The sequence below is a fragment of the Escherichia sp. MOD1-EC7011 genome, assembly GCF_002965005.1.
Classification (GTDB): Bacteria; Pseudomonadota; Gammaproteobacteria; order Enterobacterales; family Enterobacteriaceae; genus Escherichia; species Escherichia ruysiae.
Genome location: NZ_PTRD01000002.1, coordinates 1 through 57,671, shown reverse-complemented (window position 1 = coordinate 57,671; position 57,671 = coordinate 1). Strand labels below are relative to the sequence as shown.

The 57,671-nt window shown below is 51.4% G+C and carries 49 protein-coding genes and 3 pseudogenes (1 of these 52 running past the window's edge); 24 read left to right on the top strand and 28 right to left on the bottom strand.

Going from position 1 to position 57,671, the window contains the following annotated elements; all coding sequences use genetic code 11:
- Nucleotides 1-1,431, bottom strand: the 5' portion of a protein-coding gene (gene asnB / locus A7098_RS01350) for an asparagine synthase B (protein WP_000337055.1). It extends 234 nt beyond the left edge of the window; the window shows 1,431 of its 1,665 coding nt (coding positions 1-1,431); the start codon lies at nt 1,429-1,431; its stop codon lies off the left edge, out of view.
- A 247-nt stretch (nt 1,432-1,678) separates the two neighbouring features.
- Here asnB and A7098_RS24085 point away from each other — a divergent pair.
- Nucleotides 1,679-1,777, top strand: a pseudogene (locus A7098_RS24085) (hypothetical protein); the annotation flags it as partial.
- A 50-nt stretch (nt 1,778-1,827) separates the two neighbouring features.
- On the opposite strand, the gene nagD reads toward A7098_RS24085, so the two are convergent.
- From nagD to nagB, 4 genes are all read right to left on the bottom strand, one after another.
- On the bottom strand, nt 1,828-2,580 hold the full coding sequence (gene nagD, locus A7098_RS01340) for a ribonucleotide monophosphatase NagD (protein WP_000153129.1): 753 nt from the start codon (nt 2,578-2,580) through the stop codon (nt 1,828-1,830).
- Between the two features lie 47 nt (nt 2,581-2,627).
- Nucleotides 2,628-3,848, bottom strand: a complete 1,221-nt coding sequence (nagC, locus tag A7098_RS01335; RefSeq protein ID WP_000187570.1) for a DNA-binding transcriptional regulator NagC — start codon at nt 3,846-3,848, stop codon at nt 2,628-2,630.
- A gap of 8 nt (nt 3,849-3,856) precedes the next feature.
- On the bottom strand, nt 3,857-5,005 hold the full coding sequence (nagA, locus tag A7098_RS01330) for an N-acetylglucosamine-6-phosphate deacetylase (protein ID WP_000271146.1): 1,149 nt from the start codon (nt 5,003-5,005) through the stop codon (nt 3,857-3,859).
- Nucleotides 5,006-5,066: 61 nt separating this feature from the next.
- Nucleotides 5,067-5,867: a glucosamine-6-phosphate deaminase gene (gene nagB, locus A7098_RS01325; RefSeq protein WP_001237072.1), complete on the bottom strand. Its 801-nt coding sequence runs from the start codon at nt 5,865-5,867 to the stop codon at nt 5,067-5,069.
- Nucleotides 5,868-6,198: 331 nt separating this feature from the next.
- On the opposite strand from nagB, the gene nagE reads away from it, so the two are divergent.
- From nagE to chiQ, 4 genes are all read left to right on the top strand, one after another.
- Nucleotides 6,199-8,145, top strand: a complete 1,947-nt coding sequence (nagE, locus tag A7098_RS01320; protein WP_105280212.1) for a PTS N-acetyl glucosamine transporter subunit IIABC — start codon at nt 6,199-6,201, stop codon at nt 8,143-8,145.
- Nucleotides 8,146-8,412: 267 nt separating this feature from the next.
- Complete coding sequence (gene glnS / locus A7098_RS01315) at nt 8,413-10,077, top strand: glutamine--tRNA ligase (protein ID WP_001287167.1); 1,665 nt, start codon at nt 8,413-8,415, stop codon at nt 10,075-10,077.
- A gap of 577 nt (nt 10,078-10,654) precedes the next feature.
- A complete protein-coding gene (gene chiP, locus A7098_RS01310) occupies nt 10,655-12,061 on the top strand; it encodes a chitoporin (RefSeq protein ID WP_001201191.1) in 1,407 nt (468 codons plus the stop codon).
- Nucleotides 12,062-12,110: 49 nt separating this feature from the next.
- Nucleotides 12,111-12,443: a ChiQ/YbfN family lipoprotein gene (gene chiQ, locus A7098_RS01305; RefSeq protein ID WP_105280211.1), complete on the top strand. Its 333-nt coding sequence runs from the start codon at nt 12,111-12,113 to the stop codon at nt 12,441-12,443.
- 268 nt (nt 12,444-12,711) lie between these two features.
- Here the strand turns inward: chiQ and fur are convergent, their stop codons facing one another.
- The 5 genes from fur to ybfF all read right to left on the bottom strand — a co-directional run bounded on the left by fur (nt 12,712) and on the right by ybfF (nt 15,314).
- Complete coding sequence (gene fur / locus A7098_RS01300) at nt 12,712-13,158, bottom strand: ferric iron uptake transcriptional regulator (RefSeq protein ID WP_000131706.1); 447 nt, start codon at nt 13,156-13,158, stop codon at nt 12,712-12,714.
- A complete protein-coding gene (gene uof / locus A7098_RS01295) occupies nt 13,151-13,237 on the bottom strand; it encodes a fur leader peptide (protein WP_001695552.1) in 87 nt (28 codons plus the stop codon). Before uof ends, fur begins: the two co-directional genes overlap by 8 nt.
- Before the next feature lie 209 nt (nt 13,238-13,446).
- Nucleotides 13,447-13,977 carry a flavodoxin FldA gene (fldA, locus tag A7098_RS01290; RefSeq protein ID WP_010346538.1) on the bottom strand — a complete coding sequence of 177 codons (531 nt, stop codon included), beginning with the start codon at nt 13,975-13,977 and terminating at the stop codon, nt 13,447-13,449.
- A gap of 139 nt (nt 13,978-14,116) precedes the next feature.
- Complete coding sequence (gene ybfE, locus A7098_RS01285) at nt 14,117-14,410, bottom strand: LexA regulated protein (protein ID WP_024165168.1); 294 nt, start codon at nt 14,408-14,410, stop codon at nt 14,117-14,119.
- Nucleotides 14,411-14,549: 139 nt separating this feature from the next.
- A complete protein-coding gene (gene ybfF / locus A7098_RS01280; RefSeq protein WP_000773260.1) occupies nt 14,550-15,314 on the bottom strand; it encodes an esterase in 765 nt (254 codons plus the stop codon).
- Nucleotides 15,315-15,498: 184 nt separating this feature from the next.
- Here ybfF and seqA point away from each other — a divergent pair, with 184 nt between their 5' ends.
- Both seqA and pgm read left to right on the top strand, forming a co-directional pair.
- Nucleotides 15,499-16,044, top strand: a complete 546-nt coding sequence (gene seqA / locus A7098_RS01275) for a replication initiation negative regulator SeqA (RefSeq protein WP_001515978.1) — start codon at nt 15,499-15,501, stop codon at nt 16,042-16,044.
- A gap of 25 nt (nt 16,045-16,069) precedes the next feature.
- Complete coding sequence (pgm, locus tag A7098_RS01270; RefSeq protein WP_001297249.1) at nt 16,070-17,710, top strand: phosphoglucomutase (alpha-D-glucose-1,6-bisphosphate-dependent); 1,641 nt, start codon at nt 16,070-16,072, stop codon at nt 17,708-17,710.
- A 53-nt stretch (nt 17,711-17,763) separates the two neighbouring features.
- Here pgm and A7098_RS24080 read toward each other — a convergent pair.
- From A7098_RS24080 to kdpF, 10 genes and pseudogenes are all read right to left on the bottom strand, one after another.
- Nucleotides 17,764-17,862 (bottom strand): annotated as a pseudogene (locus A7098_RS24080) (hypothetical protein); the annotation flags it as partial.
- A 70-nt stretch (nt 17,863-17,932) separates the two neighbouring features.
- Nucleotides 17,933-19,252, bottom strand: a complete 1,320-nt coding sequence (gene potE, locus A7098_RS01265; protein WP_105280210.1) for a putrescine-ornithine antiporter — start codon at nt 19,250-19,252, stop codon at nt 17,933-17,935.
- Nucleotides 19,249-21,447 carry an ornithine decarboxylase SpeF gene (gene speF, locus A7098_RS01260; protein ID WP_105280209.1) on the bottom strand — a complete coding sequence of 733 codons (2,199 nt, stop codon included), beginning with the start codon at nt 21,445-21,447 and terminating at the stop codon, nt 19,249-19,251. Before speF ends, potE begins: the two co-directional genes overlap by 4 nt.
- Before the next feature lie 258 nt (nt 21,448-21,705).
- Nucleotides 21,706-21,810 carry a leader peptide SpeFL gene (locus A7098_RS24075; protein ID WP_211180488.1) on the bottom strand — a complete coding sequence of 35 codons (105 nt, stop codon included), beginning with the start codon at nt 21,808-21,810 and terminating at the stop codon, nt 21,706-21,708.
- A 233-nt stretch (nt 21,811-22,043) separates the two neighbouring features.
- Entirely contained in the window at nt 22,044-22,721 is a 678-nt protein-coding gene (gene kdpE / locus A7098_RS01250) for a two-component system response regulator KdpE (protein ID WP_000186069.1), read from the bottom strand.
- Entirely contained in the window at nt 22,718-25,402 is a 2,685-nt protein-coding gene (gene kdpD / locus A7098_RS01245; RefSeq protein ID WP_105280207.1) for a two-component system sensor histidine kinase KdpD, read from the bottom strand. Before kdpD ends, kdpE begins: the two co-directional genes overlap by 4 nt.
- Complete coding sequence (gene kdpC / locus A7098_RS01240; RefSeq protein ID WP_105280206.1) at nt 25,395-25,967, bottom strand: K(+)-transporting ATPase subunit C; 573 nt, start codon at nt 25,965-25,967, stop codon at nt 25,395-25,397. Before kdpC ends, kdpD begins: the two co-directional genes overlap by 8 nt.
- Before the next feature lie 8 nt (nt 25,968-25,975).
- Entirely contained in the window at nt 25,976-28,024 is a 2,049-nt protein-coding gene (kdpB, locus tag A7098_RS01235; RefSeq protein ID WP_105280205.1) for a potassium-transporting ATPase subunit KdpB, read from the bottom strand.
- 22 nt (nt 28,025-28,046) lie between these two features.
- Nucleotides 28,047-29,720 (bottom strand): potassium-transporting ATPase subunit KdpA, encoded by a 1,674-nt coding sequence (kdpA, locus tag A7098_RS01230; RefSeq protein ID WP_032224954.1) that lies wholly within the window; start codon nt 29,718-29,720, stop codon nt 28,047-28,049.
- On the bottom strand, nt 29,720-29,809 hold the full coding sequence (kdpF, locus tag A7098_RS01225; protein WP_001365534.1) for a K(+)-transporting ATPase subunit F: 90 nt from the start codon (nt 29,807-29,809) through the stop codon (nt 29,720-29,722). Before kdpF ends, kdpA begins: the two co-directional genes overlap by 1 nt.
- A gap of 313 nt (nt 29,810-30,122) precedes the next feature.
- Between kdpF and A7098_RS01220 the strand changes: the two genes are divergently transcribed.
- The 3 genes from A7098_RS01220 to phrB all read left to right on the top strand — a co-directional run bounded on the left by A7098_RS01220 (nt 30,123) and on the right by phrB (nt 32,355).
- Nucleotides 30,123-30,329, top strand: a complete 207-nt coding sequence (locus tag A7098_RS01220) for a YbfA family protein (RefSeq protein ID WP_000424926.1) — start codon at nt 30,123-30,125, stop codon at nt 30,327-30,329.
- Between the two features lie 101 nt (nt 30,330-30,430).
- On the top strand, nt 30,431-30,940 hold the full coding sequence (locus tag A7098_RS01215; RefSeq protein ID WP_105280204.1) for a YbgA family protein: 510 nt from the start codon (nt 30,431-30,433) through the stop codon (nt 30,938-30,940).
- On the top strand, nt 30,937-32,355 hold the full coding sequence (gene phrB / locus A7098_RS01210; protein WP_105280203.1) for a deoxyribodipyrimidine photo-lyase: 1,419 nt from the start codon (nt 30,937-30,939) through the stop codon (nt 32,353-32,355). The genes A7098_RS01215 and phrB overlap by 4 nt, the downstream gene beginning before the upstream one ends.
- Nucleotides 32,356-32,480: 125 nt before the next feature.
- Here phrB and dtpD read toward each other — a convergent pair whose 3' ends face one another.
- Nucleotides 32,481-33,962, bottom strand: a complete 1,482-nt coding sequence (dtpD, locus tag A7098_RS01205) for a dipeptide permease DtpD (RefSeq protein WP_105280202.1) — start codon at nt 33,960-33,962, stop codon at nt 32,481-32,483.
- A 270-nt stretch (nt 33,963-34,232) separates the two neighbouring features.
- Here dtpD and ybgI point away from each other — a divergent pair, with 270 nt between their 5' ends.
- From ybgI to nei, 5 genes are read left to right on the top strand one after another with little or no spacing between them, the layout of a single operon-like run.
- Complete coding sequence (ybgI, locus tag A7098_RS01200) at nt 34,233-34,976, top strand: radiation resistance protein YbgI (RefSeq protein WP_105280201.1); 744 nt, start codon at nt 34,233-34,235, stop codon at nt 34,974-34,976.
- Between the two features lie 22 nt (nt 34,977-34,998).
- Nucleotides 34,999-35,655 (top strand): 5-oxoprolinase subunit PxpB, encoded by a 657-nt coding sequence (gene pxpB / locus A7098_RS01195; RefSeq protein ID WP_001188352.1) that lies wholly within the window; start codon nt 34,999-35,001, stop codon nt 35,653-35,655.
- Complete coding sequence (gene pxpC, locus A7098_RS01190) at nt 35,649-36,581, top strand: 5-oxoprolinase subunit PxpC (RefSeq protein ID WP_000912703.1); 933 nt, start codon at nt 35,649-35,651, stop codon at nt 36,579-36,581. Before pxpB ends, pxpC begins: the two co-directional genes overlap by 7 nt.
- Entirely contained in the window at nt 36,571-37,305 is a 735-nt protein-coding gene (gene pxpA, locus A7098_RS01185; protein ID WP_000687119.1) for a 5-oxoprolinase subunit PxpA, read from the top strand. The genes pxpC and pxpA overlap by 11 nt, the downstream gene beginning before the upstream one ends.
- A gap of 35 nt (nt 37,306-37,340) precedes the next feature.
- Nucleotides 37,341-38,132: an endonuclease VIII gene (nei, locus tag A7098_RS01180; RefSeq protein ID WP_032224959.1), complete on the top strand. Its 792-nt coding sequence runs from the start codon at nt 37,341-37,343 to the stop codon at nt 38,130-38,132.
- Here the strand turns inward: nei and A7098_RS01175 are convergent.
- From A7098_RS01175 to A7098_RS23615, 7 genes are all read right to left on the bottom strand, one after another.
- The gene (locus A7098_RS01175) at nt 38,129-39,175 is read right to left on the bottom strand and encodes an AbrB family transcriptional regulator (protein WP_105280200.1); all 1,047 of its coding nucleotides are present in this window, start codon (nt 39,173-39,175) and stop codon (nt 38,129-38,131) included. The two genes, nei and A7098_RS01175, sit on opposite strands and share 4 nt — an antisense overlap.
- A 151-nt stretch (nt 39,176-39,326) precedes the next feature.
- The gene (locus tag A7098_RS01170) at nt 39,327-40,388 is read right to left on the bottom strand and encodes a fimbrial protein (RefSeq protein ID WP_085460528.1); all 1,062 of its coding nucleotides are present in this window, start codon (nt 40,386-40,388) and stop codon (nt 39,327-39,329) included.
- Complete coding sequence (locus A7098_RS01165; RefSeq protein WP_032224961.1) at nt 40,385-41,116, bottom strand: molecular chaperone; 732 nt, start codon at nt 41,114-41,116, stop codon at nt 40,385-40,387. Before A7098_RS01165 ends, A7098_RS01170 begins: the two co-directional genes overlap by 4 nt.
- A 14-nt stretch (nt 41,117-41,130) precedes the next feature.
- Complete coding sequence (locus A7098_RS01160; RefSeq protein ID WP_176251477.1) at nt 41,131-43,590, bottom strand: fimbria/pilus outer membrane usher protein; 2,460 nt, start codon at nt 43,588-43,590, stop codon at nt 41,131-41,133.
- A 50-nt stretch (nt 43,591-43,640) separates the two neighbouring features.
- On the bottom strand, nt 43,641-44,207 hold the full coding sequence (locus A7098_RS01155) for a fimbrial protein (protein WP_000472409.1): 567 nt from the start codon (nt 44,205-44,207) through the stop codon (nt 43,641-43,643).
- A 381-nt stretch (nt 44,208-44,588) separates the two neighbouring features.
- Nucleotides 44,589-45,872: a citrate synthase gene (gene gltA / locus A7098_RS01150; protein WP_105280199.1), complete on the bottom strand. Its 1,284-nt coding sequence runs from the start codon at nt 45,870-45,872 to the stop codon at nt 44,589-44,591.
- A 205-nt stretch (nt 45,873-46,077) separates the two neighbouring features.
- The gene (locus tag A7098_RS23615; RefSeq protein WP_122983127.1) at nt 46,078-46,185 is read right to left on the bottom strand and encodes a hypothetical protein; all 108 of its coding nucleotides are present in this window, start codon (nt 46,183-46,185) and stop codon (nt 46,078-46,080) included.
- 380 nt (nt 46,186-46,565) lie between these two features.
- Between A7098_RS23615 and sdhC the strand changes: the two genes are divergently transcribed.
- From sdhC to A7098_RS01095, 9 genes and pseudogenes are all read left to right on the top strand, one after another.
- A complete protein-coding gene (gene sdhC / locus A7098_RS01135) occupies nt 46,566-46,970 on the top strand; it encodes a succinate dehydrogenase cytochrome b556 subunit (RefSeq protein WP_000263354.1) in 405 nt (134 codons plus the stop codon).
- Nucleotides 46,964-47,311: a succinate dehydrogenase membrane anchor subunit gene (gene sdhD, locus A7098_RS01130; RefSeq protein WP_000254365.1), complete on the top strand. Its 348-nt coding sequence runs from the start codon at nt 46,964-46,966 to the stop codon at nt 47,309-47,311. The genes sdhC and sdhD overlap by 7 nt, the downstream gene beginning before the upstream one ends.
- Complete coding sequence (gene sdhA / locus A7098_RS01125; RefSeq protein ID WP_105280197.1) at nt 47,311-49,077, top strand: succinate dehydrogenase flavoprotein subunit; 1,767 nt, start codon at nt 47,311-47,313, stop codon at nt 49,075-49,077. The genes sdhD and sdhA overlap by 1 nt, the downstream gene beginning before the upstream one ends.
- Nucleotides 49,078-49,092: 15 nt before the next feature.
- Nucleotides 49,093-49,809, top strand: coding sequence for a succinate dehydrogenase iron-sulfur subunit SdhB (gene sdhB / locus A7098_RS01120; RefSeq protein WP_001235258.1), 717 nt, complete (start codon nt 49,093-49,095; stop codon nt 49,807-49,809).
- Between the two features lie 443 nt (nt 49,810-50,252).
- Nucleotides 50,253-53,054, top strand: coding sequence for a 2-oxoglutarate dehydrogenase E1 component (sucA, locus tag A7098_RS01115; RefSeq protein WP_001181468.1), 2,802 nt, complete (start codon nt 50,253-50,255; stop codon nt 53,052-53,054).
- Nucleotides 53,055-53,068: 14 nt separating this feature from the next.
- Nucleotides 53,069-54,286: a 2-oxoglutarate dehydrogenase complex dihydrolipoyllysine-residue succinyltransferase gene (gene odhB, locus A7098_RS01110; RefSeq protein WP_032224967.1), complete on the top strand. Its 1,218-nt coding sequence runs from the start codon at nt 53,069-53,071 to the stop codon at nt 54,284-54,286.
- Nucleotides 54,287-54,467: 181 nt separating this feature from the next.
- A complete protein-coding gene (gene sucC / locus A7098_RS01105) occupies nt 54,468-55,634 on the top strand; it encodes an ADP-forming succinate--CoA ligase subunit beta (protein ID WP_001048608.1) in 1,167 nt (388 codons plus the stop codon).
- The gene (gene sucD, locus A7098_RS01100) at nt 55,634-56,503 is read left to right on the top strand and encodes a succinate--CoA ligase subunit alpha (RefSeq protein WP_000025458.1); all 870 of its coding nucleotides are present in this window, start codon (nt 55,634-55,636) and stop codon (nt 56,501-56,503) included. The genes sucC and sucD overlap by 1 nt, the downstream gene beginning before the upstream one ends.
- Before the next feature lie 247 nt (nt 56,504-56,750).
- A pseudogene (locus A7098_RS01095) lies at nt 56,751-57,451 on the top strand (tetratricopeptide repeat protein).
- Nucleotides 57,452-57,671: the final 220 nt, after the last annotated feature.

Genomic DNA, 57,671 nt, shown 5'->3' with positions numbered 1-57,671 from the left:
TTGCTGATCAGAAACCTGCTGCGCCGCCACTTCTTTCAGGGTGTCGATCCAACTGTAACCGACGCCATCCGAGAACTGCTCTTTCTGCCGCCAGGCCACGCTTGCGGGCAAATACGATTCAAAACATTCACGCAGGATGTGTTTTTCCATTTTGCCGTTGCCGCACATTTTATCCTGTGGGTTAATGCGCATTGCCACATCGAGGAATTTCTTGTCGAGGAACGGAACGCGTGCTTCCACGCCCCAGGCTGACATCGCTTTGTTGGCGCGCGCGCAGTCATACATATGTAGAGCCAGCAGTTTACGCACCGTCTCTTCATGCAGTTCTTTAGCGTTCGGCGCTTTGTGGAAGTATAGATAACCGCCAAACACTTCGTCAGAACCTTCGCCGGACAGCACCATTTTAATGCCCATCGCCTTGATCTTACGCGACATTAAATACATCGGTGTTGAAGCACGAATAGTCGTCACGTCATACGTTTCGATGTGGTAAATCACGTCGCGGATGGCATCGAGACCTTCCTGTACGGTGAAGTGAATTTCATGATGTACAGTACCCAGATGGTTTGCCACTTCCTGTGCCGCTTTCAGATCCGGTGAACCCGGCAGACCCACGGCAAAAGAGTGCAACTGCGGCCACCAGGCTTCGGAACGTTCCTGATCTTCCACGCGACGGGCGGCGTATTTCTTGGTGATAGCGGAAATAATTGAGGAATCCAGACCACCAGAGAGCAGCACACCGTAAGGCACATCAGACATCAGATGGCTTTTCACGGAATCTTCCAGTGCCTGACGTAGCTCGTTTTTGTCGGTCACGTTATCTTTCACCGCATCGTAGTCGAACCAGTCACGGTGATAATAAGAACGGATTTCGCCGTCCTGACTCCACAAATAGCTCCCCGCCGGGAACTCTTTAATCGTGCGGCAAACCGGCACGAGGGCTTTCATTTCTGAGGCCACATACAGCTGACCGTGTTCGTCATAGCCCATATACAGCGGGATGATCCCCAGATGGTCGCGACCAATCAGGTATGCATCTTTTTCGCTGTCGTACAGGGCAAAGGCAAACATGCCCTGCAAATCGTCAAGAAATTCCGCCCCTTTTTCCTGATATAGCGCGAGGATCACTTCGCAGTCAGATCCGGTCTGGAACTGGTAACGATCGCCATACTCAGCACGCAGTGCCTGGTGGTTGTAGATTTCACCGTTTACTGCCAGCACATGAGTTTTTTGTTGGTTGTAGAGAGGTTGCGCCCCCGCGTTAACGTCAACAATTGACAGACGTTCGTGAGCGAGAATGGCGTTATCGCTGGCATAAATACCGGACCAGTCCGGGCCACGATGACGCATCAGGCGTGACAGCTCGAGTGCTTTTTTACGCAGCTCAACTGCGTCTGTTTTGATATCGAATACGCCAAAAATTGAACACATAACTTTCTCCGTTAACCTGGTATTTGTTGCTTGTTGTGTTTGCTTGTTTAAAAAAATGCCGCAAAGCAGCACTGTGCGCAAGCGATTTGGCGGTGGAAAAATAAAAAACGTAATGGTGATTGCTGATTGATGAAAAAGGGTAGGGTATGGTGGCGTGTTTATTGATGAATCGATAATTTTTAGCGGATTTTATTGAATGGTTATATTTTACGGGGGCCAAATTGCTGACAAAGTGCGATTTGTTCATGCCGGATGCGGCGTGAACGCCTTATCCGGCCTACAAAAGCATGAAGATTCAATGTATTGCAGGAGCTGCGTAGGCCTGATAAGCGTAGCGCATCAGGCAGTTTGGCGTTTGTCATCAGAGCCAACCACGTCCGCAGACGTGGGTGGTATTCAGATAACGTCGATTTCAGCGACCGACGGGTAAATCCAGCTGGGGCGAAACGGCATACTGTCGATATCGTCGAGCGACGAAACACCAGAAAGCACAAGAATCGTTTCCAGACCTGCCTGGAAGCCCGCCAGAATGTCGGTACGCAGGTTATCGCCGACAATCACCGTTTCTTCTGAATGCGCCTGCATTTTGTTTAATGCCGCGCGGATGATCCACGGACTTGGCTTACCGACATAAAACGGTTTGCGCCCGGAGATTTTCTCAATCCCTGCACACAACGCGCCACAGGCGGGATAAAAACCGCGCCCGTGGGTGTCCGGGTTGGTGGCGATAAAGCGTGCACCGTTAGCGACGAAATAGGCTGCTTTATGCATCATGTCCCAGTTGTAGGAGCGCGTTTCGCCAACAATCACAAAATCAGGGTTCACATCGGTAATAGTGAAACCGGCTTTGTACAGCTCATGGATCAGCGCGCCTTCGCCCACTACATACGCTTTTTTACCTTCCTGGCGACGCAGGAAATCGGCGGTCGCCATCGCGGAGGTATAAAACACGCTGTCCGGTACATCGACACCGGCAGTGGCAAAGCGGTTCGCCAGATCTTGCCCGGTCTGCGAAGGATAGTTGGTCAGCAACACCAGCGGCAGGCCTTTATCCATAATCCCGTGCAAAAATTCCGCTGCACCTGGTACGGCGACATTATCGTGCATCAGCACGCCGTCGATATCGCAAATTACATTTTTAATGGTCATGGACTACCCAGAATATTGACAACAATAAGCGCCACTATAAAAGCACATTAATTTTCCAGCAAATGCTGGAGCAAAATACCGTTGAGCATGGCGCGTTTTACCAGCGCAAAAGCGCCGATTGCTGAGCGGTGATCCAGCTCAGAACGTACCACCGGCAGATTAGTGCGAAATGCCTTCAGCGCCTGGGTATTAATGCAGCTTTCAATAGCAGGGAGCAGCACTTTATCGGCTTCGGTGATTTCACCGGCAATAACAATTTTTTGCGGATTAAATAAGTTGATAGCAATGGCGATGGTTTTACCCAGATGACGACCGACATACTCAATCACTTCCGACGCCAGACCGTCACCTTTGTTCGCGGCTTTGCAGATAGTTTTGATGGTGCAATCGTCCAGCGGCACGCGACTCTGGTAGCCCTGCTTTAACAGATTCAACACCCGTTGTTCAATGGCAGCGTTGGCAGCGATAGTTTCCAGACAACCAAAGTTGCCGCAGTGGCAGCGTTCACCCAGCGGTTCGACCTGAATATGACCAATTTCACCGACGTTGCCGTTGCGACCGATAAAAATGCGCCCGTTAGAGATAATACCGGCCCCGGTTCCGCGATGTACTCGCACCAGAATGGAGTCTTCGCAATCCTGACTTGCACCGAAGTAGTGCTCTGCCAGCGCCAGACTACGGATATCGTGGCCGACAAAACAGGTCACTTTAAAACGCTCTTCCAGTGCTTCTACCAGCCCCCAGTTTTCCACCTGAATATGCGGCATGTAATGAATTTTGCCGCTGTCCGGGTCAACAAGCCCAGGCAGGATCACGGAAATCGCGATCAGCTCGCGCAGTTTGCGCTGGTAGCTATCAATAAACTGAGCAATGGCATTCAGCAGGGCATGTTCCAGCGTCTGCTGGGTTCGTTCAGGCAGCGGGTAATGTTCTTCTGCCAGCACTTTGCTACTGAGATCAAACAGGGTGATGGTGGCATCGTGACGACCAAGTCGTACGCCGATAGCGTGGAAATTACGAGTTTCAGTGACGATGGAGATAGCGCGGCGGCCTCCGGTGGAGGCCTGCTGATCGACTTCTTTGATCAGCCCGCGCTCGATAAGCTGACGTGTAATTTTGGTTACGCTGGCGGGGGCAAGCTGGCTTTGCTCAGCAATCTGAATTCGCGAGATTGGCCCGAACTGGTCAATCAGGCGATAAACCGCCGCGCTGTTAAGCTGTTTTACGAGATCAACATTACCTATCTGAGCTTGTCCGCCTGGTGTCATACTTTCTCTTATTGAGTTACGACCTCGTTACCATTAACGATGGTCTTAGTGATTTTAAAATCAGGTGTGAATGCGGTCAGGTTGGCCACTTTGCCTGCGGCGAGCGTGCCGAGACGTTTTTCAACGCCAATTGCACGTGCCGGGTAGAGCGTCGCCATACGCAAAACTTCATCCAGTGCGATACCGCAATGTTCGACCAGATTACGCACGCCTTCAATCATGGTTAAGGATGAACCGCTTAACGTACCATTTTCATCCACGCAAAGTCCGTTGCGGTAGTATATTGTTTTACCCGCAAAAATGAACTGTTCAATATTGGCGCCTGCTGGTGCAGTAGCGTCGGTGACCAGACACAGTTTGTCGCCTTTCAGACGTTTAGCGTTACGAATGTTGGCGTAATCAACATGCAGGCCATCAGCGATAATACCGCAATAAATGTCGGCGTCATCGAGGATCGCGCCCGCCAGGCCCGGTTCACGACCGGTAATATACGGCATCGCGTTGTACAGATGGGTGGCAAAGGTAATCCCCGCGCGGAAACCGGCTTTCGCTTCTTTCAGTGTTGCGTTGGAGTGACCGGCAGAAACTACAATCCCGGCATTTGCCAGTTTGCTGATCACTTCCGCAGGAACCATTTCCGGTGCCAGGGTAACTTTAGTAATCACATCAGCGTTTTCGCACAGGAAATCAACCAGCGCAGCATCGGGTTTACGCACGAAGTTCGGGTTATGAGTGCCTTTTTTCACCAGGTTCAGCCACGGACCTTCCAGATGCAAACCTAGCGCCTGGTTCGGATGGTTTGCCAGGTACTCGCGCATTACGCGCACACCCTGTTTCATCAGGTCATCGCTGGTGGTGATAAGCGTTGGCAGATAGTTAGTACAGCCAGATTTCTCATTGGCTTTTTGCATGATTTCCAGCGTTTCAACGCTTACCGCTTCCGCAGTATCGTTGAACTGTACGCCGCCGCAGCCGTTTAACTGCACATCAATAAAACCGGGGGAGAGAATGGCTCCGTTCAGTGAACGTTGTTCAATCTCTGGCGGCAGTTCCGCTACCGGACAGACACTTTTAATCAGGCCATCAGCGATAACAACCGCGTGGTCATCAAGAAATTCGTGACCGGTAAAGATCCGGCCCTGGGTTAATGCATACATTCCGACCCCCGATTTTAAAAATAATATTGCCCTGAGCAAGGTGTCAGGGCAGGGATAACAATTACAGACCTTTGATATTTTCTGCTTCTAATTCATTGAAATATCTTAAAGTCTTAACTTTCAGCTCCATGGTGGAAGGTTCATCGCACACCATGATCGCTTTCGGATGCAGTTGCAGACAGCTGATGGTCCACATATGGTTAACGCAACCTTCAACTGCGGCTTGCAGCGCCAGTGCTTTCTGGCTACCCAGAACCAGAATCATCACTTCTTCGGCATCCAGCAATGTACCAACACCGACAGTCAGAGCATATTTTGGCACCTGATTGACATCGTTATCAAAGAAACGAGAGTTAGCAACGCGAGTGTCATGAGTCAGGGTTTTGATACGGGTGCGAGAAGCCAGGGAGGAGGCTGGTTCGTTAAATGCGATGTGACCGTCGTTACCTACGCCGCCCATAAACAGATGAATTTTACCGTAAGAGCGGATTTTTTCTTCATACTGGCGGCACTCGGCGTCGATATCCGGGGCGTTACCGTTGAGAAGGTTTATATTTTCTGCTGGAATATCAACGTGATCGAAGAAATTACGGTGCATAAAGCTGTAGTAACTTTCCGGATGCTCTTTCGGCAGACCGACATATTCATCCATGTTGAAGGTGACAACGTGCTTAAAGCTGACCTGGCCTGCTTTATGCATTTCGACTAACGCTTTATAGGTGGTCATCGGTGTGCCGCCAGTCGGCAGACCGAGCACGAACGGACGATCGGCAGTCGGTTTGAACGCGTTGATACGATTAACGATATGGCGAGCAGCCCATTTGCCGACCTGTTCAGCGGTAGTCAGGGGGATCAGTCTCATTATTCACCTCAATAAGTAAAATGTAAGCCGTTGGCGGATTAGGCATCTTTAAGCGTAACCTGGATTTGCGCAGAGAGGCGTCAATCCGACCTGATTTTTTGAATGGTAAAATAAGTTTTCTGGTTTAGCCAGTAAAAGGGAGTAATGATAACGATATTTGGTGACAAAACTCACAAAAGACACGCGTTTAATTTGCGGTACGAATTAATTTTTTACACACTCTGTAGCAGATGATCTAACAATATGATTACAGAACATCGGCAGTACAGTTTGCAGCAAAATAAAAAACGGCTTTAAACAAGCCAAATAGGGTTCTCGTAGGGGGAATAAGATGAATATTTTAGGGTTTTTCCAGCGACTCGGTAGGGCGTTACAGCTCCCTATCGCAGTACTGCCGGTGGCGGCGCTGTTGCTGCGATTCGGTCAGCCAGATTTACTTAACGTTGCGTTTATTGCCCAGGCGGGCGGCGCGATTTTTGATAACCTCGCATTAATCTTCGCCATCGGCGTGGCATCCAGCTGGTCCAAAGACAGCGCAGGTGCGGCGGCGCTGGCAGGTGCGGTAGGTTACTTTGTGTTAACCAAAGCGATGGTGACCATCAACCCGGAAATCAATATGGGTGTACTGGCGGGTATCATTACCGGTCTGGTCGGTGGTGCAGCCTATAACCGCTGGTCCGATATTAAACTGCCGGACTTCCTGAGCTTCTTCGGTGGTAAACGTTTTGTGCCGATTGCCACAGGCTTCTTCTGCCTGGTATTGGCGGCTATTTTTGGTTATGTCTGGCCACCGGTGCAGCACGCTATTCATGCTGGTGGTGAATGGATCGTTTCTGCGGGCGCGCTGGGTTCCGGTATCTTTGGTTTCATCAACCGTCTGCTGATCCCAACCGGTCTGCATCAGGTGCTGAACACCATCGCCTGGTTCCAGATTGGTGAATTCACCAACGCGGCGGGGACGGTTTTCCACGGCGACATCAACCGCTTCTATGCCGGTGACGGCACTGCGGGGATGTTCATGTCCGGTTTCTTCCCGATCATGATGTTCGGTCTGCCGGGGGCGGCACTGGCGATGTACTTCGCAGCACCGAAAGAGCGTCGTCCGATGGTTGGCGGGATGCTGCTTTCCGTTGCTATCACCGCGTTCCTGACTGGTGTTACCGAGCCGCTGGAATTCCTGTTCATGTTCCTTGCGCCGTTGCTGTACCTCCTGCACGCACTGCTGACCGGTATCAGCCTGTTTGTGGCGACGCTGCTGGGTATTCACGCGGGCTTCTCTTTCTCTGCGGGCGCCATCGACTATGCGTTGATGTATAACCTGCCGGCAGCCAGCCAGAACGTCTGGATGCTGCTGGTGATGGGCGTTATCTTCTTCGTTATCTATTTTGTGGTATTCAGTGCAGTTATCCGCATGTTCAACCTGAAAACGCCAGGCCGTGAAGATAAAGAAGACGAAATTGTTACTGAAGAAGCCAACAGCAACACTGAAGAAGGTCTGACTCAACTGGCGACCAACTATATTGCTGCGGTTGGCGGTAGCGACAACCTGAAAGCGATTGACGCCTGTATTACCCGTCTGCGCCTGACGGTGGGTGACTCAGCCCGCGTCAACGATGCGATGTGTAAACGTCTGGGTGCTTCTGGGGTGGTGAAACTGAACAAACAGACCATCCAGGTGATTGTTGGTGCGAAAGCGGAATCTATCGGTGATGCGATGAAGAAAGTCGTTGCTCGTAGCCCGGTAGCTGCTGCTTCTGCTGAAGCGGCTCCGGCAACTGCCGCGCCGGCAGCAAAACCACAGGCTGTACCAAATGCAGTGTCTATCGCTGAGCTGGTATCGCCGATCACTGGTGATGTAGTCGCACTGGATCAGGTGCCAGACGAAGCGTTTGCCAGCAAAGCGGTGGGCGACGGTGTGGCGGTGAAACCGACGGATAAAATCGTTGTATCACCAGCCGCAGGGACTATCGTAAAAATCTTCAACACCAACCACGCATTCTGCCTGGAAACCGAAAAAGGCGCGGAGATCGTCGTCCACATGGGTATCGACACCGTAGCGCTGGAAGGTAAAGGCTTTAAGCGTCTGGTGGAAGAGGGCGCGCAAGTAAGCGCAGGGCAACCGATTCTGGAAATGGATCTGGATTACCTGAATGCTAACGCTCGTTCGATGATTAGCCCGGTGGTTTGCAGCAATATCGACGATTTCAGCGGTCTGATCATTAAAGCCCAGGGTCATGTTGTGGCGGGTCAAACGCCGCTGTATGAAATCAAAAAGTAATCTGTTTCATGCCTGATGCGACGCTTGACGCGTCTTATCAGGCCTACAAAAGCTCAGTGTAGGTTGGATAAGACGCACCAGCGTCGCATCCAACAATGACACAGGAGTGGCAAAAGCGGCGGATATCATCTTCGCCGCTTTTTTTTTCATCAATCATCCCCATAATCTCAGTGAGATTTTCTATTTTCTCTAACTAACAGTTGTCAGCCTGTCCCGCTTATAAGATCATACGCCGTTATACGTTGTTTACGCTTTGAGGAATCCACGATGAGTGAGGCAGAAGCCCGCCCGACTAACTTTATTCGTCAGATCATTGATGAAGATCTGGCCAGTGGCAAGCACACCACAGTACACACCCGTTTCCCGCCAGAACCAAATGGCTATCTGCATATTGGTCATGCGAAATCTATCTGCCTGAACTTCGGGATCGCCCAGGACTATAAAGGCCAGTGCAACCTGCGTTTCGACGATACTAACCCGGTAAAAGAAGATATCGAGTATGTCGAGTCGATCAAAAACGACGTTGAATGGTTAGGTTTTCACTGGTCTGGTAACGTTCGTTACTCCTCCGACTATTTTGATCAGCTCCATGCCTATGCGATCGAATTGATCAATAAAGGCCTGGCGTATGTCGATGAACTGACGCCGGAACAGATCCGCGAATACCGTGGCACCCTGACGCAGCCGGGTAAAAACAGTCCGTACCGCGACCGCAGCGTTGAAGAGAACCTGGCGCTGTTCGAAAAAATGCGTACCGGTGGTTTTGAAGAAGGTAAAGCCTGCCTGCGCGCGAAAATCGACATGGCTTCGCCGTTTATCGTGATGCGCGATCCGGTGCTGTACCGCATTAAATTTGCTGAACACCACCAGACTGGCAACAAGTGGTGCATCTACCCGATGTACGACTTCACCCACTGCATCAGCGATGCGCTGGAAGGCATTACGCATTCCCTGTGCACCCTGGAATTCCAGGACAACCGTCGTCTGTATGACTGGGTTCTGGACAACATCACCATTCCTGTTCATCCGCGCCAGTACGAATTCTCGCGCCTGAATCTGGAATACACCGTGATGTCCAAGCGTAAGCTGAACCAGTTGGTGACCGACAAGCACGTAGAAGGCTGGGACGATCCGCGTATGCCGACCATTTCTGGTCTGCGTCGTCGTGGTTACACTGCGGCTTCTATTCGTGAGTTCTGCAAACGCATCGGCGTGACCAAGCAGGACAACACCATTGAGATGGCATCTCTGGAATCCTGTATTCGTGAAGATCTCAACGAAAACGCGCCGCGCGCAATGGCGGTTATCGATCCAGTGAAACTGGTTATCGAAAACTATCAGGGCGAAGGCGAAATGGTCACTATGCCGAACCATCCGAACAAACCGGAAATGGGTAGCCGTCAGGTGCCGTTTAGCGGTGAGATTTGGATCGATCGCGCCGATTTCCGCGAAGAAGCTAACAAGCAGTACAAGCGTCTGGTGCTGGGTAAAGAAGTGCGTCTGCGTAATGCTTACGTGATTAAAGCAGAACGCGTGGAGAAAGATGCCGAAGGCAATATCACCACCATCTTCTGTACTTACGATGCCGACACTTTAAGCAAAGATCCGGCTGATGGTCGTAAAGTGAAAGGCGTTATTCACTGGGTAAGCGCGGCACATGCGCTGCCGGTTGAAATCCGCCTGTACGATCGTCTGTTCAGCGTGCCGAATCCAGGCGCTGCGGATGATTTCCTGTCGGTGATTAACCCTGAATCACTGGTCATCAAACAGGGCTTTGCTGAACCGTCTCTGAAAGACGCGGTAGCGGGTAAAGCGTTCCAGTTTGAGCGTGAAGGTTACTTCTGCCTCGACAGCCGCCATTCCACTGCGGAAAAACCGGTATTTAACCGCACCGTTGGGCTGCGTGATACCTGGGCGAAGGTTGGCGAGTAATTCTAAGTTTCACCATGCCGGATGCGGCGTAAATGCCGCATCCGGCAAGAAACACAAAACAGTATCAAACGCTAAATTGCCTGATGCGCTACGCTTATCAGGCCTACGAGATCTCTGCAATATATTGAATTTGCGTGCTTTTGTAGGTCGGATAAGGCGTTTACGCCACATCCGGCATGAAACATACAAACAATCCCAAACGCCGCGCTCTGCGGCGTTTTTTCTGCTTATCATCGCGAATTAATTCCGCTTCGCAATTTATCCGTAAAATAAATTTAAAAACACAAATCATAATTAAATAAAATGTAACCGCTTTCATCCTACTGGAAAGCCACATATTTTTTCTTCTACAAACTCTTCTGCTGCAAACTTAAATCCTGTAACAAAAATCATCAAAATATGTGCGGTTGCTCATGTTCTTACATTCTCGTTACAGAAAGAGATTGATAATTCGCGTCGCGAAAAATAGTCTGTTCCTGTAGTCAGCGAGACTTTTCTCAACGCTACTTTTTTAATTTTTATTTTTTTCGCTGTTCACCTGTGGTGCAGCAATTTATACGTCAAAGAGGATTAACCCATGCGTGCGTTTAGTGGCAAACGTAGTACGCTGGCGCTGGCTATCGCCGGTGTTACAGCAATGTCGGGCTTTATGGCAATGCCGGAGGCTCGCGCCGAAGGATTCATCGACGATTCAACCTTAACCGGCGGTATCTATTACTGGCAGCGTGAACGCGACCGTAAAGACGTTACCGACGGTGACAAATACAAAACCAACCTTTCTCACTCCACCTGGAACGCCAACCTCGATTTTCAGTCTGGTTATGCTGCTGATATGTTCGGCCTTGATATTGCCGCATTTACGGCGATTGAAATGGCAGAAAACGGCGATAGCTCCCACCCGAACGAAATCGCGTTTTCAAAAAGTAATAAAGCCTATGACGAAGACTGGTCCGGCGATAAAAGCGGTATAAGCCTGTATAAAGCAGCGGCCAAATTTAAATACGGTCCGGTGTGGGCGAGGGCAGGTTATATTCAGCCAACCGGTCAGACGCTGTTAGCGCCGCACTGGAGCTTTATGCCGGGTACTTATCAGGGTGCGGAAGCCGGGGCGAATTTTGATTACGGCGATGCCGGTGCGTTGAGTTTCTCCTACATGTGGACCAACGAATACAAAGCGCCGTGGCATCTGGAAATGGATGAGTTTTATCAGAACGATAAGACTACCAAAGTTGATTATCTGCACTCCCTCGGGGCGAAGTACGACTTCAAAAATAACTTCGTACTGGAAGCGGCGTTTGGTCAGGCGGAAGGGTATATCGATCAATATTTTGCCAAAGCCAGCTATAAATTTGATATCGCCGGTAGCCCGTTAACCACCAGCTACCAGTTCTACGGTACGCGCGACAAAGTTGACGATCGCAGCGTCAACGATCTTTATGACGGCACCGCCTGGCTGCAGGCGTTGACCTTTGGCTACCGGGCGGCTGACGTAGTGGATTTGCGCCTCGAAGGCACCTGGGTTAAAGCCGATGGTCAGCAGGGATACTTCCTGCAACGTATGACCCCAACCTACGCTTCCTCGAACGGTCGCCTGGATATCTGGTGGGATAACCGCTCTGACTTTAACGCCAACGGCGAAAAAGCGGTCTTCTTCGGTGCGATGTATGACCTGAAAAACTGGAATCTTCCAGGCTTCGCCATCGGCGCTTCCTACGTTTATGCATGGGATGCCAAACCAGCGACATGGCAGAGCAATCCGGATGCGTACTACGACAAAAACCGGACTATCGAAGAATCTGCATACAGCCTGGATGCGGTCTACACCATTCAGGACGGTCGCGCCAAAGGCACGATGTTCAAACTGCATTTCACCGAATACGACAACCACTCCGACATCCCAAGCTGGGGGGGCGGTTACGGCAACATCTTCCAGGATGAGCGTGACGTGAAATTCATGGTTATCGCGCCGTTCACTATCTTCTGATGCCCGACGCGGCAGGCATTTCACCTGCCGCATGTTTGAGGAATTTGCTATGAAAAAACTGATTCTCATCACCATGATGGCATCGGGGCTGGTGGCTTGTGCGCAATCAACCGCGCCACAGGAAGACAGTCGTCTGAAAGAAGCTTACAGCGCCTGCATCAACACAGCACAAGGCTCGCCGGAAAAAATTGAGGCCTGCCAGAGCGTGTTAAACGTGCTGAAGAAAGAGAAACAACATCAGCAGTTTGCCGACCAGGAAAGTGTGCGGGTACTGGATTATCAGCAGTGTCTGCGCGCAACGCAAACCGGTAACGACCAGGCAGTGAAAGCCGATTGCGATAAAGTCTGGCAGGAAATTCGCAGTAATAACGCTACGCAGTAAAAACAAAAAAAGCGAGGGCTGTAACTCTCGCTTGTTCTTATTTCCCTGGTATAAAAAAGCCAACCCGCAGGTTGGCTTGAGACTTATGGAAAACGCTAAATTGCCTGATGCGCTGCGCTTATCAGGCCTACCTTTTTATGCAATATATTGAATTTGAGATGATTTGTAGGCCGGATAAGGCGTTCACGCCGCATCCGGCACGAACAAATCTCACTATGCCAATAATATAAAGCCAACCCGCAGGTTGGCTTTTCTCGTTCAGGCTGACTTATTTGCCTTCGTGCGCGTGCTCATCTTCGCGGCAATCGCCTTCGGCGCAGTGACCGTAAAGATAGAGACTATGGTTAGTCAGGCGAATACCATGTTTCGCGGCGATTTCACGCTGACGCGCTTCGATAGATTCATCACTAAATTCAATAACCTTGCCGCAGTCGAGGCAGATCAGGTGATCGTGATGATGTTGCTGGGTCAGTTCAAATACGGATTTACCGCCTTCAAAATTGTGGCGGGTGACGATACCGGCATCGTCAAACTGGTTCAGTACGCGATATACCGTAGCCAGACCAATTTCTTCACCCATATCGATCAGACGTTTGTATAAATCTTCCGCACTGACGTGATGGTTGTCCGGCTCCTGAAGAACTTCCAGGATTTTTAAACGAGGAAGCGTTACTTTCAGGCCAGCTTTCTTTAGGGCGGTATTGTTATCAGTCATGCGGAATCTGTCCTGTTACTAAGCGGTTCACTTCATTAGGAGAAGTGACAGAATTTGCTCTTGAGATAATGCGTATCATTATAGAATTGCCACGCCTAAATGAAAACTACAAGTCCCTGGCAAATATTGTTAATAAAAACGTGGCTTAGCTTACATTTACATCGGCAAGGCCACTTCAATACTGGAACATTGTACAGGTACTACGGCAAAAGTTACAAATTTGTAGCAATTATTTTGATTGGCATTATCTATTAATACGGCGTAGACATTAGCCTACACCGCATCACATCAGGCGTTGATAATTTCGTCGAGATGCAGCTCTTCAGAAATTTGCTTAACCCATTTTTCCACGCGTTCAGCGGTCAGTTCCGGCTGACGGTCTTCGTCAATAGCCAGGCCGACAAAGTGATCGTCATCTGCCAGACCTTTTGATGCTTCGAAATGGTAGCCCGCAGTTGGCCAGTGACCCACGATAGTCGCGCCGCGCGGTTCGATGATGTCACGGATAGTGCCTAATGCATCACAGAAATATTCGGCGTAATCTTCCTGGTCGCCACAGCCAAACAGGGCAACCAGTTTACCATTGAAATCAATCTCTTCGAGAGTCGGGAAGAAGTCGTCCCAGTCACACTGCGCTTCGCCGTAATACCAGGTTGGGATACCCAGCAGCAGAATGTCATAAGCTTCCAGATCTTCTTTGCTGCTTTTTGCAATGTCATGGACATCGGCAACGTCTTTACCAAGCTGTTTTTGAATCATTTTTGCGATATTTTCGGTATTACCGGTGTCGCTGCCGAAAAAGATGCCAGTGATAGCCATGAGTGAAATAACCTCTTGAAACTTATTGAAATGGGGGTGGCAAATTGCCCACGGATAAAGGCAATCATAGCAGAACAGGCAGTCTTGCGGAATCAGCAAACGGGCAGGACTGCACACTGTGCTACATGAAAGTGGAAATTTAAACGATGCCCTGACTACGCAGTGCCGCCAACTGCTGCATCAAAATCTCTTCGATCAGTTCGCTACGGCTCATATTGCGCGACTCTGCCAGCTCATTCAGCGCCTCGACAGCTTCCGCGTTCAGCTTCAGTTCGACACGCTTAAGACCACGTACTTTGTCGCGTTTTAGCTGGTTGCGTTTATTAATACGCAGCTGTTCATCGCGCGAAAGCGGATTGGTTTTCGGTCGTCCCGGTCGACGCTCGTGCGCGAACAGATCTAATGTCGTACGGTCCGTTTGTTCTTTGGCCATGATCTTGGTGACTTCGGGGGAAACAATCAGCCGGGCGTCTGCCCGGATGGATAGCGCGCCATAATACATCAGCGCGATGAGTCACGCCAACGCCCACGCGCGGAAAGCGACGCGGACGCTGGGTTTTTAATCAGTTGCGTTAATCATTGAGATAGCGACGGATGGCGCGCAGTACCGCATCAGGTTTTTCGGCGTGTACCCAGTGACCCGCACCCGCAATCACATGCGCCCGTGCCTGCGGGAATTGCGCCAGTAAATCATCACGATATTGTTCAGTGACATACGGTGAATTACCGCCGGGGATAAACAGGGCAGGGTGATCCCATGCCGGGATTTTCTCCCAGCCAACAATATGCGGATACTGATCCCACAACACTGGCACGTTAAAACGCCATTCACCATCAACGTAAGATTTCAGCAGAAACTGAATCACCCCTTCTTCATTCAGATGTTGGCGCATCACCGTTGCTGCCTGCTGTCGCGTTTGTGCGCTGGATTCGCTGACGGCGTTGATGGCGGCGAAAATCTCATCATGACGACGCACGTGATAATCAACCGGCGCAATATCGATCGCCACCAGCTTATCGATGCGATCGGGGGCCAGTGCAGTTAGCGCCATAACGGCTTTACCGCCCATAGAGTGACCGATAAACGTCGCTTTTTCGATCTGTTGTGCATCCAGCGTATCCAGCAGATCTTGCGCCATTGCTGGATAATTCATCACAGGATCGCGCGGTGAAAGTCCGTGGTTACGCATATCGACCTGGATAATATTGTGGTCGCTCACCAGGTCGCGCGCCAGAACGCCGAGGTTGTCGAGACTACCAAACAAACCGTGGACGAGGACGATGGGAGAATTATTATGCTGGTTTTGTGCAGATTGCGCGCGGATATTCAATTTCATGGCAAAGTTCTTTTTTTCGCGAAGTCGGGTTAGGGTATTATGTTGACCATTGTGCCACAGGGCTGCAACAAATAAGGTTTAATCCGAGTTTTTCTGCAAGCCAGGCTTGACGCTATCCGCTGCCGGGATTTATTCATATACTCCTGGCGACTTGTATTCAGCTAAGACACCGCACTGGATTAAGATGAAAACGATTGAAGTTGATGATGAACTCTACAGCTATATTGCCAGCCACACTAAGCATATCGGCGAGAGCGCATCCGACATTTTACGGCGCATGTTGAAATTTTCCGCCGCATCACAGCCTGCTGCTCCGGTGACGAAAGAGGTTCGCATTGCGTCGCCTGCTATCGTCGAAGCGAAGCCGATCAAAACGATTAAAGACAAAGTACGCGCAATGCGTGAACTTCTGCTTTCCGATGAATACGCAGAGCAGAAGCGCGCGGTCAACCGCTTTATGCTGCTGTTGTCTACACTATATTCTCTTGACGCTCAGGCGTTTGCCGAGGCAACGGAATCGTTGCATGGTCGCACGCGCGTTTACTTTGCGGCAGATGAACAAACGCTGCTGAAAAATGGTAATCAGACCAAGCCGAAACATGTGCCAGGCACGCCGTATTGGGTGATCACCAACACTAACACCGGCCGTAAATGCAGCATGATCGAACACATCATGCAGTCGATGCAATTCCCGGCGGAATTGATTGAGAAGGTTTGCGGAACTATCTAAAACGTTGCAGATAAAGGACAAAGCAATGGCAATCCACAATCGTGCAGGTCAACCTGCACAACAGAGTGATTTGATTAACGTCGCCCAACTGACGGCGCAATATTATGTACTGAAACCAGAAGCAGGGAATGCGGAGCATGCGGTGAAATTCGGTACTTCCGGTCACCGTGGCAGTGCAGCGCGCCACAGCTTTAACGAGCCGCACATTCTGGCGATCGCTCAGGCAATTGCTGAAGAACGTGCGAAAAACGGCATCACTGGCCCTTGCTATGTGGGTAAAGATACTCACGCCCTGTCCGAACCTGCGTTCATTTCCGTACTGGAAGTGCTGGCAGCGAACGGTGTAGACGTTATTGTGCAGGAAAACAATGGCTTCACTCCGACGCCTGCCGTTTCCAATGCCATTCTGGTTCACAACAAAAAAGGTGGCCCGCTGGCAGATGGTATCGTGATTACGCCGTCCCATAACCCGCCGGAAGATGGTGGTATCAAATACAACCCGCCAAATGGTGGCCCGGCTGATACCAACGTCACTAAAGTGGTGGAAGACAGAGCTAACGCACTGCTGGCCGATGGCCTGAAAGGCGTGAAGCGTATCTCCCTCGACGAAGCGATGGCATCCGGTCATGTGAAAGAGCAGGATCTGGTGCAGCCGTTTGTGGAAGGTCTGGCGGATATCGTTGATATGGCGGCGATTCAGAAAGCTGGCCTGACGCTGGGCGTTGATCCGCTGGGCGGTTCCGGTATCGAATACTGGAAGCGCATTGGCGAATATTACAACCTCAACCTGACCATCGTTAACGATCAGGTCGATCAAACCTTCCGCTTTATGCACCTCGATAAAGACGGCGCGATCCGTATGGACTGCTCTTCTGAGTGTGCGATGGCGGGTCTGCTGGCGCTGCGTGATAAGTTCGATCTGGCGTTTGCTAACGACCCGGATTATGACCGTCACGGCATCGTCACTCCGGCAGGTTTGATGAATCCAAACCATTACCTGGCGGTGGCAATCAACTACCTGTTCCAGCATCGTCCGCAGTGGGGTAAAGATGTTGCCGTGGGTAAAACGCTGGTTTCTTCTGCGATGATCGACCGTGTGGTCAACGATTTGGGGCGCAAGCTGGTAGAAGTACCGGTAGGCTTCAAATGGTTTGTTGATGGTCTGTTCGACGGTAGCTTCGGCTTTGGCGGCGAAGAGAGCGCGGGGGCTTCCTTCCTGCGTTTCGACGGTACGCCGTGGTCAACCGATAAAGACGGCATCATCATGTGTCTGCTGGCTGCGGAAATTACCGCAGTCACCGGTAAGAACCCGCAGGAACACTACAACGAACTGGCGAAACGCTTTGGTGCTCCGAGCTACAACCGCTTGCAGGCAGCTGCGACTTCCGCACAAAAAGCGGCGCTGTCTAAGCTGTCTCCGGAAATGGTGAGCGCCAGCACTCTGGCAGGTGACCCAATTACCGCGCGCCTGACTGCTGCTCCGGGCAACGGTGCTTCTATTGGCGGTCTGAAAGTGATGACTGACAACGGCTGGTTCGCCGCGCGTCCGTCAGGCACTGAAGACGCATACAAGATCTACTGCGAAAGCTTCCTCGGTGAAGAACATCGCAAGCAGATCGAGAAAGAAGCAGTCGAGATTGTTAGCGAAGTTCTGAAAAACGCGTAAACATATTAAATAAGAAAAAGGGCGGTCGGAAGATCGCCCTTTTTACTTATGACTGCCTGATGCGCTACGCTTATCAGGCCTACGAGGATAGTGCAATCTATTGAATTTACGCTATTTTGTAGGCCGGACAAGGCGTTCACGCCGCATCCGGCATGAACAACGAGCACTTTGTTAATAATCCCAAAGGGCGATCATTCGATCACCCTTTTTTACTTCGCTTTATTAACCGTGTTTATTTTTCAGTTCAAAGCGGGGTGATACCAGACCATACAGTGTCCAGCCGAGGAAGGTCACGATGGAGCCATACAGCATGGCCTCTTCCCCAGACGAGTACAGCGCATAAAAGCTGTACATCGCACCAATAAAGGCAACAAAGTTAGCCACTTTCGCTTTAGCAGCCGGAACATTCGCTGCTTTCTGGATGATTACCAGTGCTGCCATCGACAGAATATACGGGATGATATTGGTCACCACGGCCAGGTTAACCAACACGTTGAACTGGCTGTTCAGCGACGGGCTAATGGTCATCAGCGATAATCCACTCTGGATAATCACAAAGGTCAACATTCCCTGAACCGGTGCATCTACTTTGGTTACACGAGAGAAAATTTTCGGGAAGTACCCTTCATCGGCAGAAGATTTAAACACCTGGGCAATGGTGAACTGCCAGCCGAGCAATGAACCGCAGCAGGACATCACCATCAACGCCATAATCACTTTACCGACTTCCGGTGTGAACATCTGCGCGAAGGCCACTCCAAACGGTGCCGTTGAATTTGCCAGCTCCATATTTGGCACAATCCCGGCAATCACGTTGGTAGAGATGATATAAATCACCGCTGCGCCTAACGTACCGCCAAGAACAGCAATTGGCACGTTACGTTCCGGGTTTTCTACCACTTCAGCATTCGCACAGGCAGACTCCAGACCGAGAAAAGCCCACAATGTCATGGCAATGGAAGAACCTACCGCACCAAAGAACGGCACATGGTGTGGGTTCCATGAATTAGCGTACAGCGTCGGGCTAAACCAGAACCAGCCAATAATGCACAGGCCGACCACCGGAATAATTACTCCCCACACGGTAACGCTACTGATTTGTCCGGTGATGCGCGCACCGCCAAAGTTGGCAATAGTACAAATCCACAGCACACCAATCGTCGCCAGACCAATCTGCACTGGCGACAAACTCGCGCCGAGCAGTTCAGTACCGTAACCAACCGCAGAAATAGCAATCGCCACGTTAGCAATCAGCAGCGACACACCGTAGGTGTAGTTCGCCATAAAATTACCGGACTTACCAAAAGCATACTCCGCATAACCGCCCATACCGCCTGCTTTACGGCTGAACATACCGCATTTTGCGAATGCCCATGCCAGTGCCATTGAGCCTACGGCGGTAACCAGCCAGGAGATAATTGAGATTGTCCCAACTTCAGCAAGCTTTGTCGGCAGCATAATGATGCCGGAGCCCATCATGTTGACCATCGTCAGTATGGTTAACTGAACAACGCCCATCTTATTTGATTTTGCTTTGCTCATAATTGTTCCCCTTTCAACAGGGCGCTTTGCACTTCGCGTGGTTTGATGACATAGCACCAGACTTGCTTACGACCATCATGTTCTTCGATGTAGACACCCTGTAGCTCCGGCGCAAAACCTGGCAGCAGATTGATCCCTTCTTCGAGGGCACTGAAATAACGCAGAACAGCACCACCCCATATTTCACCTGGAACAACACACAGCACGCCCGGAGGATAAGGAAGCGCGCCTTCGGCAGCGATACGGCCTTCTGCATCCGGCAGGCGAACCAGCTCCACTTCGCCGCGTAAATAGGCGTAGTTGGTTTCTTGTGGATTCATGCTGACGCGAGGGAAGTGTTCCTTACGGAACATCTCTTTTTGCAGTTGTTTCACGTTGTGACGGGCATACAAATCATGCATTTCCTGGCACAACTGACGCAGGGTATAACCGGCGTAACGGGCTTCATGCTGTTTGTAGATGGAAGGCAGTACTTCTGCTAATGGCGCGTCAGACTCAAGCAGTTTTTCGAAGCGTACCAGTAGGGCAACAAGTTGCTGCAGTTTGGCCATATCTTCTGCCGGAGTAAGCAGGAAGAGGATGGAGTTAAGATCGCATTTTTCCGGCACTACGCCATTTTCGCGCAGGAAGTTAGCAAGAATCGTTGCGGGGACACCGAACGCTTCATATTCGCCGTTACGTGCATCAATGCCTGGCGTTGTCAGCAATAGTTTGCACGGATCGACAAAGTATTGATTCTCTGCATAGCCTTCAAAAGAATGCCAGTGTTCCCCTGGTACAAACTGGAAGAAGCGCAGATCAACCGCAATTTGCGCTGTTTCATACGACTGCCAGGGTTTACCATCCACCAGTTCAGGTACGAACGGACGAATATGCTGACAGTTATCGAGGATCAGTTTGCGGGTATTAATACCATTTACCACACAATCCATCCACATATTACGACCGCTGACACCTTCATGCATTTTGGCGTTGATATCCAGTGCGGCAAACAGCGGATAGAACGGGCTGGTGGAGGCATGCATCATAAAGGCGTTGTTCATGCGTTTGTGCGGTACATAACGCTGTTGCCCTTTGATATGGCTGTCTTTTTTATGAATTTGTGAAGTCTGGGAAAAACCAGCCTGCTGTTTATGTACGGATTGCGTAACCAGAATACCCGGATCGTTCTCATTAAGATCCAGCAACAGTGGTGAACAGTCAGCCATCATCGGGATAAATTGCTCATAGCCGACCCATGCGGAGTCAAACAGAATGTAGTCACACAGATGACCAATTTTATCCACCACCTGACGGGCGTTATAAATCGTACCGTCGTAAGTGCCTAGCTGAATAACGGCGAGGCGGAAAGGACGAGCCTCTTTTGCCCGCTGCGGTGCGACTTCCGCGATCAGCTCACGCAGGTAACTTTCTTCGAAGCAGTGCGCATCAATGCCACCGATAAAGCCATACGGGTTACGTGCCGTTTCCAGATAAACCGGTGTCGCGCCAGCCTGTAGCAACGCACCGTGGTGGTTAGATTTGTGGTTATCGCGGTCAAACAGTACCAGATCACCCGGTGTCAGCAGGGCGTTTAAAACCACTTTGTTAGAAGATGAAGTGCCATTTAGAACGAAGTATGTTTTATCGGCATTAAACACTTTTGCCGCATGTTGCTGTGCAATACATGGCGCGCCTTCGTGAATCAGCAGATCGCCCATCGCTACGTCTGCGTTGCACAAGTCGGCACGGAACAGCGCCTCACCAAAGTATTCCACAAACTGATTCCCCGCCGGATGGCGACGGAAAAATTCGCCGCCCTGATGACCAGGGCAATCGAACGCGCTGTTACCCTGATTGACATAATCGACCAGTGCGCGGAAGAAGGGCGGGCGCAGTTGAGTTTCATAATGGCTGGCTGCGGTTTCTAACTGACGACCATAAAATTCTCGTCGCGATTCGCAATTCTCAAAGACACCCGAAATACGGGGCAAATACTCTGCGGGTACACGTTCTTGATTTTCAGTAGCAATAAATACCGGGATGCCATAACCCGTGGCATCGATTTCATCGAGTTTTCCGCGTGTAACATCGTTGAGCGATAAAACTATTGCCGCCACATCGATATTACTGTTTTCATTAATATAGATACATTCTCGCTGCGTGGTAAAACAGTCCGGGCAAGAATCACTAACCGCAATTTTTAATTTTGACATTTTTCATCTCTTTATTTTTGGTAATAGCAGGTCCTCAATTTCTCGAATGAGAAATCGATCGTGCCGGAAATAAAAGCAAAGTTACCCCGCTGATAAATTAATCAGAAGTTTGCTTTTTTCAGAATGCAGAAACCCTTATCAGTCCGGTGGCTGACAATACAAGGGTTAACAGAGAATGAGCACTGCGGAATACAGACTTATGCCTGTAATACAGAGAGTCAGGAAGACCTGTACGCTGAAGTGCCCTTAGTCGATAGACTAACGGGCATTGAAGAAGTGAAAGTCGAAGCTATTGCGATGAGCAAACTTCATAATATGAGTTGTCCGCCTTATATGGGGCATAGTGCGGCTGTTATTTTCCATTTAATTTACCTTTCCTGATGTGAATGAAGGTGAAGGTATTCTATCCAGGAAATACGTTTGAACTGTGAAGGTGATCAATAAAAAATGATCAACCTTAATTTATTTAATGATGAGCTTTTTACTCAGTAATATAAAATATTGAATTGTTATTTTTGTGTGTTGTTTAAGATAAAAAGCCGTATTTATTATTACGGCTTTAATTAATAAAAGGCAGGATGTATTAAAATTAATATTCAAAGCATAAACCGATACCCAATACCGGTTTCAGTAATAAAATGGCGAGGCCGAGCCGGGTCTTGTTCCAGTTTTTGCCGCAGATGCCCCATATAAATCCGCAAATAGTGGCTGTGTTCAACCGCATTTGGCCCCCACACCTGGTTGAGTAACTGGCGCTGGGTGAGCACTTTCCCGGCGTTATTAAGCAGCACCGCCAGCAGGCGAAACTCAATCGGGGTGAGATGCACCTCTTCCTCACCGCGATGGATCACCCGAGCCGCTAAATCGACGGTAACATCAGAAAATTTCACCACCGGATCGGGCGCGGCGGTGGCTGAATGGCGGCGTAAGGCGACGCGCAGACGAGCCTGAAGCTCGCCAATGCCAAACGGTTTACTCAGGTAATCATCAGCTCCGGCATCCAGCGCGGCGATTTTGTCGCTCTCTTCACTACGTGCGGAAAGCACAATCACCGGCACCGCGCTCCACTGGCGCAGGTCGCGGATAAACTCAATCCCATCACCGTCGGGCAGACCGAGATCGAGAATAATTAAATCCGGCTTGCGGGTTGCCGCTTCCAGTAAGCCGCGTTGCAGCGTTTCGGCCTCAAAGACGCGCATACCATCGCCCTCCAGCGCCGTGCGCAGAAACCGACGAATAGCCTGTTCATCTTCAACAATCAGAACGTTTGTCACATATCCTCATGAAATTCTTCAAGTTCAGGGGCAGTTTGCTGGGGAAGTGTAACACGAAAACAGGCACCACCTTCCGGTCGGTTGAACGCGGTAATGGTGCCGCCGTGTACATCCACAATCGCCCGACAAATTGCCAGCCCAAGCCCTACACCCGGCACCGCCGATTCTTTATTCCCACGCGCAAACTTATCGAATATCGTCTGCTCCTGGCCTGGCGGAAGACCGGAGCCATTATCCCAGACATCCAGTTGTAGCTTCTCGCCCTCAACGTGGGCATCAATACCAATTTCGGCCTGCGCACCCGCGTATTTCACCGCGTTCTCCAGCAGATTAATCAGCACCCGTTCAAAGAGTGGTCCGTCAACGTGGATTAAAGTCAGCGGTTCTGGCAGAGAAAGGTTGATGGGCGACGATAATCCCGGTTCCAGCATTTGCAGCGCGCTGCCGACCACTTCTTCCAGCGTTAACCACTCTTTCTTCAAATTAAAGCCGCCGGACTGAATTCGCGCCATATCCAGTAGATTATTCACTAGTCGGGTAGTGTTCAGCACATGCTGGCGAATCTCGCTGGCCTGGCGGGCGTGGGGCGATCCTTCGCTTGCCAGATCGAGCGTTAAGATTTCAGCCTGACCGAACAGCACCGTAAGCGGAGTGCGTAAATCATGCGAAAGTGCCGCCAGCAGGGCGTTGCGGATCTGTTCACGTTCGCTTGCCATCCGCGCCTGTTCTTCGCTGGCGGTCAGCGTCAGGCGTTCCAGGGCATTGGCAACTAACAGCGTAAACGTCTCCAGCAGGCGCTGCTGTTCCGGGATCATCAACTGGCGCAGATTCCCCGGTTCCACCACCACCAGACCGTAGGTTTTCTCGCCGCTTTTTAACGGCAAAATCTGGTACGGCACGCCGGGTAACGTGTCGGTGCCCGCGCCCGCAGGCAGGCCTTTATCAAAACTCCACTGCGCGATGGCATCGTCCCACGGCGTCATTCCTTGCGGATGTGTCAATGGCTGCAATTTTCCATTGTCATCGGGTAACAATACCTGGCTGCGGGCATGAAACGTGGAGGCAATAAACTGTTCGCTGGTGGCGGCGATATCCTGCGGACTGCGGCCTACCGCCAGGGCTTTCGACATTTCATATAAGTGCCGTGTGCGTTGCTCGCGGTAGCGGGCTACCCGCGCCTGATAACGCACGCCAGCAGTAAGGTTCCCGATCACCAGTCCGACGGTTAACATCACCGTGAAGGTCAGCAGATATTGCACATCAGAGACGGCGAGCGTGCCGCGTGGAGCGATAAAAAAGAGATCGAAACTCACCACATTAATGACGGTGGCGACCACTGAAGGCCAGCGCCCATAAAATAGCGCCACCACTACCACGCCTAACAGATACAGCATCACCAGGTTGGCGGCATCAAACGCCATCAGCCACTGCATGGCAATTAAGGTGATAACGGCGCATAACGCGGCGGCAACCACGCATCCCTGAATCTGTACCCGCCACTTGTCTTTAAAAGAGCGGCTATCCGGCTCGTTGTTAATCGTGCGGGCGGGTGGTTCATCAAGCGCGACCAGCACCTGATCGAGATCGGGGGCGATGCGCGCCAGTCGGTCAGCAAACGTTTCCCGACGCCACCAGCGGCGCGAGGCCGGACGACCGAGAATAATCTTGCCGAGATTATGTTCACGGGCATAACGCACTACGGCTTTTTCTTCCGCTGGATCAGAAAGTGTTGCCGTCTCTGCGCCCAGCTCCTGCGCCAGACGTAAGGCGCGGAGAATTGCCCGACGTTTTTTCTCCGGTAAGCGATGCAGGGCAGGGGTTTCAACATACACCGCGTGCCAGACACTGCCCAGGCGCGAGGCCAACCGCGCCGCCGCGCGAACCAGTTTTTCGCTGCCGGTGTTATGGCCGATGCATAAAAGGATCGCGTCACGCGTGTGCCAGACTTTCTCTTCGCCAGGATGTCCCCGCCAGGCGCGCATTTGTTCATCTACGCGATCGGCAGTACGGCGCAGAGCCAGTTCGCGCAGGGCGATCAGATTGCCTTTGCGGAAAAAATGTTCAATGGCGCGCTCCGCCTGCCCGGCAATGTAGACTTTGCCTTCTTTCAGCCGTTGACGCAGATCGTCCGGGGGCAGGTCCACCAGCACCACGTCGTCGGCAGCATCAAAAAAAGGATCAGGCACGGTTTCCCGTACCTGAATTCCGGTGACGCCGCTGACCACATCGTTCAGGCTTTCCAGGTGCTGAACGTTGACGGTAGTGAAAACATCAATGCCAGCTTCCAGCAGCTCTTCGATGTCCTGCCAGCGTTTGGGATGACGGGAACCTGGCGCATTACTGTGCGCCAGTTCGTCCATTAAGATCAGTGCCGGACGGCGGGCGAGGGCAGCATCGAGATCAAACTCGCTGATGTGCCGCCCACGGTACGCCTGGCGTTTTAGCGGCAGAACAGCCAGCCCTTCCAGCATTGCGGCAGTATCTTTCCGACCGTGGGTTTCTACCACGCCAACCACAATATCCAGCCCTTGCGCCCGCAGTCGCTGTGCTTCTGCCAGCATCGCCCAGGTCTTCCCGACGCCTGCACAGGCACCGAAGAAAACTTTCAGCTTCCCCCGATGCGGCGCGGCAGTTTGTTCCAGCAGACGATCGGGGTCGGGACGTAAGGGTTCGTTATTCATCAAGTTTATCCAGCGCCAGATTGAGTTCAACAATGTTGACGACCGGCTGGCCGATAAATTTCACCAGCGGTTGTTGGCTGTATTTTGCGATCAGTTGCGTGAGCTGTTCAACGCTGAGATTACGCACTTTCGCCACGCGTGGGATTTGCCAGGCCGCCGCTTGCGGGGTGATATTATTGTCCAGCCCGCTTGCCGATGCCGTCACCAGTTCAACCGGAACGCTCGCGCTGGCATCCGGGTTAGCGGCCCGTAATGCAGCAACGCGTGCGGCTATTAGTTTATCCAGTTCAGGGTTACTGACCGCCAGATTACTCCCGCCAGAAGCCTGTGGATTATAGGGCATTTCTGCCGTTGCCGATGGGCGACCATGAAAATAGCCGTTGCCGGTAAAATTCTGCCCGATTAACGCTGAGCCGCGTACCGTATCACCTTCACGAATCAACGAACCGTTGGCCTGCCAGGGAAACCACCATTGCCCCAGCGCGGTGGTCAGTAGCGGATAAACACCGCCAGTGATCAATAACAGAAAGAGAAATGTCGATAATGCCGGACGTAATCCACTCATGGTAACCCTCACACCAGACCGCAAACGGTCAGCAGTAAATCAATCACTTTGATACCGATAAACGGCACCAGCAGCCCACCCAGACCGTAAATCCATAAGTTACGGCGCAACATGGCAGAAGCCGTAAGCGGTTTATAACTCACGCCTTTTAACGCCAGAGGAATCAAAAAGACGATAATCAAGGCGTTGAAAATCACCGCACTGAGAATGGCGGAGTCGGGCGAATGCAGGCGCATAATGTTCAGCGCATTTAACTGCGGATACGTTGCCGCGAACGCCGCCGGAATAATGGCGAAGTATTTCGCTACATCGTTGGCAATGCTGAAGGTGGTCAGCGAGCCACGGGTCATCAGCATCTGTTTGCCAATGTGCACCACCTCGATCAACTTGGTCGGGTTGGAGTCGAGATCCACCATATTGCCCGCTTCTTTCGCTGCCTGGGTGCCGGAGTTCATCGCCACCGCGACATCTGCCTGCGCCAGCGCCGGAGCATCGTTGGTGCCGTCGCCGGTCATCGCCACTAAACGGCCTTCTGCCTGATACTGACGAATCAACGCCAGCTTGGCTTCTGGTGTCGCTTCGGCGAGGAAATCATCGACGCCCGCTTCCGCAGCAATCGCGGCGGCAGTCAGACGGTTATCGCCGGTAATCATCACCGTTTTAATGCCCATTTTACGCAGTTGGGCGAAACGCTCTTTAATGCCGCCTTTGACGATATCTTTCAGTGCAATAACGCCCAGCACACGGGAACCTTCCACCACCACCAGCGGCGTGACCCCCTGACGCGCAACGTTATCAACTTTTTGATCGACATTGGCAGGGAAGTGACCACCGTTAGCCTCAACATGGCGGCGAATAGCATCGACAGAACCTTTACGGATCATACGGTTATCGATGTTGATCCCACTCATCCGGCTTTGCGCAGTAAACGGCACAAAAGTAGCGTGAAGCGACTGCACATCGCGCTCGCGCAGGTTAAAACGCTGCTTGGCGAGGATCACAATACTGCGGCCTTCCGGCGTTTCGTCGGCCAGCGAAGCCAGTTGTGCGGCATCGGCCAGCGTTTTTTCCTCTACGCCCTGCGCGGGGATAAACTCCGACGCCTGACGGTTACCTAGCGTGATGGTGCCGGTTTTATCCAGCAGCAGAACGTCAACGTCGCCCGCCGCTTCAACGGCACGTCCGCTGGTGGCGATAACATTCGCACCCAGCATCCGGCTCATCCCGGCGACGCCGATCGCTGAAAGCAAGCCGCCAATAGTCGTTGGGATCAGACAGACCAGCAGCGCCACCAGTACCGTTACGCTGACCGCGTTACCGCCCCAGGCAGAAAATGGCCATAGCGTTGCGGTTGCCAGTAAAAAGACGATGGTCAGGGCAATCAGCAGGATGGTCAGGGCAATCTCGTTCGGCGTTTTACGTCGCTGTGCGCCTTCCACCATTGCGATCATCCGATCCAAAAATGTCTCGCCGGGGTTAACGCTGCATTCAATCACCAGCCAGTCAGAAAGAATACGCGTACCGCCAGTGACGGAGGCAAAATCGCCGCCGGATTCACGGATCACCGGTGCTGATTCCCCGGTGATGGCGCTTTCATCAACCGATGCGCCACCTTCAATAACCTCACCATCACAGGGGATAATATCGCCTGCCTCTACCAGCACGATGTCACCTTTACGTAGTTGATCGGCAGGAACTTTGTCCGCCGCAGCGCCATATTTCGGCTCACGCAGCTTGCGGGCAAAGGCAGTTTTTTTGACCCCTTTCAGACTGTTGGCCTGCGCTTTACTGCGGCCTTCTGCCAGCGCCTCGGCGAAATTAGCGAACAGCACGGTGATCCACAGCCAGCCACTAATTGCCGCGCTAAACAGCGCATTGCCAGGCATCGCGCCGCTTGCCATCGCGATGCTAATACAGGTGGTCAGCAGACTGCCTATCCAGACGATAAACATCACCGGATTGCGCCATTGCGCCTGCGGGTTTAATTTTTTCACCGCTTCTTTCAGCGCCTGAACGACAAGTGTTGGTTCGAATAGCGCCAGTTGTTTACGACTCATATTCAGTGCTCACTCAAGATCATCAGGAGAGATATTCCGCCACCGGACCAAGCGCCAGGGCAGGGATAAAGGTCAGTGCGCCAACCAGCAACACGGTGCCGATTAACAGGCCAACAAACAGCGGGCCGTGCGTAGGCAGCGTGCCGGAGCTGGCGGGTTGGCTCTTTTTACTCACCAGCGAACCGGCAATCGCCATCACCGGAATAATCACCCCGAAGCGACCGACAAACATGCAGAACGCCAGTAAACAGTTCCAGAATGGTGAGTTGGCGCTTAAGCCGGCAAAGGCGCTGCCATTGTTGTTGGCGGCGGACGACACGGCATACAGCACTTCGCTAAAACCATGCGGTCCAGGGTTGAGCATGGCGCTACGTCCGGCGTCGGTCATCATCGCCAGCGCCGCGCCCATCAACACCAGCGTCGGGGTGACCAGAATCGCCAGCGCGGTCAGTTTCATCTCGCGCACGTCGATTTTTTTACCCAGATATTCCGGTGTGCGACCAATCATCAGCCCGGCAATAAACACCGCCAGCAGGACGAACAGCATCATGCCGTAAAGGCCAGAACCAACGCCGCCGAATACCACTTCACCAATTTGCATCAACCACATCGGCACCATGCCACCAGGAGCGGTAAACGAATCATGCATCGCAATCACCGCACCGCAGGAAGCTGCTGTAGTCACGACTGCAAACAGGCTACTGACCAGCACGCCAAAACGGCTCTCTTTACCTTCCATATTGATGTTGCTGTCTGCGCCGAGTGCCAGCAGATGCGGATTACCCTGAACTTCTGCCCACATCACCACGCCTACGCAGATGACAAAAATCACCGACATCGCCCACAGCAACATGCGCCCCTGGCGGCGATCGCCCGCCACTTCGCCAAAGGCAAAACACAGCGCCGTTGGGATCAAGAAGATCGCCAGCATTTGCACGAAGTTGGTCAGTGCTGTTGGGTTTTCAAACGGATGCGACGAGTTGGCATTAAAGAAACCGCCGCCGTTAGTGCCGAGCATCTTGATCGCTTCCTGAGAAGCTACCGGTCCCATCGGTAACAGTTGTTGTACACCTTCAACGGTCGTCACCGGCTGATAGGGCAGAAAATTTTGCAGCGCACCTTGTTGAATAAAAAACAGTGCGATCAACAACGCCACAGGGGCTAACACCCATAACGTGATGCGTAGCAGATCGACCCAGGCATTGCCGAGCGTGCTCATGCTCTGGCGGGTAAATGCGCGGATGAGGGCAAAAATCACCGCAATCCCGCTGGCGGCAGAAAGAAAATTTTGCACTGTTAAACCCGCCATCTGGCTGAAATAGCTCAACGTGGTTTCACCGCTATAAGATTGCCAGTTGGTATTAGTGACAAAGCTGACGGCGGTATTGAGCGCCAGATCCCACGACAGCCCCGGCAACTGCTGCGGATTAAGCGGCAGATAGTGCTGACCGAGCAACATAAAAAACAGCACCGCCAGCCCCAGCATGTTCAGGCAGAGAATGGCAGAGAGATATTGCTTCCAGTTCATCTCGCGACCAGAGACGCCAAGTGCGCGAAAGAGTACGCACTCAACGCCCGCCGTACCGGGAAGAGGAATATCATTAATCAGCCGCGCCAGCCCGCTGCCTAAAGGGCGCGCCAGCACCATCAGCACCAGTAAAAACGTGGCGATCAGTAAGAACCCTTGCGCAGCCATCAGAACGCCTCCGCATTGATCAGGGCATAAACCAGATAACCCAGTAATAAAAACACCAGCAATACGCCGGCTATCACGCCTGCACTCACAGTGCACCTCCAGTGGCCTAAAAGTGATACCGGAAGGGTAGAATTCTGGCTGCAAAGATTTCGCAAAAATCTGCGGGCGGGGTGTAAAAAAAGTATAAAAATGGCAAAAGCCATGATTTAACTAATGATTAGTATTAATTTAACTTTCATGTAACTTAATTACACGGTGAATGTAAATAAACCATCAATAAGCAAAAATAAGTGGTCGGATGAGTAGTAAAATTACACAAAAGGCGGTACTATTTTCATCAGATAAACAAATTCATTTTTCCGGTGCCATTCACCGGGTAGATACAAAAAGGGGGAGAAAAGTATGGAACTCTACAGAGAATATCCTGCATGGCTTATCTTTTTACGCCGTACTTATGCGGTTGCAGCGGGCGTACTGGCGCTGCCTTTCATGCTTTTCTGGAAAGACCGCGCCCGCTTTTACAGCTACCTGCATCGCGTCTGGTCGAAAACCAGCGAGAAACCGGTGTGGATGGATCAGGCCGAAAAGGCAACCGGTGATTTTTATTGATTGCTAAACACTAAGTTCAAAGAAAACCGCCAGCGGAAACGCTGGCGGTTTTTTTGTTTTCGCCGTCTACACTTACTCCTGTAAACCGCTCAGGAGCAGTAATGAATCAGCAACTTTTTGATGACAGCACCCTTATCCGCATTTTTGCTTTGCACGAGTTACACCGTCTTAAAGAGCGAGGCTTAACTCGCGCGGCGCTTCTCGATTATCACAGCCGCTATAAACTCGTATTTCTGGCTCATTCTCAGCCCGAGTACCGCAAGCTCGGCCCGTTCGTGGCAGATATTCACCAGTGGCATAATCTGGAGGAGTATTACAACCAGTATCGCCAGCGCGTAATTATTTTGCTTTCTCACCCCGCCAACCCGCGCGATCACACCAACGTTTTGATGCACGTTCAGGGGTATTTTCGTCCCCATCTTGATTCCACAGAACGTCAGCAACTGGCGGCGCTTATCGACAGTTATCGATGTGGCGAGCAACCGCTTCTTGCGCCGCTGATGCGTATCAAACACTATATGGCGCTTTATCCTAATGCCTGGCTTTCAGGGCAACGTTATTTCGAACTTTGGCCGCGTGTTATTAACTTGCGCCATGCAGGAGTTTTATGACCACCCATCTGGTCTGGTTTCGCCAGGATTTACGTCTGCACGATAATCTCGCGCTGGCTGCTGCCTGCCGCAATTCATCTGCACACGTGGTGGCGCTGTTTATTGCCACACCGCAGCAGTGGGCAGCGCATAATATGTCGCCGCGTCAGGCTGAACTTATCAATGCTCAACTGAACGGGCTACAAATCGCGCTGGCGGAAAAAGGTATTCCTTTGTTATTTCATGAAGTGGATGACTTTGCTGCCAGCGTCGAAATGGTTAAACAGGTGTGCGTGGAAAACGGCATTACCCATTTGTTTTATAACTATCAGTATGAAGTGAATGAGCGAGCGCGGGATGCTCTGGTTGAGAAAACGCTTTGTAACGTGGTGTGTGAAGGATTTGATGGCAGCGTGATCCTGCCACCTGGCGCGGTGATGACCGGTAACCATGAGATGTACAAAGTCTTTACGCCATTTAAAAATGCCTGGCTGAAACGGCTGCGGGAAGGGATGCCGGAGTGCGTCGCTGCACCTAAAGTACGTAGTAGCGGATCGATAGACCCCGCACCATCCATTTCGCTGAATTACCCTCGTCAGCCTTTCGACACAGCATATTTCCCGGTGGAAGAAAAAGTGGCGATTGCGCAATTACGCCAGTTTTGCCAGAACGGAGCAGGGCTGTACGAGCAACAGCGTGATTTCCCGGCAGTGGAAGGCACCAGCCGTTTGTCCGCTAGTCTGGCAACGGGAGGATTATCGCCTCGCCAGTGTTTACATCGCCTGCTGGCGGAACAACCGCAGGCGATGGAGGGCGGGGCAGGTAGCGTCTGGCTTAATGAGTTGATTTGGCGCGAGTTTTACCGTCACCTGATAACGTATTACCCCTCGCTGTGTAAACATCGTCCGTTTATTGCCTGGACTGACCGCGTACAGTGGCAAAGCAATCCCGCGCATTTAAAGGCCTGGCAGGAAGGCAAAACGGGATACCCGATTGTCGATGCCGCCATGCGTCAGCTTAACAACACTGGCTGGATGCATAACCGTCTGCGGATGATCACAGCTAGCTTTCTGGTGAAAGATTTGTTGATTGACTGGCGCGAAGGGGAGCGGTATTTCATGTCGCAGCTGATTGATGGTGATTTGGCAGCCAATAACGGCGGCTGGCAGTGGGCGGCTTCCACCGGAACCGATGCTGCGCCGTATTTTCGTATTTTCAACCCGACAACCCAGGGCGAGAAATTTGACCGCGAAGGCGAGTTTATCCGCCAGTGGTTACCGGAGCTGCGCGATGTGCCGGGAAAATCGGTGCATGAGCCGTGGAAGTGGGCAGAGAAAGCAGGTGTGACGCTGGATTATCCGCAACCGATAGTCGATCACAAAGAAGCGAGAGTACGAACGTTGGCAGCGTATGAGGCGGCGAGGAAGGGGAAATAACAGACTCGTCGGGCAATTGTGCCCAGTTGCCGGATGCGGCGTGAACGCCGTATCCGGCCTGATAGTGCAAATTTAATGAGCCATCCAGGCGTGATAAGACGCGTCAGCGTCGCATCAGGCGCTTATTAAGACTCCAGCGCCAGTGCGCGGTTTCTGAATTTCAGCGTCTGGTACAGCCAAATCATCAGTACCAGTCCTACACACGCCAGTGCGCCCCAGGTGATTTGATCAAACACTTCAATATATGCATTGATGGAATAGTTGATCGCCCCGGAAGCATCAAACGAAGCTTGCGATGTCTGATCGGCAATGACGCCAGCCAGATAGTTCGCAATCGCGCCGGAAAGCAGCATATAAATTCCGGTTAATACGCCGGTCACGCCGGGGATTTCAATACGCGTAATTTGCGACATGGCTACCGGATCGATAAACAGTTCGGCAAAGCCCATCACTGCCAGCCCCAGAACCATCAGTGGCAGGGAAGAGTGTCCATATATCGCAGACCAGCGGGCGCTTAAGGTCAGAATGCAGAATCCGGCGCTCATCAGACCGAGGCCAAGAGCAAATTTTCCCCAAATGCGCACGGTACGATTTCCCGCGACGCTCTCTTTTACCACCCACGCAAGGAACACCCCACACAGCATGACCGCGAAGGCATTAATCGACTGGAACATCGCCGTAGGAACGGTATAACCGAAAATATCGCGGTTAACGAAACGGTCGATATAAAGGCTAATCGAACTGCCGCCCTGTTGTGCGAAGGCCCAGAACAACATACTGAAGAAGGTAAGGGTAACAATCAGCCCCAGTTCTTTACGCTGTTTCTGATTTTCTGCCTGGCGATAAATTTTTGCCAGCACCGCCAGTCCAATCACCGTGGCAACAATTAAGGCGTATACCGACCACTCTTTCCAGAACAATACAGTAATCAGCGCGGGCATTGCGACCAGCAGAACCAGCAGCCATCCCCAGTTTGGCAGGAGAAAGTTTTTCGCACACAGCACCTCTTTATTAACGCCCCGGGTATGAGCGAAATGACGATTGCCGCATAAGAAAATGACCAGCCCGGAGATCATCCCGACCGCAGCCAGGCCAAAGCCCATTGCCCAGCTGTATTCTTCCTGGGCGTAACCACAGGCGATTGGGGCGATAATAGAACCCACGTTACCTGCCGCATACATCAGCGAGAAACCGCCATCACGACGCGGATCGGTTGGCTCATAGAGTTCGCCAAGCAGGCAACTGACGTTGGATTTAAACAGGCCATAGCCGCAGACGATAATCGCCAGCGACAAATAGAGGAATGTCGGATGGATCTCGCTGGCGCCCAGCACCAGATGCCCGATCGCCATCAACAACGCTCCCAGCATTACCGCCATACGGTTGCCGAGCACTTTATCGGCCAGGAAACCGCCAAGAATTGGCGTGACATATACCAGTGAACAGTAGGCACTGAATAACGCGTAAGCGTGGGTATCGTTGTACTTCAGTTGATTGGTGAGATAGAGAATCAGCAGGGCGCGCATTCCGTAGAAGCTAAAATATTCCCAGATTTGTAGCGCGACAACGTAGTAGATAGCGCGCGGCTGTGATGCGTGTTTATTCATAATAATTCCACAGTTGGATGCGACGCCACGTAATAAAAGCGCGGTGTGCGTGTGTTTCCTTAAAGTTAAAACCTTGATACAGATCTGATTATTTATGCAATATGCTGTCTGTTTGCATAAATATACATGAACTGAGGTGTGGTGAAATAAACAATTTGCGCCTTTTGGCCGCCTGTTTGTTTCTTAATATGTCAAAAGATTGGCTATCGACGAACAGGCGAGGTAACGCTATGTTAACGGTGTAGCTATCAGAATACGGAAGGCGCGAAGATGAAAAACACCGAACTGGAACAACGGATTAACGAGAAACTGAACAGCGCGGCGATAAGTGATTACGCGCCGAATGGTTTGCAGGTGGAAGGCAAAGAGACGGTGCAAAAAATTGTTACCGGTGTCACCGCCAGCCAGGCGCTGCTCGATGAAGCGGTGCGTCTGGGCGCGGATGCGGTCATTGTGCATCATGGCTATTTCTGGAAAGGCGAATCGCCGGTAATTCGCGGCATGAAGCGTAACCGTTTAAAAACCTTGCTGGCGAATGATATCAACCTGTATGGCTGGCATCTGCCACTGGACGCACATCCGGAGCTGGGTAATAACGCACAACTGGCGGCGTTACTGGGGATCACGGTCATGGGCGAAATTGAGCCGTTGGTGCCGTGGGGCGAACTGACCATGCCTGTGCCGGGGCTGGAACTGGCTTCCTGGATTGAAGCGCGTCTGGGACGCAAGCCGTTGTGGTGTGGCGATACCGGACCTGATGTAGTGAAACGCGTCGCCTGGTGCACGGGCGGCGGGCAAAGTTTTATCGATAGCGCCGCGCGTTTTGGCGTGGATGCTTTTATTACTGGCGAAGTTTCTGAACAGACCATTCATTCAGCCCGCGAGCAGGGATTGCATTTTTATGCTGCGGGTCACCATGCCACTGAACGCGGTGGTATTCGCGCATTGAGCGAGTGGCTGAATGAAAATACCGATCTTGATGTGACCTTTATTGATATTCCTAATCCTGCATAACGAATAATCAGAGGGATCGAAAGTGCAACGAGCGCGTTGTTATCTGATAGGTGAAACGGCGGTAGTGCTGGAACTGGAACCGCCAGTGACGCTGGCTAGCCAGAAACGGATCTGGCGACTGGCGCAGCGTCTGGTGGATATGCCGAATGTGGTGGAAGCCATTCCCGGCATGAACAATATCACGGTGATTTTGCGCAATCCTGAGTCGCTGGCGCTGGATGCCATTGAGCGTTTGCAACGCTGGTGGGAGGAGAGTGAGGCGCTGGAACCGGAGTCACGCCATATCGAAATCCCGGTGGTTTACGGCGGCGCTGGCGGGCCGGATTTGGCGGTGGTCGCGGCGCATTGTGGGTTGAGCGAGAAACAGGTTGTTGAATTGCACTCCTCCGTGGAATACGTGGTCTGGTTTTTAGGTTTTCAACCGGGCTTCCCGTATCTCGGGAGCTTGCCGGAACAACTACACACGCCACGGCGCGCTGAACCGCGCTTGCTCGTTCCGGCAGGTTCTGTCGGGATCGGCGGGCCGCAGACCGGTGTTTATCCGCTGGCAACGCCGGGTGGCTGGCAGTTGATTGGTCATACCTCACTCAGCCTGTTTGATCCGGCGCGTGACGAACCCATCTTATTACGTCCTGGAGATAGCGTGCGCTTTGTACCCCAGAAGGAGGGAGTATGCTGAAGATTATTCGTGCGGGCATGTATACCACTGTGCAGGATGGCGGTCGCCACGGTTTTCGCCAGTCGGGTATCAGCCATTGCGGCGCACTGGATATACCCGCGCTGCGCATTGCTAATCTGCTGGTGGGGAATGATGCCAACGCTCCCGCACTGGAAATTACGCTCGGTCAGTTAACGGTTGAATTTGAACGCGATGGTTGGTTTGCCCTGACCGGAGCAGGTTGTGAAGCGCGGCTGGATGATAACGCCGTCTGGACCGGCTGGCGCTTGCCGATGAAAGCAGGCCAGCGTTTAACCCTTAAACGTCCGCAACATGGCGTTCGTAGCTATCTGGCGGTGGCGGGCGGTATTGATGTCCCGCCAGTGATGGGGTCATGCAGTACCGATCTCAAAGTGGGGATTGGCGGGCTGGAAGGGCGTTTACTAAAGGATGGTGACCGACTCCCGATTGGCAAAGCGAAGCGGGATTTTATGGAAGCACAGGGCGTTAAACAGCTACTGTGGGGCAACCGCATTCGCGCCTTGCCGGGGCCGGAATATCATGAGTTCGATCGCGCCTCGCAGGATGCATTCTGGCGTTCGCCCTGGCAACTTAGCCCGCAAAGCAACCGGATGGGCTATCGCTTGCAGGGGCAAATCTTAAAACGCACCACCGATCGTGAACTGTTATCTCACGGTTTGCTGCCGGGCGTGGTGCAGGTGCCGCATAACGGGCAGCCCATTGTGCTAATGAACGACGCGCAAACCACCGGCGGTTACCCGCGCATTGCCTGCATTATTGAAGCCGACATGTATCATCTGGCGCAAATCCCACTCGGACAGCCCATTCATTTTGTCCAGTGTTCACTGGAAGAGGCACTAAAAGCGCGGCAAGATCAGCAACGTTATTTCGAACAATTAGCGTGGCGGCTGCACAATGAAAATTGACCTGAACGCCGATCTGGGCGAAGGCTGTGCCAGTGACGCTGAACTGTTAACGCTGGTTTCCTCAGCCAATATTGCCTGTGGATTTCATGCAGGCGACGCGCAAACCATGCAGGCTTGCGTGCGTGAAGCAATAAAAAATGGCGTAGCGATTGGCGCGCACCCGAGTTTTCCCGACAGGGAAAATTTTGGTCGTAGCGCCATGCAACTGCCGCCGGAAATGGTTTATGCCCAGACGCTGTATCAAATTGGCGCGCTGGCAGCGATTGTCCGTGCAGAAGGTGGTGTGATGCGCCACGTCAAACCGCACGGTATGTTGTATAACCAGGCGGCGAAAGACGCACAACTGGCAGATGCCATCGCCAGAGCGGTATACGCTTGCGATCCGGCATTGATTCTTGTCGGGCTGGCGGGAAGCGAGCTGATCCGTGCAGGCAAGCGTAATGGCCTGACAACGCGCGAGGAAGTGTTTGCCGATCGCGGTTATCAGGCTGACGGCTCGCTGGTGCCGCGAAGCCAGCCAGGCGCGTTGATTGAAAACGAAGAACAGGCGCTGGCGCAGACGCTGGAGATGGTGCAACACGGCAGAGTCAAAAGTATCACCGGCGAATGGGCGAAGGTCACGGCGCAAACGGTCTGCCTGCATGGCGACGGCGAGCACGCACTGGCGTTCGCCCGCCGACTACGCGCTACATTTACCAAAAAGGGGATTGTTGTCGCAGCATAATCCCGCTGAACAAAGAACGAAAAAAGGATATCACCATGCCTGAAGGCCCGGAGATCCGCCGTGCAGCGGATAACCTGGAGGCGGCGATCAAAGGCAAACTACTAACTGATGTCTGGTTTGCCTTCCCGCAGTTAAAACCGTATCAATCACAACTTATTGGTCAACACGTCACCCATGTGGAAACTCGTGGTAAGGCGTTGTTAACTCATTTTTCTGATGGTTTAACGCTCTATAGCCATAATCAGCTTTACGGCGTGTGGCGCGTGGTTGATACCGGCGAAGAGCCGCAGACCACGCGGGTGCTGCGGGTAAAACTGCAAACGGCTGACAAAACCATTCTGCTTTATAGCGCCTCGGATATTGAGATGTTGACCCCGGAACAACTGACCACACATCCGTTTTTACAACGCGTTGGCCCCGATGTGCTGGATCCGAATCTGACGCCGGAGGTGGTGAAAGAACGGTTATTATCGGCGCGCTTTCGTAATCGGCAGTTTGCTGGATTACTGCTCGATCAGGCGTTTCTGGCAGGGCTTGGCAATTATTTGCGGGTGGAGATCCTCTGGCAGGTCGGGTTGACCGGAAGTCATAAAGCGAAAGATCTCAATGTGGCGCAACTGGATGCACTCGCGCACGCGCTACTGGATATTCCGCGTCTTTCTTACGCTACGCGGGGGCAGGTGGATGAGAATAAACATCATGGGGCGCTGTTTCGCTTTAAAGTTTTTCATCGTGATGGCGAGAAGTGCGAACGCTGTGGCGGCATCATTGAGAAAACCACGTTGTCATCGCGCCCGTTTTACTGGTGTCCAGGCTGCCAGCACTAGGCCGACCGCTTTGGCGCATAAGTTGAAATAAACCGTGCAATGGCAGGCCCCGTCAGCAATATACTGAACAAGCGCAGGGTTTGCATCGCCATGATGAACGCCATATCGGCATTGCTCCCTGCGGCGATGACCGCCACCGTATCAAGCCCGCCGGGGCTGGTGGCGAGATAGGCGGTCATAAAATCAATATGCATAAACCGGGTCAGCCCCCACGCCATACCCGCACAAATAGCCAGCAGAGCAAAAATCGACAGCAGGATTTGCGGTAGTGGGCGCAATGCCCGCAGTAATATTTGTTTATCGAAACCAAGACCAATCCGCCAGCCAATTGCCATATACGCCATCGCCAGCAGCCATTCTGGTAGTTCGATGGTGATGAGCTGACCAGACTGGAGCACTGCGCCCGCCAGCATCGGGATGAGCATCGTGCCGGAAGGAAGACGTAGCAGGCATCCCACTGTACCGGCAACCACTGCGAGCAAAATCGTAAGCATGAGATTAATGCTCACTGGCGGGAACCAGATGATCTGTTGATTAACCGCTTCAGCGTTATCGCCCAGCATCATCCGCGTAACCAGAACTGCCGCACCTGCGACAAACAGTACCCGCAGATATTGCATAAACGCCACCAAGCGGATATCTGCGCCGTAATCCTGCGCCATAGCGACCATTGCCGATGCGCCGCCGGGGGAGGAACCCCATGCACCGGTATTCCCAGGCAGTGAGCTATAGCGCACCAATAACCAGCCCACGATGGCGCTGGAAAGCAGCGTCACCAGTAAAATAGATAACACGATCGGCCAGTTAACGGCCAGGGTGGTGAGAATCGAACCAGTGAGGTTTTGCGCAATCATGCAGCCAAGAATGGCCTGCGCAGCAAGAAAAGCGGAGCGAGGGAGTTGCAGAGTTATTCCGCGCATACTGAAGATGATCCCGGCGATCATCGGCCCAAGTAATAGTGCTGCCGGGAGATGTACCGCGAGGAAGCCAATAGAAAGGAGAAGTGATAGTACACATAACATTCCCCACTGCAAAACTGGCATCCTTCGCTCCTTCATTATTATCTCTTTGGTGTATCGATACAGCATAAAGAAAGCCGGGTCTGGAAAAAATAACGGTAATCAAGGAAAAGGAGGAAATGAGTAATTATCTGAATGCGATACCTTTCTCGACTGAAAAGGGCATCATCTCGATTCAGTTGTAGTTAATCTTAAAAAGCACCACAGTATCGAAGGGACCAGCCTCGATGGGGGTGCCTGGTATGGATGACAATTCGGCGGTAAAGTTTTTTTCATAAACTAACATGTCGCTGGTGAAATCGGCATATTCGCTGTATTTATTGAAGGTATAGGGCGAGGCGTTTTCGTCCAGTAAACGTAGTTTAAGTCCATTACCAATCAACAATGCTTTATCTTCTTCAACCAACGTTTCTTCGGTATAAAACGAGGAACTGACTTTAAATCCGTCGGTGCACTGGTCATTTTGTGATTTTGTCGTCTTAATACTAAAATTTTTCGACATCGTGTGGCGGCGAATATCCAGGACGTTAAATTTACCAAAATCAATCACCTGTGTTTCAGGCGAAATAGAAAAGTTAACGCTGCAATCCAGTACACGAATGTTTTCCAGACCGGTAATGTGATATTTCAGGTTTTGGGCAGAAGGATCTTCATTAACACTGCCAGCGCCATCGAATTGCACCACAATATAGTCGCTCAGCGTACTTTGATAATCATGCGGCGGCATTTCACGAACTTTAACATAGAGCCGCATACGAGCGAGAAATGTACGCGACATATGAATATTGTTGGAATCGCCGGAACAAATCTTATTTTGCCACCCCATAGCAATGATCTGCTCTGGTGTGTAGATATCAATTTTCTTGCTGTCGATACACTGGTTGGTGTCGATTCGACTTTTCCCGAGACTGGCATCGTAATCAACGCCGTTATATGTTACGCCAAGTTGATAATAGCGATCCTGCATTCCGGGGTAGGGGTTTACCCAGGCATAAACATGCTCGCTTTCAAAGTTGCCGTTAGTATTGTTGTCACAATAGACGGGAATTTTAATATCGTCAGATTCCCAGATTTTATCGCCAGGTTTAGCATTGCCCGGCACAGCAAAGGGTTGAATAGCTTCTGATTTTTCTACAGATCCGCCAGATGAGCCAAAATAGCAGTTCAGCGCCAGCGCAGACTTCAACGGCAGAAATAACAGACAGATAACGAACAACAATCCCTTGCCAGCACTCATTTCTTCGCCTCCACCGCCTGTAAACGACATTGTCCGTTACAGTTCAGAGTATTCATCCGTAATGCGCCGTAATCATCCATGTAACCCAGGTAAAATTGATTACCGTTATAGCTTCCTGTATGAGTTGTGACGGTGCTAAAAGGGGCAATCATCACCGATTTAAAACCGGGGATCACACCTTTATCATTTTGCCCAAGATAGGCAATCGTCAGGTAATAGGCGGTAGGGTTTTTCAGGGTAAGTTCGTTGCCCTTCTGGCTAACCTGTAACTGTAACTCTATGTGTTCACCTGTTTTCTTGCGCAATGCCGCAGGTCGCCAGAACAACTTAATACGGCTTTGGATCGCGACCTGAAGTATCGCATGGTCGCTGCTTTTATCCGGCGCTGGCGGAATTTCGCGCATGTTATAGTAGAACAACGTTTCACGATCGCTGGGCAATTGTGTGGTTGACGCTTGCTTTACAATCCGCACCTGCGATGTTGCTTTTGGTTCCAGGCGCTGTATTGGTGGCAGGGCGACCAGAAGATCGTCGCTTTTCTCCCCTTTATCATTTTCTATCCAGGAATATGCAAGGTAAGGCAATTTGTCACTCTGGTTTTCTATGCGCAGGCTGGTGGCTTTGTCGTTGGCGTTAAACACAACTCGTGTGCGATCGGGTTGCACTGCAGCGTTGCTACCCAGGCTGACAGCTAACAGAATCAGGGGCAATCCTTTAATAAATGTCATTCTCTTTTCCTTAATTAATGACAAGGTAAAATCAGGCGTTTGGTCGTGTCTTCCAGACGTTCTGGCAGATGAATAATGCAACTTTGTTTATCGCCCCAAAGCACGGTAAATTGCTGGTTTTCAGCTACTCCGCCAAGCCAGGCATGGCCTTCCTCGCTAACCATACCGACACTGATTCCACTGCCATTCTGCTGAATATTGGCACCGAGAGGGGGATAGTGACCGCTGGCGTCGCGAATAATAATGTTAACGTCTTTACCAGAACGGGAAGCCAGCGATTTGTAACCAATAGCGCCTTCAATCCACGTTTCTTTGATGATATTTTCAGCAACCGTTACGCCATCAGGTAAATCATTCATGTTGACTGCCACGGTGGAAGGTTGGTAACTGGAAATTAGCGGCACTACCGCAATACCAAAATGGTTGGTGTAGTCGAGATTACCCTGAACCGGAATATTTGCCACGCCGTCGGTGCTGACCATCAGCCGAGGCTCATTGGTTGAACTGCGGCGATGGAAGACTGCGCCATATTGAGTGGCGGTAAAGGAACCGCTCCAGCTACTGCTGACAGAGCTGTAATCATTGGCGGCATAAGTGCCAGACAAATCCCATTCGCCGGCTGAACTCAGGTGTTGATAGTTACCACTCACCTGGGCGCCATTGTCAGGACGGTCGGATTGCAGCCCGGCAGACATGCCCCAGCTATTACGTTCATCCAGCGTATCGTTCCACGACATGCGGTGCGTGGTGCTGTTACTACTGTTTTGCATGTCATAGCCGACTCGACCACCGTTACCGACAGGTAATGAAATCGACAGGTAAATCTGGTTGTCGCGATCTTTGTCTTCGTAGTGGGTTGTGTTGAATGACGTCGAGATCGATATATCTTTCCAGTCACCGATATCAATATTAAAACCTGCCGTTATGTTGGCGGTCGTGGAGGTATTTGCGTTCCACCAGGTCTGATGTAACAGGTTGGCGTACAGGTTGAGGTTCAGAGGGGTTATCGGTTGGCCTACTGATAAGCTGATCGTCTGTTTTTCGTCTTGTGCATCGTTGTCGTTGTATTTGTGATCCAGATAGTTGGCGTAGCTGTGAAAATGACGATCGGAGAAGCGATAAGCAGCGAGTGAAATCGTACTATTTGTGGCGTCCACTTGTTTGCTGTAATTGAAACGGTAGCTTAAGCCCCGCTCGTCCTGCTGGGTATCAAATTGGCTACTGGCCCAGGTGACATCAAATGACAACGCCCCCAGCCAGAGCATATTTTGCCCGATGCCTATTGCGCCAGAATGGTAGTCATCTCCGGAGAGTAGCAAACCGCCATATAACGAGGTATTCGAGAGCATCCCCCAGGATATTTCATTACTAAAAAAGGTTTCATTTTCAGTTTGATGAGACATTGAGGTTCGCGGCTGACCAACAGCAAGTTTATAGCGAACCTGACCCTGGCGCGTCAGGAAGGGTGTCGAGGCGGCCGAAACCTGAAAGTTGTTCACCCGTCCATCGTCTTCCGTCACTTTGACATCCAGCGTACCCTGGACAGACTGATTGATGTCATCAATGATAAACGGGCCTGGCGGGACTTTTTTCTGATAAATAACTCGCCCCGAATGACTTACGGTGACAGTGGCGTTGGTTTGCGCGATACCGCTGATTTGTGGGGCGTAACCGCGCAATTCCCAGGGCAACATCCGGTCATCGCTGGTCAGTGCCGCACCGGTATAAGAAAAACCGTCGAAAATATTGGAACTAAAATCAGTTTCGCCCAGGGTTAATTTCGAACCTAATTGCGGTAGTGGGCGAAAAAGATAAGTACGTGATATTCCGCCGCTCTGGTCATGGGCATCGTCGCTTTCGGAGCGGCTCAGCTGGTAATCGCTGCGTAAGCGCCATGCACCCATGTTAATACCGGCAGTACCGTAAGCGTTCAGGTTGGTGTTGCTGCTACTGCCCTGTGGACGGTAGTTGCTGGCAAACAGGTTGTAATCCATCAGGACGCCGGCTACACCTTCTTTCCATGTTGATGGCGGCATCCAGTTTTCTGAGTGCCATGCCAGCCACGCTTGCGGAATGGTGATATTGAGTTGCTGATTGGCTTGATCGAAATTGAAGAGTATTTCTGGATGCGAACTAAAATCAACACACTGATTTATCTGTACTAATGATTGACGGAAGTCTGGTTTTAAACCAAATTTATCCACCAGTGATTTATCGATGCACGGAATGGTTTTATCACCGCTTTTTTGCCAGCTAATTTTTTGCCCGTTACTTATTGGGTTATTATTAACGGTAATGCTAACAAAATATTCACCGGGGGCAATCACCCCTTTGTCTTTTAATAATGAAATATCAATGCTATCACGCATCGATTTGTCGAGGACGCTCAGGTTAAATTCGACCGCCAGCGCGGACGGCATTACCATCGTGAGGTAGGAAATAAAAGAAAGTCGATAAATATTCACGGTGTCCATACCTGATAAATATCTGCAGAAAGGCGGCTACGTCGCCGCCATAATTATTCTTATTTATAATCCAGAACGTAGGTCGCGTTAGCGGTTACGGCACCGGCAGTGACATTGACTGCATTGTCAATTTGTTCCATCCAGGCAAAGAAGTTCAGCGTTTGTTCTGTTGAGCTTGCATCCAGGTCGAGGTCTGGCGCAGCTGTACCCAATACGATGTTTGTGTCATTTTTGTCCATCAGTCTTACGCCGACACCTGTTGCTTCGCCAGCACTGGTATTGCTCAACAGAGGTGTTGCCCCCGTCGTTTTAGCCGAACCGTCGAAGGTTACGGCAACTTTGGATATTGGCGAACCGCTACCATTATCAGAACCTGGCAGGTCACAGTTTATTAAGCGAATGTCGACGGCCACTTTATTGCTGTGATGATCCCGGTTTATATGGGTTGTCGTGACTTGTCCAAGGTCAATATTTTTATCAACATCATCTGGATGAATGTCACAAGGTGCTTCAATAATTTCACCTTTAAAGTGAATTTCACCAGAGCCTTCGTCTGCGGCATAAACAGGAGCAGTGAACAACAGAGATACGGCCAATGCGGCCAATGTTTTTTGTCCTTTAAACATAACAGAATCCTTTAAGGAAATAGAAAAATAGTATAGCTCTACCAGATTATCTGATTTTGCGTGTGGATTGTTTTTAGTTTTGCTTAAAAATATATTTGGTTTTATTAAATGCAAATGCAATTGATTGGTGTTGTGAATTAATTAAGGCGTAGAAAATAGAAGTGAATTATGGATATGCATAATATTCAGTGGATTATAAACAGGATGGAGAGATCAATTATTTTTATGAAGATATTGCATTGACTGCTATTTGAACTGGTTGTTTTTTATTTGGCGTCCGGTTTTTGATTTTATTTTTACAATTTTTTATGCTTAAACCAACAAAAAATAACCCGCCATATAAATGGCGGGCTAAATTATTTGCTGCTCAGTAATCACCGATTAACGTTTGATATCGCTTTTAAAGTCACGTTTTTCATAGCCAGTATACAGCTGACGCGGACGGGCAATTTTCATGCCGTCACTGTGCATTTCGCTCCAGTGGGCGATCCAGCCAACGGTACGTGCCATTGCGAAAATGACGGTGAACATGGAAGACGGAATACCCATCGCTTTCAGGATGATACCGGAGTAGAAATCGACGTTCGGGTACAGTTTTTTCTCGATAAAGTACGGGTCGTTCAGCGCGATGTTTTCCAGCTCCATTGCCACTTCCAGCAGGTCATCTTTGGTGCCCAGCTCTTTCAGGACTTCATGGCAGGTTTCACGCATTACGGTGGCGCGCGGGTCGTAATTTTTGTACACGCGGTGACCGAAGCCCATCAGGCGGAAAGAGTCATTCTTATCTTTCGCACGACGAACAAATTCCGGAATGTGTTTAACGGAGCTGATTTCTTCCAGCATTTTTAGCGCAGCTTCGTTAGCACCACCGTGAGCCGGCCCCCACAGCGAAGCAATACCTGCTGCGATACAAGCAAACGGGTTCGCACCCGAAGAACCAGCGGTACGCACGGTGGAAGTCGAGGCGTTCTGTTCGTGGTCAGCGTGCAGGATCAGAATACGATCCATTGCACGTTCCAGAATTGGATTAACTTCATACGGTTCGCACGGGGTGGAGAACATCATGTGCAGGAAGTTTCCGGCGTAGGAAAGGTCATTGCGCGGGTAAACAAATGGCTGACCGATGGAGTATTTGTAACACATCGCTGCCATGGTCGGCATTTTCGACAGCAGACGGAACGCGGCGATTTCACGATGACGCGGATTATTGACGTCAAGTGAATCGTGATAAAACGCTGCCAGCGCGCCGGTGATACCGCACATGACCGCCATCGGATGAGAGTCGCGACGGAAGGCGTGGAACAGACGGGTAATCTGTTCGTGGATCATCGTATGACGGGTAACGGTAGTTTTAAACTCGTCATACTGTTCCTGGGTCGGTTTTTCACCATTCAGCAGAATGTAACAGACTTCCAGGTAGTTAGAATCGGTCGCCAGCTGATCGATCGGGAAACCTCGATGCAGCAAAATACCTTCATCACCATCAATAAAAGTAATTTTAGATTCGCAGGATGCGGTTGAAGTGAAGCCTGGATCAAAGGTGAATACACCTTTTGAACCGAGAGTACGGATATCAATAACATCTTGACCCAGCGTGCCTTTCAGCACATCCAGTTCAACAGCTGTATCCCCGTTGAGGGTGAGTTTTGCTTTTATATCAGCCATTTAAGGTCTCCTTAGCGCCTTATTGCGTAAGACTGCCGGAACTTAAATTTGCCTTCGCACATCAACCTGGCTTTACCCGTTTGTTATTTGGCTCGCCGCTCTGCGAAAGAGGGGAAGACCTGGGTACAGAGCTCTGGGCGCTTGCAGGTAAAGGATTCATTGATGACGAATAAACGGCGAATCAAGCACTTAGCAATCCGAATTATTAAACCTGTCTATCACTAATAACTGTCCTGGATGGATTGGTCAATACTTCCACACTGTTACATAAGTTAATCTTAGGTGAAATAGTGACCCCATAACTTTTACGCATTATATGCTTTTCCTGATGATGTTTGTAACAACTTTGTTGAATGATTGTCAAATGAGATGGTTAAAAATTAAATAAATGTTGTTATCGTGACTTAGATCACTGTTCTGGATAAAACCCGACAAAGCATATGTAGGTTAATTGTAATGATTTTGTGAACAGCCTATACTGCCGCCAGGTCTCCGGAACACCCTGCAATCCCGAGCCACCCAGCGTTGTAACGTGTCGTTTTCGCATCTGGAAGCAGTGTTTTGCATGACGCGCAGTTATAGAAAGGACGCTGTCTGACCCGCAAGCAGACCGGAGGAAGGAAATCCCGACGTCTCCAGGTAACAGAAAGTTATCCTCTGTACCCGTAGTCCCCAGGGAATAATAAGAACAGCATGTGGGCGTTATTCATGATAAGAAATGTGAAAAAACAAAGACCTGTTAATCTGGACCTACAGACCATCCGGTTCCCCGTCACGGCGATAGCGTCCATTCTCCATCGCGTTTCCGGTGTGATCACCTTCGTTGCAGTAGGCATCCTGCTGTGGCTTCTGGGTACTAGCCTCTCTTCCCCTGAGGGTTTCGAGCAAGCTTCCGCCATTATGGGCAGCTTCTTCGTCAAATTTATCATGTGGGGCATCCTTACCGCTCTGGCGTATCACGTCGTCGTAGGTATTCGCCACATGATGATGGATTTTGGCTATCTGGAAGAAACATTCGAAGCGGGTAAACGCTCCGCCAAAATCTCCTTTGTCATTACTGTCGTGCTTTCAATTCTTGCAGGAGTCCTCGTATGGTAAGCAACGCCTCCGCATTAGGACGCAATGGCGTACATGATTTCATCCTCGTTCGCGCTACTGCTATCGTCCTGACGCTCTACATCATTTATATGGTCGGTTTTTTCGCTACCAGTGGCGAACTGACATATGAAGTCTGGATCGGTTTCTTTGCCTCTGCGTTCACTAAAGTGTTCACCCTGCTGGCTCTGTTTTCCATCTTGATCCATGCCTGGATCGGCATGTGGCAGGTGTTGACCGACTACGTTAAACCGCTGGCTTTGCGCCTGATGCTGCAACTGGTGATTGTCGTTGCACTGGTGGTTTACGTGATTTATGGATTCGTTGTGGTGTGGGGTGTGTGATGAAATTGCCAGTCAGAGAATTTGATGCAGTTGTGATTGGTGCCGGCGGCGCAGGTATGCGCGCGGCGCTGCAAATTTCCCAGAGCGGCCAGACCTGTGCGCTGCTCTCTAAAGTCTTCCCGACCCGTTCCCATACCGTTTCGGCGCAGGGCGGCATTACCGTTGCGCTGGGTAATACCCATGAAGATAACTGGGAATGGCATATGTACGACACCGTAAAAGGGTCGGACTATATCGGTGACCAGGACGCGATTGAATATATGTGTAAAACCGGGCCGGAAGCGATTCTGGAACTGGAACACATGGGACTGCCGTTCTCGCGCCTTGATGATGGTCGTATCTATCAACGTCCGTTTGGCGGTCAGTCGAAAAACTTCGGCGGCGAGCAGGCGGCACGTACAGCGGCAGCGGCTGACCGTACCGGTCACGCACTGTTGCACACCCTTTATCAGCAGAACCTGAAAAACCACACCACCATTTTCTCCGAGTGGTATGCGCTGGATCTGGTGAAAAACCAGGATGGCGCAGTGGTCGGTTGTACCGCACTGTGCATCGAAACTGGTGAAGTGGTTTACTTCAAAGCTCGTGCTACCGTGCTGGCGACTGGCGGGGCAGGGCGTATTTATCAGTCCACCACTAACGCCCACATTAACACCGGCGACGGCGTCGGCATGGCTATCCGTGCAGGCGTACCGGTGCAGGATATGGAAATGTGGCAGTTCCACCCGACGGGTATTGCCGGTGCGGGCGTACTGGTCACCGAGGGTTGCCGTGGTGAAGGCGGTTATCTGCTGAACAAACATGGCGAACGCTTTATGGAGCGTTATGCGCCGAACGCCAAAGACCTGGCGGGGCGTGATGTGGTGGCGCGTTCCATCATGATCGAAATTCGTGAAGGTCGTGGCTGTGATGGCCCGTGGGGACCACACGCAAAACTGAAACTCGACCACCTGGGTAAAGAAGTTCTCGAATCCCGTCTGCCGGGCATTCTTGAACTCTCCCGTACCTTCGCTCACGTCGATCCGGTGAAAGAGCCGATTCCGGTTATCCCAACCTGTCACTACATGATGGGCGGTATTCCGACCAAAGTGACCGGGCAGGCGCTGACGGTGAACGAGAAGGGCGAAGATGTGGTGATCCCTGGCCTGTTCGCGGTGGGTGAAATTGCTTGCGTATCGGTACACGGCGCTAACCGTCTTGGCGGCAACTCGCTGCTGGACCTGGTGGTCTTTGGTCGTGCGGCAGGTCTGCATCTGCAAGAGTCTATCGCCGAGCAGGGCGCACTGCGTGATGCCAGCGAGTCTGATGTCGAAGCTTCTCTGGAGCGCCTGAACCGCTGGAACACCAACCGTAACGGTGAAGACCCGGTGGCGATTCGTAAAGCACTGCAAGAATGTATGCAGCATAACTTCTCGGTCTTCCGTGAAGGTGATGCGATGGCGAAAGGGCTTGAGCAGTTGAAAGTGATCCGCGAGCGTCTGAAAAATGCCCGTCTGGATGACACCTCCAGCGAGTTCAACACCCAGCGCGTTGAATGCCTGGAACTGGATAACCTGATGGAAACGGCGTATGCAACGGCTGTTTCTGCCAACTTCCGTACCGAAAGCCGTGGCGCGCATAGCCGCTTCGACTTCCCGGAGCGTGATGATGAAAACTGGCTGTGTCACTCCCTGTATCTGCCAGAGTCGGAATCCATGACGCGACGTAGCGTCAACATGGAACCGAAACTGCGCCCGGCATTCCCGCCGAAGATTCGTACTTACTAATGCGGAGACAGGAAAATGAGACTCGAGTTTTCAATTTATCGCTATAACCCGGATGTTGATGATGCTCCGCGTATGCAGGATTACACCCTGGAAGCGGAAGAAGGTCGCGACATGATGCTGCTGGATGCGCTTATCCAGCTGAAAGAGAAAGATCCCAGCCTGTCGTTCCGTCGCTCCTGCCGTGAAGGTGTGTGTGGTTCCGACGGTCTGAACATGAACGGCAAGAATGGTCTGGCCTGTATTACCCCGATTTCGGCACTCAACCAGCCGGGCAAGAAGATTGTAATTCGTCCGTTGCCAGGTTTACCGGTGATCCGCGATTTGGTGGTAGACATGGGACAATTCTATGCGCAATATGAGAAAATTAAGCCTTACTTGTTGAATAATGGACAAAATCTACCAGCTCGTGAGCATTTACAAATGCCCGAGCAACGTGAAAAACTCGACGGGCTGTATGAATGTATTCTCTGCGCATGTTGTTCAACCTCTTGTCCGTCTTTCTGGTGGAATCCCGATAAGTTTATCGGTCCTGCAGGCTTGTTAGCGGCGTATCGTTTCCTGATTGATAGCCGTGATACCGAGACTGACAGCCGCCTTGACGGTTTGAGTGATGCATTCAGTGTATTCCGCTGTCACAGCATCATGAACTGCGTCAGTGTATGTCCGAAAGGGCTGAACCCGACGCGCGCCATCGGTCATATCAAGTCGATGTTGTTGCAACGTAATGCGTAATGTCCTGGCCTGATGGCCAAGGCAAAAATGTGCACGAACGGTTCCCTCGCCCCTTTGGGGAGAGGGTTAGGGTGAGGGGAAAAGGTCAGCGCCGGTGCGGACAATGACCCTCACCCCGACCCTCTCCCTGGAAGGGCGAGGGGGAAAATCGAGCCTGCGTTAACAATTAAGCAGGTTTGTTAGAAACCGTAGGCCTGATAAGACGCGCAAGCGTCGCATCAGGCAACCAGCGCCGGATGCGGCGTGAATGCCTTATCCGGTCTACAAAAGAAATGCAGGAAATCTTTAAAAACTGCCCCTGACACTAAGACAGTTTTTAAAGGTTCCTTAGCGGACGCAGAAAATACGACAAGTCCGCAACAAGTGAACCCCGGCACGCACATCACTGTGCGTGGTAGTATCCACGGCGAAGTAAGCATAAAAAAGATGCTTAAGGGATCACGATGCAGAACAGCGCTTTGAAAGCCTGGTTGGACTCTTCTTACCTCTCTGGCGCAAACCAGAGCTGGATAGAACAGCTCTATGAAGACTTCTTAACCGATCCTGACTCGGTTGACGCTAACTGGCGTTCGACGTTCCAGCAGTTACCTGGTACGGGAGTCAAACCGGATCAATTCCACTCTCAAACGCGTGAATATTTCCGCCGCCTGGCGAAAGACGCTTCACGTTACTCTTCAACGATCTCCGACCCTGACACCAATGTGAAGCAGGTTAAAGTCCTGCAGCTTATTAACGCATACCGCTTCCGTGGTCACCAACATGCGAATCTCGATCCGCTGGGACTGTGGCAGCAAGATAAGGTGGCCGATCTGGATCCGTCTTTCCACGATCTGACCGAAGCAGACTTCCAGGAGACCTTCAACGTCGGTTCATTTGCCAGCGGCAAAGAGACCATGAAACTCGGCGAGCTGCTGGAAGCCCTGAAGCAAACCTACTGCGGCCCGATTGGCGCCGAGTATATGCACATTACCAGCACCGAAGAAAAACGCTGGATCCAACAGCGTATCGAGTCTGGTCGCGCGACGTTCAATAGCGAAGAGAAAAAACGCTTCTTAAGCGAACTGACCGCCGCTGAAGGCCTTGAACGTTACCTTGGCGCAAAATTCCCTGGCGCAAAACGCTTCTCGCTGGAAGGCGGCGACGCGTTAATCCCGATGCTTAAAGAGATGATCCGCCACGCTGGCAACAGCGGCACCCGTGAAGTGGTTCTCGGGATGGCGCACCGTGGTCGTCTGAACGTGCTGGTGAACGTGCTGGGTAAAAAACCGCAAGACTTGTTCGACGAGTTTGCCGGTAAACATAAAGAACACCTCGGCACGGGTGACGTGAAATACCACATGGGCTTCTCGTCTGACTTCCAGACCGATGGCGGCCTGGTGCACCTGGCGCTGGCGTTTAACCCGTCTCACCTTGAGATTGTAAGCCCGGTAGTTATCGGTTCTGTTCGTGCCCGTCTTGACAGACTTGATGAGCCGAGCAGCAACAAAGTGCTGCCAATCACCATCCACGGTGACGCCGCAGTGACCGGGCAGGGCGTGGTTCAGGAAACCCTGAACATGTCGAAGGCGCGTGGTTATGAAGTTGGCGGTACGGTACGTATCGTTATCAACAACCAGGTTGGCTTCACCACCTCTAACCCGCTGGATGCCCGTTCTACGCCGTACTGTACGGATATCGGCAAGATGGTTCAGGCACCGATTTTCCACGTTAACGCGGACGATCCGGAAGCCGTTGCCTTTGTGACCCGTCTGGCGCTCGATTTCCGTAACACCTTTAAACGTGATGTCTTCATCGACCTGGTGTGCTACCGCCGTCACGGCCACAACGAAGCCGACGAGCCGAGTGCAACTCAGCCGCTGATGTATCAGAAAATCAAAAAACATCCAACGCCGCGCAAAATCTACGCTGACAAGCTGGAGCAGGAAAAAGTGGCAACGCTGGAAGATGCCACCGAAATGGTTAACCTGTACCGCGATGCGCTGGATGCGGGTGATTGCGTGGTGGCAGAGTGGCGTCCGATGAACATGCACTCCTTCACCTGGTCGCCGTACCTCAACCACGAATGGGACGAAGAGTACCCGAATAAAGTTGAGATGAAGCGCCTGCAGGAGTTGGCTAAACGCATCAGTACGGTGCCAGAAGCCATTGAAATGCAGTCTCGTGTTGCCAAGATTTATGGCGACCGTCAGGCAATGGCGGCTGGTGAAAAACTGTTCGACTGGGGCGGCGCGGAAAACCTCGCTTACGCCACACTGGTTGATGAAGGCATTCCGGTTCGCCTGTCGGGTGAAGACTCTGGTCGCGGTACGTTCTTCCACCGCCACGCGGTGATCCACAACCAGTCCAACGGTTCAACTTACACGCCACTGCAACATATCCATAATGGTCAGGGCGCGTTCCGCGTCTGGGACTCCGTACTGTCTGAAGAAGCAGTGCTGGCGTTTGAATACGGTTATGCCACCGCAGAACCACGCACTCTGACCATCTGGGAAGCGCAGTTCGGTGACTTCGCCAACGGTGCACAGGTGGTTATCGACCAGTTCATCTCCTCTGGCGAACAGAAATGGGGTCGGATGTGTGGCCTGGTGATGTTGCTGCCGCACGGTTACGAAGGGCAGGGGCCGGAGCACTCCTCCGCGCGTCTGGAACGTTATCTGCAACTTTGTGCTGAGCAAAACATGCAGGTGTGCGTACCGTCTACTCCGGCACAGGTTTACCACATGCTGCGTCGTCAGGCGCTGCGCGGGATGCGTCGTCCGCTGGTCGTGATGTCGCCGAAATCGCTGCTGCGCCATCCGCTGGCGGTCTCCAGCCTCGAAGAACTGGCGAACGGCACCTTCCTGCCAGCCATCGGTGAAATCGACGAGCTTGATCCGAAGGGCGTGAAGCGCGTAGTGATGTGTTCTGGTAAGGTTTATTACGACCTGTTGGAACAACGCCGTAAGAATAATCAACACGATGTCGCCATTGTGCGTATCGAGCAACTCTACCCGTTCCCGCATAAAGCGATGCAGGAAGTGTTGCAGCAGTTTGCTCACGTCAAGGATTTTGTCTGGTGCCAGGAAGAGCCGCTCAACCAGGGCGCATGGTACTGCAGCCAGCATCATTTCCGCGAAGTGATTCCGTTTGGGGCTTCTCTGCGTTATGCAGGCCGCCCGGCCTCCGCCTCTCCGGCGGTAGGGTATATGTCCGTTCACCAGAAACAGCAACAAGATCTGGTTAATGACGCGCTGAACGTCGAATAAATAAAGGATACATAATGAGTAGCGTAGATATTCTGGTCCCTGACCTGCCTGAATCCGTAGCCGATGCCACCGTCGCAACCTGGCATAAAAAACCCGGCGACGCAGTCGTACGTGATGAAGTGCTGGTAGAAATCGAAACTGACAAAGTGGTACTGGAAGTACCGGCATCAGCAGACGGCATTCTGGATGCGGTTCTGGAAGATGAAGGTACAACCGTAACGTCTCGTCAGATCCTTGGTCGCCTGCGTGAAGGCAACAGCGCCGGTAAAGAAACCAGTGCCAAATCTGAAGAGAAAGCGTCCACTCCGGCGCAACGCCAGCAGGCGTCTCTGGAAGAGCAAAACAACGATGCGTTAAGCCCGGCGATCCGTCGTCTGCTGGCTGAACACAACCTCGACGCCAGCGCGATTAAAGGCACTGGTGTCGGTGGTCGTCTGACCCGTGAAGATGTGGAAAAACATCTGGCGAAAGCCCCGGCGAAAGAGTCTGCACCGGCAGTTGCTGCTCCGGCGGCGCAACCGGCACTGGCTGCACGTAGCGAAAAACGTGTACCAATGACTCGCCTGCGTAAGCGTGTGGCAGAGCGTCTGCTGGAAGCGAAAAACTCCACCGCCATGCTGACCACGTTCAACGAAGTCAACATGAAGCCGATTATGGATCTGCGTAAGCAGTACGGTGAAGCGTTTGAAAAACGCCACGGCATCCGTCTGGGCTTTATGTCCTTCTACGTGAAAGCGGTGGTTGAAGCCCTGAAACGTTACCCGGAAGTGAATGCGTCTATCGACGGCGATGACGTGGTTTACCACAACTATTTCGACGTCAGCATGGCGGTTTCTACACCGCGCGGTCTGGTGACGCCGGTTCTGCGTGATGTCGATACCCTCGGCATGGCAGATATCGAGAAGAAAATCAAAGAGTTGGCTGTTAAAGGCCGTGACGGTAAGCTGACGGTTGAAGATCTGACCGGTGGTAACTTCACCATCACCAACGGTGGTGTGTTCGGTTCCCTGATGTCTACGCCTATCATCAACCCGCCGCAGAGCGCAATTCTGGGTATGCACGCTATCAAAGATCGTCCGATGGCCGTGAATGGTCAGGTTGAGATCCTGCCGATGATGTACCTGGCGCTGTCCTACGATCACCGTCTGATCGATGGTCGCGAATCCGTAGGCTTCCTGGTAACCATCAAAGAGTTGCTGGAAGATCCGACGCGTCTGCTGCTGGACGTGTAGTAGTTTAAGCCTCACCTGCACTGTAGACCGGATAAGGGATCGCCCTCTTCGGCAATGGAAGCCTGATGCGACGCTAACGCGTCTTATCAGGCCTACGGGTGACCGACAATGCCCGGTAGCGATACGTCATACTCGGTCTACGGTTTAAAAGATAACGATTACTAAAGGATGGACAGAACACATGAACTTACATGAATACCAGGCAAAACAACTTTTTGCCCGCTATGGCTTACCGGCGCCAGTGGGTTATGCCTGTACTACTCCGCGCGAAGCAGAAGAAGCCGCTTCAAAAATCGGTGCTGGTCCGTGGGTAGTGAAATGTCAGGTTCACGCTGGTGGCCGTGGTAAAGCGGGCGGTGTGAAAGTTGTAAACAGCAAAGAAGATATCCGTGCTTTTGCAGAAAACTGGCTGGGTAAACGTCTGGTAACGTATCAAACAGACGCCAATGGCCAACCGGTTAACCAGATTCTGGTTGAAGCAGCGACCGATATCGCTAAAGAGCTGTATCTCGGTGCTGTTGTTGACCGTAGTTCCCGTCGCGTGGTCTTTATGGCCTCCACCGAAGGCGGCGTGGAAATCGAAAAAGTGGCGGAAGAAACCCCGCACCTGATCCACAAAGTTGCGCTTGATCCGCTGACTGGCCCGATGCCGTATCAGGGACGCGAGCTGGCGTTCAAACTGGGTCTGGAAGGTAAACTGGTTCAGCAGTTCACCAAAATCTTCATGGGTCTGGCGACCATTTTCCTTGAGCGCGACCTGGCGCTTATCGAAATCAACCCGCTGGTTATTACCAAACAGGGCGATCTTGTCTGCCTCGACGGCAAACTGGGCGCTGACGGTAACGCACTGTTCCGCCAGCCTGATCTGCGTGAAATGCGCGACCAGTCGCAGGAAGATCCGCGTGAAGCGCAGGCTGCTCAGTGGGAACTGAACTATGTTGCGCTGGACGGTAACATCGGTTGTATGGTTAACGGCGCAGGTCTGGCGATGGGTACGATGGACATCGTTAAACTGCACGGCGGCGAACCGGCTAACTTCCTGGACGTTGGCGGCGGCGCAACCAAAGAACGCGTAACCGAAGCGTTCAAAATCATCCTCTCTGACGACAAAGTGAAAGCCGTTCTGGTTAACATCTTCGGCGGTATCGTTCGTTGCGACCTGATCGCTGACGGTATCATCGGCGCGGTAGCGGAAGTGGGTGTTAACGTACCGGTTGTGGTACGTCTGGAAGGTAACAACGCCGAACTCGGCGCGAAGAAACTGGCTGACAGCGGCCTGAATATTATTGCAGCAAAAGGTCTGACGGATGCAGCTCAGCAGGTTGTTGCCGCAGTGGAGGGGAAATAATGTCCATTTTAATTGATAAAAACACTAAGGTTATCTGCCAGGGCTTTACCGGTAGCCAGGGGACTTTCCACTCTGAACAGGCCATTGCATACGGCACTAAAATGGTTGGCGGCGTAACCCCAGGTAAAGGCGGTACTACCCACCTCGGCCTGCCGGTGTTCAACACCGTGCGTGAAGCTGTTGCTGCTACTGGCGCTACCGCTTCTGTTATCTATGTACCAGCGCCGTTCTGCAAAGACTCCATTCTGGAAGCTATCGATGCAGGCATCAAACTGATTATCACCATCACTGAAGGCATCCCGACGCTGGATATGCTGACTGTGAAAGTGAAACTGGATGAAGCGGGCGTTCGTATGATTGGCCCGAACTGCCCGGGCGTAATCACTCCGGGTGAATGCAAAATCGGTATTCAGCCGGGTCACATTCACAAACCGGGTAAAGTGGGTATCGTTTCCCGTTCCGGTACACTGACCTATGAAGCGGTTAAACAGACCACGGATTACGGTTTCGGTCAGTCTACCTGTGTCGGTATCGGCGGCGATCCGATCCCTGGCTCTAACTTTATCGACATTCTCGAAATGTTCGAAAAAGATCCGCAGACTGAAGCGATCGTGATGATCGGTGAGATCGGCGGTAGCGCCGAAGAAGAAGCGGCTGCGTACATCAAAGAGCACGTCACCAAGCCAGTTGTTGGTTACATTGCCGGTGTGACTGCGCCGAAAGGCAAACGTATGGGTCATGCTGGCGCTATCATTGCCGGTGGTAAAGGGACTGCGGATGAGAAATTCGCCGCTCTGGAAGCCGCAGGCGTGAAAACTGTTCGCAGCCTGGCTGATATCGGTGAGGCACTGAAAACTGTTCTGAAATAAATATCTGTAATAAGAAATAGCCCTCGCCGCTTCCCTCTACAGGAATGGCGAAGGGCTGTCGGTTTCGACATGGTTGGCCATCTTATGATGGCCTTTTTTGTTTTTATTCGGGCGCTAATCTGAAAAGCTTTCCCGCTGCTTTTTTTTCCCATCCCTTGCGCAATAATGCCCGGCGAAATATCTCTTCTCCATTCAGTAAAAGGATTTATACATGAAGACAATTATTCTGCCGGTTGCTCTGGCTCTGATGGGTATAAATGCGGACGCTTATGCCGCCGACGTATACATCGATATTTTAAGTGCAACGGTGAAAGATAAACGCATTGAGGGTGCATCGGTGACGCTGCAACGCAATGGCGCACAATCCGTTTCTGGCACTACAAATGCATCGGGCAGCGTTAGTCTGGGTTCTTCATTTGCTGATGATCAAGATGCGTTATTAATCGTCAAAAAAGACGGTTATTCCAATCTTTTAACGACACCACATTAGACGTCAGTGATTTAGCCACTGTGATAATGCCTGCGACGGGCTCTTCAACTCCGGCTCCACCTGCGATGCAAAACAGTGGAGATACTCAACTGGCAAGAAAATATAATCGTGAAGGCGAAGCTGTTTACAAAACCGGTCAACTTGAGCAAGCCATTCAACTCTTCCAGCAGGCTACGGAATTAGACGGCAACTACGGTCAGGCATTTAGTAACCTGGGTCTGGCTTATCAGAAAAATGGCAACATAGCAGAAGCGATTTGGGCAAATCGTAAAGCGATCTCGTTAGCCGGTGGAGCAAATGCGGCGACAACGCGCGCTAACTCCTATTATAACATTGCTAAAATTTATGAAATCGCAGGTCAGAACGCCGATGCCTTGCAGCATTATCAACTATCGTATGCGGAAAAAAATAAGCCCTCTTATGAAGAAGCTATCGCACGTGTAAAAGCAAAAATGTAAATCAGCTGTATTTTGAGGGCAACTGATGAAGCCCACTGTTTACGAACATTTTATTTTCCGGTTACACAGTTTCCTGATTTGACCTGCGTGAGAGGCGCAGGTTATTAATCATTTCAAACGTGAACTACGGTCGAAAATATTATTTCAGTATGAATTAATATATATTTTTTTGGGGCCTTATAAGTAGCTGGTGCTTCTTTACAATGCGATTGTATAAAAA

Coding starts and splice junctions, on each gene's coding strand:
- nagD (WP_000153129.1), bottom strand. CDS start 2,580: ATGACCATTAAAAATGTAATTTGCGATATCGACGGCGTGCTGATGCAC.
- nagC (WP_000187570.1), bottom strand. CDS start 3,848: ATGACACCAGGCGGACAAGCTCAGATAGGTAATGTTGATCTCGTAAAA.
- nagA (WP_000271146.1), bottom strand. CDS start 5,005: ATGTATGCATTAACCCAGGGCCGGATCTTTACCGGTCACGAATTTCTT.
- nagB (WP_001237072.1), bottom strand. CDS start 5,867: ATGAGACTGATCCCCCTGACTACCGCTGAACAGGTCGGCAAATGGGCT.
- nagE (WP_105280212.1), top strand. CDS start 6,199: ATGAATATTTTAGGGTTTTTCCAGCGACTCGGTAGGGCGTTACAGCTC.
- glnS (WP_001287167.1), top strand. CDS start 8,413: ATGAGTGAGGCAGAAGCCCGCCCGACTAACTTTATTCGTCAGATCATT.
- chiP (WP_001201191.1), top strand. CDS start 10,655: ATGCGTGCGTTTAGTGGCAAACGTAGTACGCTGGCGCTGGCTATCGCC.
- chiQ (WP_105280211.1), top strand. CDS start 12,111: ATGAAAAAACTGATTCTCATCACCATGATGGCATCGGGGCTGGTGGCT.
- fur (WP_000131706.1), bottom strand. CDS start 13,158: ATGACTGATAACAATACCGCCCTAAAGAAAGCTGGCCTGAAAGTAACG.
- uof (WP_001695552.1), bottom strand. CDS start 13,237: ATGATACGCATTATCTCAAGAGCAAATTCTGTCACTTCTCCTAATGAA.
- fldA (WP_010346538.1), bottom strand. CDS start 13,977: ATGGCTATCACTGGCATCTTTTTCGGCAGCGACACCGGTAATACCGAA.
- ybfE (WP_024165168.1), bottom strand. CDS start 14,410: ATGGCCAAAGAACAAACGGACCGTACGACATTAGATCTGTTCGCGCAC.
- ybfF (WP_000773260.1), bottom strand. CDS start 15,314: ATGAAATTGAATATCCGCGCGCAATCTGCACAAAACCAGCATAATAAT.
- seqA (WP_001515978.1), top strand. CDS start 15,499: ATGAAAACGATTGAAGTTGATGATGAACTCTACAGCTATATTGCCAGC.
- pgm (WP_001297249.1), top strand. CDS start 16,070: ATGGCAATCCACAATCGTGCAGGTCAACCTGCACAACAGAGTGATTTG.
- potE (WP_105280210.1), bottom strand. CDS start 19,252: ATGAGCAAAGCAAAATCAAATAAGATGGGCGTTGTTCAGTTAACCATA.
- speF (WP_105280209.1), bottom strand. CDS start 21,447: ATGTCAAAATTAAAAATTGCGGTTAGTGATTCTTGCCCGGACTGTTTT.
- A7098_RS24075 (WP_211180488.1), bottom strand. CDS start 21,810: ATGGAAAATAACAGCCGCACTATGCCCCATATAAGGCGGACAACTCAT.
- kdpD (WP_105280207.1), bottom strand. CDS start 25,402: ATGAATAACGAACCCTTACGTCCCGACCCCGATCGTCTGCTGGAACAA.
- kdpC (WP_105280206.1), bottom strand. CDS start 25,967: ATGAGTGGATTACGTCCGGCATTATCGACATTTCTCTTTCTGTTATTG.
- kdpB (WP_105280205.1), bottom strand. CDS start 28,024: ATGAGTCGTAAACAACTGGCGCTATTCGAACCAACACTTGTCGTTCAG.
- kdpA (WP_032224954.1), bottom strand. CDS start 29,720: ATGGCTGCGCAAGGGTTCTTACTGATCGCCACGTTTTTACTGGTGCTG.
- A7098_RS01220 (WP_000424926.1), top strand. CDS start 30,123: ATGGAACTCTACAGAGAATATCCTGCATGGCTTATCTTTTTACGCCGT.
- A7098_RS01215 (WP_105280204.1), top strand. CDS start 30,431: ATGAATCAGCAACTTTTTGATGACAGCACCCTTATCCGCATTTTTGCT.
- phrB (WP_105280203.1), top strand. CDS start 30,937: ATGACCACCCATCTGGTCTGGTTTCGCCAGGATTTACGTCTGCACGAT.
- dtpD (WP_105280202.1), bottom strand. CDS start 33,962: ATGAATAAACACGCATCACAGCCGCGCGCTATCTACTACGTTGTCGCG.
- ybgI (WP_105280201.1), top strand. CDS start 34,233: ATGAAAAACACCGAACTGGAACAACGGATTAACGAGAAACTGAACAGC.
- pxpC (WP_000912703.1), top strand. CDS start 35,649: ATGCTGAAGATTATTCGTGCGGGCATGTATACCACTGTGCAGGATGGC.
- pxpA (WP_000687119.1), top strand. CDS start 36,571: ATGAAAATTGACCTGAACGCCGATCTGGGCGAAGGCTGTGCCAGTGAC.
- nei (WP_032224959.1), top strand. CDS start 37,341: ATGCCTGAAGGCCCGGAGATCCGCCGTGCAGCGGATAACCTGGAGGCG.
- A7098_RS01175 (WP_105280200.1), bottom strand. CDS start 39,175: ATGCCAGTTTTGCAGTGGGGAATGTTATGTGTACTATCACTTCTCCTT.
- A7098_RS01170 (WP_085460528.1), bottom strand. CDS start 40,388: ATGAGTGCTGGCAAGGGATTGTTGTTCGTTATCTGTCTGTTATTTCTG.
- A7098_RS01165 (WP_032224961.1), bottom strand. CDS start 41,116: ATGACATTTATTAAAGGATTGCCCCTGATTCTGTTAGCTGTCAGCCTG.
- A7098_RS01160 (WP_176251477.1), bottom strand. CDS start 43,590: ATGGACACCGTGAATATTTATCGACTTTCTTTTATTTCCTACCTCACG.
- A7098_RS01155 (WP_000472409.1), bottom strand. CDS start 44,207: ATGTTTAAAGGACAAAAAACATTGGCCGCATTGGCCGTATCTCTGTTG.
- gltA (WP_105280199.1), bottom strand. CDS start 45,872: ATGGCTGATATAAAAGCAAAACTCACCCTCAACGGGGATACAGCTGTT.
- A7098_RS23615 (WP_122983127.1), bottom strand. CDS start 46,185: ATGCGTAAAAGTTATGGGGTCACTATTTCACCTAAGATTAACTTATGT.
- sdhC (WP_000263354.1), top strand. CDS start 46,566: ATGTGGGCGTTATTCATGATAAGAAATGTGAAAAAACAAAGACCTGTT.
- sdhD (WP_000254365.1), top strand. CDS start 46,964: ATGGTAAGCAACGCCTCCGCATTAGGACGCAATGGCGTACATGATTTC.
- sdhA (WP_105280197.1), top strand. CDS start 47,311: ATGAAATTGCCAGTCAGAGAATTTGATGCAGTTGTGATTGGTGCCGGC.
- sdhB (WP_001235258.1), top strand. CDS start 49,093: ATGAGACTCGAGTTTTCAATTTATCGCTATAACCCGGATGTTGATGAT.
- sucA (WP_001181468.1), top strand. CDS start 50,253: ATGCAGAACAGCGCTTTGAAAGCCTGGTTGGACTCTTCTTACCTCTCT.
- odhB (WP_032224967.1), top strand. CDS start 53,069: ATGAGTAGCGTAGATATTCTGGTCCCTGACCTGCCTGAATCCGTAGCC.
- sucC (WP_001048608.1), top strand. CDS start 54,468: ATGAACTTACATGAATACCAGGCAAAACAACTTTTTGCCCGCTATGGC.
- sucD (WP_000025458.1), top strand. CDS start 55,634: ATGTCCATTTTAATTGATAAAAACACTAAGGTTATCTGCCAGGGCTTT.